This window comes from Acinetobacter sp. YH01009, from assembly GCF_013420765.1.
Lineage (GTDB): Bacteria > Pseudomonadota > Gammaproteobacteria > Pseudomonadales > Moraxellaceae > Acinetobacter > Acinetobacter amyesii.
The window spans coordinates 1-57,671 of sequence record NZ_VOYE01000011.1 but is presented as its reverse complement, the minus strand read 5'-3'; the positions used below and the strand labels follow the sequence as shown (position 1 = coordinate 57,671).

Sequence of the window (57,671 nt, the reverse complement as noted above, 5' to 3'; positions counted from 1 at the left end):
ATTGCCTATAACCAAAGCTATTTTAGTGTCGGCAATAGTATTTCATCAGCCATGCTGCTAAGTACATTGCAAGCCATGGCCGATTTTAGTGGTCATCAGTATTTAGAAAATACAATTCCCTACCTCGATGCACCGACACCCAATGTCAAAATTTCACCTTTATATAATCCAGGTTTAAATTATGAGTTCTATTTAGAGCCGTACATGATTCCTGCGATTCTGCATTTATTACTGTGTTGCTGTGTCGCATTTTCAGTCGGTCAAGAAATCAAATATGGCACTGTAAATCAATGGGTGAAACCGACTTCTGTCTTTCAAGCTTTAATCGCTAAAAATCTCAGTTATGTTTTCATTTTTACCGCTTGGACATGGGCGTGGATGTTCTGGCTAATCGTGTTTCGAGGGTGGTTTGTTCAGGGTTCATTACTGCTAATTTTGCTCGGGCAATTGTTTTTTTATACAGCCTATGCCTTTATCAGTTCTACTGTAGTTTTGGCGACACGTGATCTCACCAAATCTTTTGGTTTTATTGCGGTATATGGTGGCTCATCACTGAGTTTTGCAGGGGTAACATTGCCGCTGAATAACGCGCCGATGTTTACAAAATTCTGGGCTAATATTATTCCCTATACGCCTTATGCCAAATTACAAACAGAACAATGGGTCATTGGTAGCCCAATCTCAATTTCAATCACACCGCTTGTCACCCTGATCATTTACTGTCTGTTCTATTTGGTTCTCGCCAGCTTCTTTTTACGTAAAGTACTGAAGGAACAAAGCATATGAATAAAATCGCGTTATTTATAACAGCTTTGCTCAGACACTATATTCAAACATTTAAAGATATTGTGAAGCACAGTTCGATTTTTACCACCTTAGTGCTTTCTGTTTTTCTTTACAGTTTTTTTTATCCCATTGCCTATCAAGCGGAACACGCAGAATCGCTCCCTATCATTGTGGTGGATGAGGAACAAAGCATACTCACCAATACGATTATTGGTGCTGTAGCCAATAGTCCCAATGTAGAAATTCAAGCTGTGACTGGTAATTTTGCTGAGGCTGAAAATATGCTCAGAAGTCAGCAAGCTGACGGGATTTTACTGTTGCCGAGTAATCTTTCAAATAGCATTCGCCGTGGTGAAACCGGTGGAATTGGTTTATATCTCAGTGCTGCAAACTTTCTAAAGACTCAAAAAATTGGCTTAGGTTTAGCCAGTTCTATGGAAAATGCCCTCGTCGAATATGCAGAAAAATTCCAGAACATATCTGATTTTAGCCCCGCTTTGTCGATTCATAAGATTCCATTATTTAATCCACTTTCAGGCTATGGCAGCTATATTTTCCCAGCGGTTGCTCCCTTAATTATTCATCAGACGATTTTATTGGGTCTGTGCATGCTTATTGCGACCTATCGACAAAACACCACATGGCGTCCAAGCTATACACAATTAGCTGGCATTTTCTTGTGTATTTTGACCATTGGAACTTTGGGGTGCTTCTATTTATTTGGTTTTACCTTTTGGCTGAATGACTATCCACGGGGTGGAAATTTGTGGGGCATGTTCATTGCTGTACCCATCTTCCTCAGTTGTATTATTGCGATGACCCTCTATCTCGCAACTTTTCTTGACCTGCCAGAACGTGCAGGACATGTCATCGTTTTTAGTTCTATTCCGCTATTTCTACTTTCGGGAACGGCATGGCCACATGCAGCTATGCCTAAATGGATGCAAATACTCGCTCAAGCATTACCTTCGACCCAAGGCATTCAAATGTTCCTTCAACTCAATCAGATGGGTGTGCCTACAGTAATCGTCATCCCAAAACTGCTTTACCTCACAAGTATTGGACTGATTTTTTTATGTCTTGCTGTCTGGCGTTTAAAGTTTGCCAAAAGATAAAACTGTTTGTGCTGTAAGACATGTCTGGTCTCAAGCGAAATGCGTTCAAACCTATTCATCATAGACTCGAACGCTTTGTATATAATCATGTCTGAAATTTTAATGCTTTCTGCCACCTATTAACTGTATGCTGTTAGCGTCACAGTCGATGCTTCATCCACTTGAATATTAAAATCATCTGCATCTAAGGTGATCTCAGTAACCAAATCATCAGATTCTTTTTCTGCAGCGTTTTCAAGCCAGAATCCTTTCACTTTATCGTCCCCATCATGACCTGCAAAGACCACACTCATATACAGTTCTTTTTGCGGATAATCATATTTATACACAATTGTTGTGGTCTTACCTTCTCCCAGCCGAGTATTTGCCATTCGCTGAATCACTTCCGCTTCAGCGCTAGGTTGACCTACAGGAATCAACTTTTTCATACGTGAAAACAGCTCTGGATCTGCTAGCATCGCATCACGAACATTTTCTTCAACCAATGCCAAAAAGCTGTCTTGATGGGGTTGGTGTAGTGCTGCGAATAATTTTTCTGACTTGGTACGCTGGGAGCTTGTCTCACTTGGTAGGCTTGATTCGAATTTTGCAATCAAGAAATCGCCAATTTTTTCACAAGCCGTTATAGGTAAGATTAAAGCGATGATGACGACTAATTTTTTCAACACCGTACAAGCCCTCTGCTTATTATTAAAATATATAAAGTTAAAATTTATTTCGGATAATCTGTGTGATTTATAGAATTTTCACTGATTTATCTGCTTCACAAGTATAAAGCAAACTTCTATATAAAAATGAAAAATACAGGCTCACATTTAGTTTTTTCGATCTTTCTAGGTAAATCAGAGATTTTGTGAAGTGTTTATTAATAACTCAATTTTATTCGTTTTATAAATTAAACTTAATAATCAAATCGTTTATACAACTAAAAATGATAATTTATCGATCAAACAGTTTGGTTTTGATCAAAATCGTTGGCTGTATTCTCATATAAACTGCAAAATATTGTCGTATTTATCTCCCAAATTATTCAGAACTTTTTGTCATGGCGGACTCAGTCTGTCTGCAACTTTTGTTCGTGGATGACTGTGGGCTTTTTTCTCCCAAATCTGACATAAGAGCTGATGTATGAAAAAGATTAAGGTGAGCCTTGCCTGGCAAATCGTGATTGCTCTCATTCTAGGTATACTTGTTGGTGCTTTCCTACACTATTCTCCTGAATATCGTGATGCTTTAGTTAATAACTTTTTGACTCCTTTGGGTTCAATTTTTATTAACCTCATTAAGATGATCGTTATTCCGCTTGTTGTGTCGATGCTTATTTTAGGTATTGCCAATACAAGTCACGGTAGTAACTTAGGTAAACTAGGTTTCAAAACAATTATTTATTTTGAAATCATTACCACCGTTGCTATTTTAGTCGGTTTAGTTGCAGCCAACGTATTCCAACCTGGTGCCGGCATTGATATGTCTGCATTAACGCAAGTCGATATTTCAAAGTATCAAGAAACAACACATGAAGTCAGTGAACATTCTCATGGTTTGATTCAAACAATACTTTCACTTATTCCATCTAACTTTTTTGCAGCTTTGACTAGTGGTCAAATGCTCCCAATCATCTTTTTCTCTGTGATGTTTGGTGTAGGTTTAGGTGCGCTTGATCAGGAAGTAAAACAACCTTTAATTAAAGTGTTGACCGCTGTTTCTGAAACGATGTTTAAAGTTACGCACATGATCATGATGTTTGCACCTATTGGTGTATTCGGCTTGATTGCTGCAACTGTTGCGAATTTCGGCTTCAGCTCACTTGTGCCACTGCTTAAACTCGCAGTTTTAGTTTATGGTGCAATCTTCTTCTTTATTTTCATTGTATTAGGTGCAGTTGCTAAATTCTGTGGCTTCAGTGTTTGGGCCATTATCAAGATTCTAAAAGATGAATTGATTCTCGCCTATTCAACTGCAAGTTCTGAAACTGTCCTCCCCCGTATTATGGAAAAAATGGAAGCTTATGGTGCTCCGAAACCGATTACCAGTTTCGTAATTCCAATTGGCTATTCATTTAACCTCGATGGTTCGACCCTATATCAAAGTATTGCGGCTATCTTTATTGCTCAGCTTTACGGGATTGATCTGACAATCACCCAACAAGTGATTCTGGTACTGACCTTGATGATTACCTCTAAAGGGATTGCAGGTGTACCAGGCGTTTCTTTCGTGGTCTTGCTGGCGACTCTTGGCAGTGTCGGTATTCCACTTGAAGGTCTGGCATTCATTGCTGGTATTGACCGTATTTTAGATATGGCACGTACTGTACTGAATGTGATTGGTAACGCGCTTGCGGTACTGGTGATCAGTAAATGGGAAGGCCAATTTGATACTGAAAAACAAAAAAATTATGCTGCTAATCTAAAAGATGCCGCTTAATTTTATGTCATAAAAAAGGACGCTTCGGCGTCCTTTTTTACAGCTTTGTTTTATTTTTTACCAAACTTTATTTATTTTTTTCACCAAAAACTGAAATATTAAAATCTCGAATTTTGTTACTTCCTGCCGGCTTATCAAAACTTACATCATACTGTACAAGGTTTTTATTGGTATAACCGTACTCATAAGTGACCGTATATAAAGACGGTTTTTCAGTCGATTTTTCAATGTGCTTAGCCACTATATTTTTGCGTGAGTAATCTTGTTTCGGAATACCCCGTGCAAATTTACGCAGCTCTTTTTCATTCTGTTCAAACTTGGCTTTGAGTTCTGGTTCAAAGTAGGTGTACAGCTTTTCAAAATTGCCTTCACGTAATTGATCATAGGCAGCTTGGGCAACTTCAGTCTGTTCAGCACTTGGGTCTGGTATTGCATTTAAGGCTTTTTGACCTATTTGGTCACAGCCGCCCAGCCCAATAAGTGAAGCCATTGCAAAATATTTTAATTTCATATTGTACTCATCAATCTAAAATTATCTGTCTATAAAAAAGGACGCCGTAGCGCCCTCTTTTCTCAATCTTCAATTAGTCTTCTTCAGGCTCATTGAGACCTGATTCATTGTCATTTTGATCAATAATCGTTGAGTCATCGACAAGCTGCTCAGTTTCGATTGCTTCCACTTCTTCAAAAGTTTCGTCTTCTTCAACTGCTTCGATCGCCACAACACCGACTAAGATTTCGCTTTCACCTAAACGGATCAAACGAACACCTTGAGCATTACGACCTGTTTGTGCCACTTCAGATGCACGTGTACGAACCAGCGTACCACCATCTGAAATTAACATCAGCTCTTTAGACGCATCAATCGCTACCGCACCAACAAGTTCACCGTTACGTTCAGATGTTTTGATTGCAATAACACCTTTACCGCCACGTTTCTTGGTTGGGAAGTCATCTACGGGTGTACGCTTACCATAACCATTAGCTGAAGCACAAAGTACCTCACCAGTTTCAGGAACAACCACCAATGACACAATACGGCTAATGAGAGCTGAATCAGACGTATCTTCATCATCCGATTCTACATCCGCATCTTCAGCATCTTCAGCTTGAGCAGCCGCACCAATGGTCACGCGCATACCACGAACACCTTTTGCAGAACGCCCCATTGAACGCACGTCAGTTTCTGCAAAACGAATGGCTTTACCTTCGTTTGAGAACAACATGATTTGTTGTTCGCCATCAGTAATGGCAACACCAATTAAGGTGTCATCACCATTGAGTTCAATCGCACGTAGACCGTTTGAACGAACATTCGAGAATTGTTCTAACTCAACACGTTTAATCGTACCGTATTCTGTTGCCATAAATACGTAGAAGTTTTTACGAACAGCTTCCGCTTGCTGTGCAAAGTCATTGATGATTTCATCATCAAGATCAGTCGTAGACAACTCTAGACCCAATTGTTTCAACTGAATACGAAGTGCATCAGATAAATCATCTGCACCATCTTCAGTCTCAGCAAGTGCTGCTTCTAAGCCAGCAAAATGACTGTTAATCACTTCATTGGTTTGTAACTGCGCACAATTGGCTTTTACAAATGCTTTAAAGTCAGCCAAACGTTCTTTAAATTTCTTCGGCGCATCAACCACAGGTAAAATAGCGGTGATGGTTTCGTTTTCATCTAATGGCAATAAGTTCACCATTGGACGACCTTTCGCACCACGAGATGCTTGAGGTACTTCATAGACTTTCAGACGATAAACTTTACCTACATTGGTAAAGCAAAGCACTGTTGCGTGGTTTGAAGTCACGATCAAATGCTGGATGTAATCATCTTCTTTCATTGAAGTTGCAGACTTACCACGTCCACCACGACGCTGTGCAGCGTAGTCTGACAATGGTTGAGTTTTTGCATAGCCTGATTTAGAAACAGTTAGTACCATTTGCTCTCCAGGGATTAAATCTTCACGAGAGAAGTCGATACGTGATTCCACGATATCGGTACGACGTGCATCGCCATATTGTTGAAGGATTAAAGCCAATTCTTCTTTAATCACGTTCATCAATAAGTTGAAATCGTTCAAAATTGCCGTGTATTCAGCAATTTGACCAAGAATTTCTGTATATTCAGCTTGTAACTTGTCTTGTTCTAGACCGGTTAAGCGATGTAAACGAAGTTCTAAGATCGCACCTACTTGGGTTGGAGACAGACGATAAATATCACCTGTTAAACCAAATGGACGTGCTGGATCTTCGCCTTCAATTTCATCTGGACGGACAGATACCGCACCCGCTTTTTCAAGCAATGCAACAACACCACCGCCTGCCCACTCGCCCGCTTGTAAACGTTCGCGCGCTTCGCTTGGATTTGCAGATGTTTTGATGGTTTCAATGATCGCATCGATATTTGCGAGTGCAACCGTCAAACCTTCTAAGATATGTCCACGTTCACGTGCTTTACGCAGTTCGAACATGGTACGGCGTGTAACCACTTCCTGACGGTGACGGATAAACGCTGCAATAATATCTTTCAAGTTCATTAACTTAGGCTGACCATTATCGAGGCAGACCATGTTAATGCTGAATGAATTTTCTAATTGGGTATTTTGGAATAGGTTATTTACAATCACTTCGGCGTTTTCACCACGCTTCAAGTCAATTGCAATACGCATCCCTTCTTTATCTGATTCATCACGAAGTTCAGAAATACCTTCAAGTTTTTTCTCTTTAACCAACTCAGCAATACGTTCAATGGTTTTTGCTTTGTTAACTTGATAAGGAATTTCAGTGAAGACAATCGTGCTACGGCCCGATTTTTGGTCTTCTTCAATGTGATATTTACCACGGATATGCAAACGGCCTTTACCAGTACGGTACGCATCGACAATGCCAGATTTACCGTAAATGATACCGCCTGTAGGGAAGTCTGGACCAGAAATGTGTTCCATTAACCCTTCAATGCTGATGTGCGGATCGTTGGCATAAGCAAGACATGCATTAATGACTTCTGTCATATTATGCGGAGCCATGTTCGTTGCCATACCTACAGCAATACCAGCTACACCGTTAATCAACAAGTTAGGCACACGTGTTGGCATGACTTGTGGAATACGTTCAGAACCGTCGTAGTTGTCTTCCCACTCTACGGTATCTTTCTCAAGATCCGCTAAAAGTTCGTGGGTCAATTTACGCATACGAACTTCGGTATAACGCATTGCTGCTGCACTGTCACCATCGACAGAACCGAAGTTACCCTGACCATCAACCAATTGATAGCGTAAGCTGAAATCTTGAGCCATACGAACAATAGTTTCGTATACAGCTAAGTCACCATGTGGGTGATATTTACCGATGACGTCACCGACTACACGGGCAGACTTTTTGTAAGCTTTGTTGTAGTCATTGCCCAATTCGTGCATTGCAAAAAGCACACGACGGTGAACAGGTTTGAGACCATCTCGGACATCTGGCAACGCACGTGACACAATCACGCTCATTGCATAATCGAGATATGAGCTCTTCAGTTCATCCTCAATGGCAATCGGTCTAATTTCCGATACGCTCATGCATACTCCTTGTTATACAAGCAGAATTCTGCCCGCATTTATATATCGTAAATCTGTAAAAATTAGTTCAAAAAACACTGAACCAATATCAAAAATCAAGTCGGACAGTATAGCATAAAAACCCTGATTTTTGTGCCAATCATCTTGCACTAGAACCATGATTTTTTGTATTTATTTTAAGCATTTTGATTTTATTTGCTGTGAAAAAAACCTCTACGAATAGAGGTTGTTTAATGTTCAAAAAATTTCTTTTCGAAGCTTCAAATTTAGACGCATAAATCAGATAAAAATCACTCTTTATGATATTGCATAATCTCTAGTTCTTGAGGTACATGATCCTGCTGCATCCATGAGTATGCTGTTAAATACAAACCTAAAATAAGCGGAAATTCATAGACTTCTTCGATGAAATCTTTATAAGCCAAATCGTACAAAAATAAAAAACTAAGATTTCGACTATGCTCAACTGCATCAGAAATCAGTAAGCCCAATATCACCAAGCCCAATGGCCAAATTGGTAAAGCCAAGGTTTTTAGCTTACGTGCAATTTCTTGGCGTAAATACGGCGAAAACAGCATAAAGACGACAGGTGCAATCATGAATACCGAAATTAAACGAAAATACGGTTTAGGCACATCAGGAAAATAGTCACGCCCCCAACTAATACTACGACCAAATAGCAACCACCACCATGCAACAGCCCACAACCAAAATTGTTTCTTTCCATCTTGCATTTCAAGTGGTCAAATATAGAAAAAAGTAAAAATCGCAAAAAACAGCAATAACAATGCTTAGACCGATTCAACTGCTGTAACAGTCATTCCATCAAATAAAGGAAAAGAGATACTTTGTAAAACAGGAAAAAGTAAACAACAGATCATCAGCACCAATACACTGATTGGTAACTGAAAATCAAATTTCAAAGGGAGACTCCGCCTAAAGGCAAGTTCAATAAAAAAGCAATGTTAACACAAAATATACAATCCTTTAAGCTTGCTTTAAGTTTAAGATTCAAACTTGAAGGATAAATTTTTATTATTTTATTTTAAATCTTTGTATTTTTTATAATTTATTAATCTCCATCCTATTACCAAGCGATTGCGCCTGCTTACTTACCATTTAAGTTTCAACATACGTTTAGCTTATGCTACAGTCGTATCTAAGACTGATAATAAGAAAATACCTCGGATGAATTTTGAAGTACTAAATTAAGAATCCCTCATCCCATTAAGCATGATCAAGAATATCTACAACGGCATTCATTCCACACAAAAAAAACGCCCCTAAACCATAAGCTTAGGAGCGTTTTGAACTGCGTTCAGAAATTAGATTTTAGATACTAATTCTGGAACTACAGTGTTCAAGTCACCCACTAACCAGTAATCAGCTACTGAGTTAATTGGCGCTTCTTCATCTTTGTTGATCGCAACGATCACTTTAGATTCTTTCATACCTGCCAAGTGCTGAATCGCACCAGAGATACCTACAGCGATGTACAAGTCAGGAGCAACGATTTTACCTGTTTGACCCACTTGCATATCGTTTGGTACGAAACCAGCATCAACAGCAGCACGAGATGCGCCTTGCGCAGCACCAAGCTTGTCCGCTAATGGATCAAGTACAGTGTGATAGTTTTCACCTGAACCAACACCACGACCGCCTGAAACAACTATACGCGCAGCTGTTAATTCTGGACGTTCAGATTTCACGATTTCTTCAGAAACGAACTTAGAAATACCAGCATCACCAGTAGATGCAACAGCTTCAACTGCAGCAGAGCCGCCTTCGCTTGCAACAGCATCAAATGCAGTACCACGAACAGTCGCAACTACAACAGACTCGCCAGACTCTACAGTTGCAATCGCGTTGCCTGCATAGATTGGACGTTTGAAAGTTTTAGGACCTTCAACAGCAATGATGTCTGTGATCATGCTGACATCAAGAAGTGCAGCAGCGCGTGGCAGAATGTTTTTGCCCGTTGTAGTAGAAGCAGCAAGGATATGGCTATAGCCTTTACCTAATTCTGCAACCAGTTTTGCTACGTTTTCAGCCAGTTGGTTTGCATAAGCAGCGTCATCAGCAAGTAAAACTTTGCTTACGCCCGCAACTTTAGCTGCCTGATCAGCAACTGCTTGAGCGCCAGAACCAGCAACCAATACAGTGATATCACCACCGATTTTTTGCGCCGCAGCAACAACGTTTAAAGTAGCAGCGTTAAGTGCTTTGTTGTCGTGCTCAGCGATAACTAAAATACTCATGATTTTTATCCTTCTGTATTAGATCACTTTCGCTTCGTTTTTCAATTTATCTACAAGCTCGTCTACAGACTTCACTTGTACGCCCGCTTTACGTTCTGCAGGAGCTTCAACTTTAACAGTTTTAAGCTTAGTTGCAGGTGAAACGCCATAATCAGCAGGTGACTTAGTATCAAGCGGCTTTTTACGCGCTTTCATAATGTTTGGAAGAGCAGCATAACGTGGCTCATTCAAACGTAAGTCAGTTGTAATAATTGCTGGAAGTGCAAGTTCAACAGTTTGTAAACCACCATCGATTTCACGAGTCACTTGTACTTTATCGCCTTCAACTTTCACTTCAGAAGCGAAAGTACCTTGGCCAGCACCTAAAAGCGCGCCAAGCATCTGACCAACTTGGTTAGAGTCATCATCAATTGCTTGTTTACCAAGAAGGATCAATTGAGGTTGTTCAGCGTCTACAACACCTTTTAGGATTTTTGCAACTTCAAGTGCACCTAACTGGCTGTCGTCAGCTTCAACAAGGATACCGCGGTCTGCACCAAGCGCCATAGAAGAACGGATTTGTTCTTGAGCTTCTTTAGGACCAATAGAAACAACAACGATTTCTGAAACAGTTCCTTTTTCTTTTAAACGAACCGCTTCTTCCACTGCGATTTCACAGAACGGGTTAATTGACATTTTAACGTTCGTTAAGTCAACACCACTGTTGTCCGGCTTAACGCGAACTTTAACGTTGGCATCAACCACACGTTTTACAGCAACAAGAGCCTTCATGTAATCCTCGGCTGTTTTAGCAAATGTAAATGTTGAGAAAAGTTATATTAACTCTTCACTTTAAATTTTTTAGGTGCCCTATCTTGCAATGTGTACGGCATTTCGGTCAAGTCACAATTATCGAAAGACCTGTAAAAAAGCGTAATTTCCTTGAACTTATCGTTCACATTTTTTAAAGAATGGTTCAGTTATCCAAAAAAACGCATTATTCAGTTATTTTTTAAGCATTGATTTTTATTATTTTTTTACTTGATTTAGCTCATCAAAAGATCTGATTTAATATCAATTTTCGATCAATCTTTCTGAAATAGAGCTTTCCCTCTACACATTCGGCAACATATCTAAACTTGTCATTTAAGATAGAAGCATAATGAATTTAGTGCTGATTTCACTTTTCTGAAGCTAATTGGCGTGTTTTTCTCCATTTATCATTCTTAATATCTGTCAAAAGTCAGCACATATAAAAAACCTTCGCTTTCACGAAGGTTTTAGTTAAGGCATTTATTTCTATTTACATTTGCTGTTTTTAATTGGCAATTAACCACGTCGCAGCAAGAGCCAATAAACCGCCTGATGTACCATCGATCCACTTTTGTTTGCGTTCATCAATTTCAGTTTTTTGTGTAATACGTGCAAAGACCACACTCAAACTACAATACACTACAAAAATTAGCCCAATAAAAATGAAGGACAAAATCAAACCTTGACTCACGGTACTCGCTGATTTATCGATAAATTGCGGCAAAATTGCAAAATATATCAACATTCCTTTCGGGTTCAGTAAAGCCGTAAAAAAGCCTTTTTTAATCGGGTTGGACGCTGACTTTTTCTCAATACTTAATTTTTTACTGCTAAATACTGAACGTAGCAAATGCGTCGCCAAATATAAAATATAAGCAATCCCCAACCAGCGGATTGTTTCAAAGAGTAGTGGAAATGACACGATAATCGCAGCAATACCCAATGCCACCAAAATCGAGTGAACCAAGTAACCTGAACACACACCTACTGTTGCCATCATGCCTGCTTTTGCATCCTTACCCATCACTTGTGACAGGATAAAAAGCATATCGGGTCCTGGTGTGAAAATAAGGGGAATTACCGTTAAGGCAAACAAAGCAAATACAGACATTTCAATTTTCCCTTTCTATGTCCTGAAAGTGAAATTAGTATGTTTGAATCGCTTTAAAATAGGATATCAAATATTCTATAATAGATATTATTTTTAGAATTATATTCTATTTTATGAAGACATCTTCTAAGTCAATTCTAGTTAAACTAGATCGTATTGATAAAAATATCATTCGCGCACTTCAAAATAATGGCCGCATGCAAAATAATGACTTAGCCAAGGAAATTGGACTCTCGCCTTCTTCTTGTTTACGTCGGGTCAAATTACTCGAAGAAGCAGGTGTGATTCAGAATTACACCACCGTGGTCGATCCACAAAAGATTGGCTTTCAATTAATTTTGTTCTCTCGTATTTGGTTAACTGGGCAAGATGCTGAAACCATCGATACTTTTATCGAAGCCATGAAAGAACTTCCTCAAGTCATGGAGTGCTATATTATTTTGGGTGAGTGCGATGCAATGCTCAAAGTTGTGGTGCCTGACCTAGAAAGTTACCGTAAATTTCAGTCTACTCACTTAACCAAGAAAAATGGCATCACTAGTGTAAAGACTGATTTACCAAGCCAAATCATCAAACAAAGCTTCCAGTTACCGTTAGAAGATTTATAACCACACAATTGATCTGCCAAGAAACAACTCAAGCATTTAAAACAACAAGGCCGATACTACAAGCTTGGCAATGTAGTGACGGATTACCCTCACAGCCTCGAATGCAAATACCTAGTTTGCGGTATTTTCCTTTTATTTTAAGCAAAGAAAAATCATGATTTGCGGCAATTGAATGAGAACTATTAAGGAGGTCTTTAGGCTCAATTGCTCAAGTAGGAAAACCATTGATTTTTAGGCTCACACTATCAAGACTGAATGAATTAAATCACTGAGCAGCGAAAAGGGTTGGCATTTAGAGATTTTGTTTAGGCAGCTAAGCTATGCAAAGAAAGTCCATCGGCTCACCTCAAATGTACATTTGAAAGCTTAAAACCAAATGAGGTCAACACTCTAACGCTCTGCACAAGAGCAAATCAAGATGTCATGGTATAAGTGATATAAGGGCTAAACATCCAAATCCAATGAAGATAGCCCATGAGTTGTATATTTGCCGGATAGTTTAGGCTGGCTGATTTTCCAAAAAGTCACGATGGATGTGGCTTAGGTCAATAAGTTCATATTGTGCCAAATCAAAAATGCGCCAAATGGTGAGAGCATCTTCTTTGCTGTCAAATTTTACAGTTGCTTTATTGCTAAGCTGCCACTGTTTATCCGAAATCCAAATAAAGTATTGGCCCGTCGCCGCATTAAACGCCTGAACTTTACCATCGGCATTAATCCCTTGTAGCTGCGTACCTTCAGGTAATACAGCTTCTATTTCAGGCAAACCAATTTCAACAAAGTGTTTGATTTGGCGTAAGCCGTATCCTGCAAAAATTTCTTTTTGCTGACCATTTAACTGGTCATATTTTTCTTGAATATCTGAAATCATGGTATGGCCTATATATTTTTTTAACGGTACAGCAATTTAGTAAATAGCGAATTTCACTTCGGCACTTACGTCAATTCAATAATGGACAATTTTTATACCCGATAATTTGAATTTTTATAATGCGACAATAGTTCAAAATGTCGGTCAATTTTACCAATATTTTTTCACATCCTTATTTAACTTTCATGAAGCAGACCACTTTAGGATGCAAAATGTGAAATCTAGCCTATAAATTTAAGCAATATTTAGACCACCACGAGCCAAAGTCGTATTTGCAATTGTTACGAATCTTTATGCTGCGCCCGTGGATGGGCTTGATCATAAACTTGTGCCAATCGATCAAAATCCACATGGGTATAAATTTGCGTGGTGGTTAAATTACTATGCCCCAACATTTCTTGTACAGCACGCAAGTCACCACTATTGGACAACATATGACTGGCGAAGCAATGACGCAATAAGTGCGGATGTAAATCGACATTTACACCTGCACGTCGAGCTTGAAATTTAACCCGATTTTCAATTTGTCTTACCCCCAGTGGATTACCTTTTTGAGTGATAAAAACTTGGGCTTCTGGGACAAAATCACCATGCCATGCAGGATATAATTGCAACCAATGCATCACAGCCTCTTTGGCTTTAGAACCAAAAGGTACAATGCGGGTTTTATTCCCTTTACCCGTAATACGTAACAGTTGGCGATTAAAATCAATATCTCGAATGGTTAAGCCCTGCACTTCAGCCAAACGTAAACCACTTGAATATAGCAGCTCCAAAATCGCTTTATCACGTATCCAAAGCTGCCGTTGAATTTCACTTTCTGGCTCAGGCTGTTCCATGATTTGTTTAATGGTTTCAATATCGACCAATCCAGGTAAAGGACGTGATTGGCGTTTGAGCTGAAAATCATCTGCAGGATTAAAATTGAGATAATCTCCTTGTTCTGCCCATTTCATAAATTGGCGTATCGAAGATAACATGCGCTGCAAACTACTTGGACTGAGCTGAAACTGTTCCACTTTATAAGCGACAAATTCACGCAGATCTGACTTTTCGACATCATGCAGTGGCAAGTTGCGTATTGTACAAAATTGGAGAAAATCACTGACATCACGCTCATACGCTTGCAATGTATGTTTAGACTGATTTTGAATTTCACGTTCCTTCAACCACATAGTCAGTAGTTGACTCTGATCCATCGTCATCTGTCTTCTCCCATTTCAACATGTGCTTTAGCGTTGCAGTACGTTCACTAAAGCGATTTTACATATCTATTTTATGAAAAGAGTCTAGCAAAGAACCCCTTAGGCTTACCATCAACACGTTGGTAAAAAGCTTGCGTTTCATTAAGCAAATACCCTTCTACACCATCCACACTCTGCGGATTGACATGGATCAAATCCACTGGACATTGCTCTTTTAAACTGTCCTGTGTGATACGACCAATTTTACTGTGCAAATCTTGAATTTGTTGTTCAGATAATCCTGCTTCTAAATCTAGTCCGATCAGCAAAGTCGGTGAATCATCTCGAGCTTGATTCAGTATTTGCGCTAAATAGGCAGCTTTTACCACACGCTCTGTGCCGAAAAAAATGCTTAATTGATCAATCATAAACTGCGGATATTCCGCCGGCTGACCAATTAAAACTTCCGTATCTTCCGTAACTTCATAGTTTTCTGAGGGCTGAATATACTGCCCGTTCAGCAAATATTGAATTTCTTCTGGTACAAAGTCCTTCGTCGCATCAGGTGATTGTGGATTCAATACAAGCCTTGCTCCTAAAGTCATTTCAAATAATGCCTTGGTTGGTAGCCGGATATACGACTCCTCTTCAGATATTGCTAAACGCATTTTTTCCAAGGACGTAAAAAATGGAATGACGCAATCATATGTTTCATCTTCCCATGATTTCAATTGAATACGGTCGCCTTCATCCAAGATCAAATCTTCGGCAATACGTGAATCACGTCCCCCTGTTGTTCCCACACAATACACATTGGCTGCCAATAACTGAGCTAAAAATTCGGGTCGATACGCGGGTTCATGTAAGGCTTTATGAAAAAGTTGTTCTAAGATTTCTTCTTTTATTTCTTCGTTTATTTGTTCCATGTTGATTCCAATCCAATTGAATTATAATTTTTTATTCACTTTTTATTTTAAGAAAAAACCCTGAATGAATCAGGGCTTTGATTTTAACCTTGGAAGTAACTTAAATCTAAGCGTCCTTCGTAAACTGTTGCAGTTGGTCCAGTCATCCAAACCACACCACCTTCTTGCCACTCAATTTGCAGCTTACCACCTGCCAACTCTATTTCGACCGAATTGGCTAATAAACCACGACGCATACCTGATACTGCCGCTGCACAAGCACCTGTACCACAGGCCATAGTTTCACCGACACCACGTTCAAATACACGTAAGCGTGCATGTTTCTCGTCCACAATTTGCATAAAACCTGCATTTACACGCTGTGGAAAACGCTCATGCGATTCGACTTGTGGACCAATTTTAGCAACGTCTGCGGTAATAACATCAGGAACGATCGTCACTGCATGCGGATTACCCATACTCACCACATCAATGGTGAGTTGTTCATTATTCGCCAATGCAATGTCGTATAAGTTTTCAGGCTCTTCCGCAATAAATGGAATTTCATGCGGCAAAAAGCGTGGATAACCCATATTGACGCGCACCCAACCATTTGCACCTAATTCAGGCTCTACGATACCTGACTTGGTTTGTACTTTGATTTTGGTTTTGCTGGTCAACTTACGTTCATGCACAAAGCGCGCAAAACAACGTACGCCATTACCGCATTGTTCAACTTCCGAACCATCTGCATTAAAAATACGATATTTAAAATCGACATTAGGCAAATCAGGTGGCTCTACAATCAAAAGCTGATCAAAACCAATACCAAAATGACGGTCAGCCAAACGCTGAATCGTCACTGTATCTAAATAAGCCCGTTGGCTAATTAGATCGACCACCATAAAGTCATTGCCAAGGCCATGCATTTTGGTAAATTCTAATAACATCTCGAATTTCTCCTTAAGGCAATAAACGTTCACGTTCCCATAATGATTCGATGGTTTCACGCTCACGAATCAAATGAGACTGATCACCGTCAACCATCACTTCAGCAGCACGTCCGCGGCTGTTGTAGTTTGAACTCATGACAAAACCATAAGCACCCGCACCCAATACCGCAAGCACATCATTTTCTTGAATCGCCAACTGACGTTGCTTACCGAGGAAATCACCGGTTTCGCAAATCGCACCAACAACATCCCAGTCTTTCTTTTCTGTATCTGTACGAGGTGTTACTTCCTGAATGTCCATCCAAGCTTCATATAAAGCGGGACGGATTAAGTCGTTCATTGCGGCATCAATAATGGCAAAATTACGATGATTGGTCGGTTTGAGCAAATCAACTTTAGTTAACAACACACCTGCATTTGCAGAAATACTACGCCCCGGTTCCATATATACCTTAAGGCCTAATTTTTCTAAAGCCGGACGCATTGCCTGAGCATATTCTTCAACAGTTGGTGGAACTTCGTCTTTGTAAGTCACGCCTAAACCACCACCAATATCGATGTGTTTTAGCTGAATACCCATCTCTTTCAGTTGATTGATCATCACAATGACACGATCAAGTGCATCAACAAAAGGCTGAGTTTCAGTCAACTGTGAACCGATATGACAATCAATCCCGATAATCTCAAGATTTGGCAATGATGCCGCATAAGCATAAGTTTCAAAAACGCTGTCTGAAGGAATACCGAATTTATTTTCTTTTAAACCCGTAGAGATATAAGGATGGGTTTTGGCATCCACATCTGGATTTACACGCAATGAAATCGGTGCTTTCTTACCCATTGCAGCAGCAACTTTTTGGATTCGATCCAACTCTGCATGTGATTCAACGTTAAAACATGCAATACCCACGTCCAATGCTTTTTGGATATCGGCTTCAGTTTTACCCAAACCTGAGAATACAATTTTAGAAGCTTCACCACCGGCTTTTAACACACGTGCGAGTTCACCACCCGTCACGATATCAAAACCAGCGCCCTGCTTGGCAAGTACGTTTAACACCGCAAGATTAGAGTTTGACTTTACCGCAAAACAAATTTGATGGTCGATAAAGCTAAATGCACGATCCATATCTGAATAATGCTTTTCAAAAGTAGCTTTTGAATAAACATAAAGCGGTGTGCCATATTGCTGTGCAAGCTGTTGTAAAGAACATTGCTCTGCATGCAATACCCCATTCGTACGGGTGAAACTCATGAAAGTATCCTTTCTATAAAAGCATTAAGGTGTAGGGTTAGAATTTGAAGATTCCGATTCAGTTGCAACAGGAGCCGCTTGTTTTTCCTGCTTTTGCTGTGCAGGCGTATCTGGATAAATCAGATATTTTGCGCGCTTATCTGCATTTGCATCTGAAGGTAAATGCAATGCACCAGACTGACCACAAGCGGTCAGCAGCACAGCACTTGCTAATACAATAATTTTATAATTCATAAAACGATACATAAACGTACCTAATGAAAAGATTTTTCCGAGTATAACGTGATCAACCCGCGGATAAAAGAAAAGCCCTGTAATTCCAAGTGAGCTTTTTGCCATTCTGCACTAAATTTAAGCAAAATTTGATGGTGCTGTTTTCAATCCTTATTTGTCTTTATTTCTAGCTCGATCAGGCTATTGATTTCACTGAAATAGCATATCAATTTGAATGCTGTTTAATACAAATCGAAACGCTAATAAACAGTCTGTTTTAACTTAAAATAAGTCCATATCCAAATAAAAAAGCTGCCCCCTCAGGAGCAGCTTTTTATGTTTTTACATCAGATCAAAAATGTAAATTAATGGTGCTTTTTCTTATAAAAACCGAAATAGCCAATAATCAAAATGATGAACCAAATTGGGCTCACCATGAGCGCTTTCATGGTATCTGCTTCTAGCGACAAGACATAAATCATGCCGATGAAGAAGATAATCACAAGCCAGCAAGTATATAAGCCACCTGGTAATTTAAAGGTTGATTTCGCATGCAGCTCAGGACGAGTTTTATAGTAAACGATATAGCTCCAGATAATCATGAGCCATACGCAGATAAATAAAATCGTAGAAAGTGTAGTTGCTAAAGTGAAGGCTTCAACCGTGTTCGGTACGAAATACTGTAATGCCGCACCCAACAATAAACAAACTGCCGAGAAATACAACGCATTTGCCGGAACTGCACGTGAGTTTAGACGGCCAAACGCTTTTGGACCTTGCTCTTCACGAGATAAACCAAACAACATACGTGAAGTCGAGAACACACCACTATTCATCGATGACATAACTGATGACAACACAACCAAGTTCATAATAATCGCAGCAGCAGCAATACCGGCTTGTCTAAACAAGTTCACGAATGGTGAAATGCTTGGGTCAATGGCATTCCATGGCGTAACGGACATCACAATCACAAGTGCCAGCACATAGAAAATAATGATACGAATCGGAATCGAGTTCACAGCTTTAGGCAAGTTGTGTTCTGGATCTTTGGTTTCTGCTGCCGTAGTACCCACGAGTTCTACGCCGACAAAGGCAAAAATGGCGATTTGGAAACCTGCCAAGAAGCCAGTTACTCCTGTTGGGAATAGACCACCATGTGACCATAAATGTGTGAATGATGCGATTTCACCTGTCGATGAGGTAAAACCGGTAAAGATCATCCAAAGACCGACACCAATGAGCACCACGATTGCAATAATTTTAATCAGTGCAAACCAAAACTCTAATTCACCAAAAAGTTTAACCGTAACAAGGTTTAAACCCATGATAAAAACAATGGCGGCAACACTGATCATCACCCCTTCTTCGGGCGAGAACGGGTTACCTCCATTAAAGAATTGCAGGTAATAAATAATGGCCGATAAATCTGCAATCCCTATAGTGATCCAGCACAGCCAATAGGTCCAACCCACAAAATAACCTGCCCACGGGCCGATTAAGTCGGTTGCAAAATCGATAAAAGATTTATATTCAAGATTTGATAGTAATAACTCGCCTAATGCACGCATGACGAGGAAAACCATAAAACCAATAATCATATAGATAATAAGGATGGACGGACCAGCTAAACTGATGGTCTTTCCTGACCCCATAAATAAACCTGTACCAATCGCACCACCAATCGCAATCAATTGCAGGTGTCGGTTGGACAGGCTTCGTTTCAAATCGCCGCTATCGGCGTGCGATCCATGACTCTCATTTGACATTATTTAATTCAACTTCGCGTTCCAATTGCGACAAATTAACGTAAAAGTTTCAGAAAATACAAAATTATTTTTCATCATCTATATTTTCGGATTAAGTGACAAAGTTAATTTATTTTTCTTATATATAAAAATCTTAACCTCTATCCCAAATTCAAAGCGACAAACAAAACAACAATTTACTTGTAAAAACTTCAATTCTATGCAAAAAATATTTTCCCAACGATAAAAAATTTATGCCAAAAATCATGGAAGTTTCTAACAATGGCATATCAATTGCTACAGATATCAAAAATGTAGCATTCACTCAGGACCGATAAGAAGAAAGATACTATGCAAGATCTACACACACTCATGAATACACTCAGCGGTTGGGTCTGGGGCCCATACATGTTGGTCCTCATTGTCGGAACAGGTGTATTCCTCACCTTCCGTTTACTATTCTGGCAATTCCGCATGTTGCCTTTAGCATTTAAACAAGTGTTTGGAAGGCATGAACATGCCAAATCACATGAAGGCGATATTTCACATTTTGCCTCACTTATGACTGCTTTATCTGCAACCATCGGTACAGGTAATATCGCAGGCGTTGCAACAGCCTGCGTCCTTGGTGGCCCCGGTGCAGTATTTTGGATGTGGATGACAGCCCTCTTTGGTATGGCAACCAAATATGGTGAAGGCGTACTCGCTGTAAAGTTTCGTCATAAAAATGAAAATGGCGAAATGAGCGGCGGTCCAATGTACTACATTGAACGTGGACTGAAGTGGAAATGGCTCGCTGTCATTTTTGCCCTCTTTGGTACTTTAGCCTCTTTCGGCATTGGCAGTTCAGTACAGTCCAATACGGTTGCCCTCGCTGTTGAAAATAGTCTCGGACTTGAAACGTGGATTACAGGTATTGTTATTACTATTCTGTCTGCTTTAGTAATTCTCGGCGGAATTAAATCCATCTCTAAAGCATCCTCTTATATCGTACCTATTATGGCTGTCGGTTATGTATTGGGTGGACTAATCATCATTTTAAATAATCTTGAATTGGTGATCCCTGCACTAAAAATGATCTTTAGCTATGCATTTACTGGCGAAGCTGCGGCAGGTGGTGCGATTGGTGCGGCTATTCGTTATGGTGTTGCCCGTGGTGTTTTCTCTAACGAAGCAGGTATGGGTTCTGCACCTATTGCCGCGGCTGCTGCGAAAACGGATCACCCTGCACGTCAAGGTTTAGTTTCAATGACAGGTACATTTATCGATACGATTATCGTGTGTTCTATCACCGGGATTGTTTTGGTCATGGGCTTTATTATGGCAGGCAACAGTTTTGGCGACCAAACTGGTGCAGTTTTAACTATCAGCGTATTTGATAAATTATTACCGGGTTTTGGCGGCTTGATCGTCACCTTCGGGATTATTTTCTTTGCATACTCAACCATTTTAGGTTGGAGTTACTATGGTGAAAAATGCTGTACTTACTTACTTGGTGAAAAGTTTGTCTTGATTTACCGTTTGATTTACATCGCTTCAGTCTTTGTAGGCTGTGTGGCGACTCTTGATCTTGTGTGGTTATTTGCCGATACCTTTAACGGTTTGATGGCTGTACCAAACTTAATTGCGCTGTTGTTACTTTCTGGTGTTATTGCCAAAGAATCGAAGGACTTTATTGCACGTCGTAAATCAGGTGAACTGTACTAATCCTTTCACGCTACTAAACAAAAAGCCACGTGAATTCACGTGGCTTTTTTATTCGGACTGATAATCGATATTTACTTATTGAATCGTACCGATTTGACCATCATCAAATTTGTCGTTTTTCGTGTTGCTTTCATTGGATTCATCCTTTTGATCTGACTCAGCATCTTCAATAAAGCCTTCGCCAAATTGGTCACCAAACTCATTTTCAGCATATTCAGAATCTACAGCACTGGCTTCCATCAGATCCGCTTCGATTTCTAAGGCAATTTCCAAGGATAAAGAAAAGAACAATACCCCCTGAATTTTCATGTTCCCTTGTTCATCTTCAAGATATTCACTGAGAGTTTTATATGCAGGGCTGCTTTCATCAAAAGGTACGTCAAGGTATAAATCACCTGTATAGCTATCGATCAAAGACTCACCTTCTAGCCCCATACAAGGGAAATACTCGAGATTTTGCAGGTCAAACCAGTGCATAACGTCATTACGTACCGTATTTTTCTCAGGATGTTGATGATCATATTCTTCAAAATGCACAAATAACACATCACGATTTTTTTCACGTGCAATGGCATCGATATGTCGTAATAGTTCAGTCATGTGGTGACCCATTTCAAAAAATATAATGCGCTATTATAAAGTGCTTACCCTGTAAAAGTGCATCTGTTGAAAATAAAACGACATCAATTGACCTTCAACAGTCATTTCATGCGATAAAAACTTGGTTTTTCGATGTATTCACCGCTATGCTGTGACTCAATTTGAGTTTGTGCACAGTAAATATTATGGCGAAAGCAAAAAGTGTCTATCGATGTGAACAATGTGGTGCTGATCATCCCAAATGGGCCGGTCAATGTACCGAATGTGGTGAATGGAATTCATTAGTCGAAGTCAGCCTTGCACCCGCCGTTACACACCGTGCACAGCCTAAAATGGGCGGTGGCTATGCAGGTCAAGCCGCAGCAGTGACCACCTTAAATCAAGTTTCTGTTTCGCATGAAACCCGAATGGCAACAGGTATTGGTGAATTTGACCGTGTGCTTGGCGGTGGACTGGTCACAGGTTCAGTAGTGCTGATTGGTGGTGACCCCGGCATTGGTAAATCCACTATTTTGCTACAAACCGCAACCTATATGGCGGCGAGTAAAAGTTCTGCCTTATATGTCACAGGTGAGGAATCTTTGTCTCAGGTGGCGCTACGTGCCCAACGCCTAGATTTGCCGACCGATCAACTCAAAGTCATGGCAGAAACCTGTGTCGAGCGTATTTGCGAAGTATTGGCACATGAACGCCCTGCCGTGGCCATTTTAGATTCGATCCAAACCTTATACACCGAGACACTCCAGTCTGCGCCGGGCGGTGTTTCCCAAATTCGTGAATCGGCTGCACTCCTGACCCGCTTTGCCAAAAATAGTGGCACAGCATTGTTTATTGTCGGTCATGTAACAAAAGAAGGTTCTTTGGCTGGCCCTCGTGTGCTTGAGCACATGGTCGATTGTGTTTTGTATTTTGAAGGTCAGTCTGACTCGCGCTTCCGTATGATTCGTGCAGTGAAAAACCGTTTTGGTGCAGTCAACGAGCTTGGTGTATTTGGCATGACCGATAAAGGTCTGCGCGAGGTATCAAACCCCTCCGCTATTTTCCTGAGTCGTTATGATGAAGCCATTCCGGGCTCTATCGTCATGATTAGCCGTGAAGGTACACGCCCACTTTTGGTTGAAGTTCAGGCTTTGGTGGATGATGCGCACGGACAGCCTCGACGCGTGGCCTTAGGTTTAGAACAAAACCGTTTAAACATGCTTTTAGCGGTTATGCACCGTCATGGTGGCGTACAAACTGCAGGACAAGATGTCTATGTCAATGTCGTGGGTGGTTTAAAAATCACAGAAACCGGTTCTGACCTTGCGGTACTTTTAGCCTGCGCCTCTAGCTTAAGAGCTAAAGCCCTGCCACAGCATTTGGCGGTATTTGGCGAAGTTGGACTTTCAGGCGAAATCCGTCCTGTACCCAATGGACAGGAACGACTCAAAGAAGCCATTAAGCATGGCTTCAAAACCATTATTTTACCGCGTGGGAATGCACCGCAAAAACCAATTTCAGGTGTAGAGATTATTTCTGTCGCACGTTTACATGAGGCATTGAGTCAGGCAATTACGCTGACCGATGAGTCTTAGTCACGTTGAATCGTTTATTTTGAATGAATTTTCAATTTTTTACCGATGTTCTATTGAAATTCAGTACAAATGGCGGCATAACTAGATGGCTATTTTAACTTTATATAGATATAGGAAAATTTGATGGAAGTTCGACAGCGTGGTTTGATGACTGCTCTTTTAACAGCAGCCCTTTTGGTAGCGCCGATTGCAGAAGCGAAACGTGCCGGTGGTGGTAAAAGCCATGGTATGAGCCGTCAAGCTGCTCCAACTCAGTCTTATCAGCAACCTCGTCAATCTGCTCCTGTTCAACAGCCTGCAACTGCTGGCGCTCCAGCTAAATCTGGCTCGAATGTGGGCGGAATGGTTGCAGCTGGTGTGGCTGGTGCTGCAATTGGTGCAGTCGCTGCAAATGCGATGGCCGATGACAATAACGGTCAAGCAGCTTCTGAAGCGCAAGCTCAACAACAGGAAGAGAAAGGTGGTATTCCAGGCTGGATCTGGATTTTACTTGCCGCTGCTGTTGCCTTCTTCATTTTCCGTAAGATGGGCGCAAAAAAAAAACTAGCCACTAACAATCCGTATGCGCCAAACAGCGGTGCAAACAATGCACCGTTTGGCCAACAAAATGCTGCACCTCGTGCAGGCAATGACAATACGAATATTTTTGGTAATTCTGTAGGCGGTAATTCAGCAGCTTCAAATGCTCCATTTGGTGCAGCTGCTGCAACGAACGCGCCTTTTGGTGCTGCCTATACCAACAGCGGCAATCAATTGCCTGATGGTACAGAACCAGCAACATTTTTACGTGTTGCACGTCAGCGTTTTAACCACATTCAATCGATGAATACTGCAAGCAACATTTCTGAAATTCAGCGTTACTTAACGCCTGACCTTTACCAGTCTATGTATAACGACATTATGGCGAATAAAGATGAAGACGTTGCTGAGTTTTCTAACTTAAATGCTATGGTGGTCGATTCTGCTAACGAAAATGGTCAATACGTTGTAAGTGTGCGTTTTACAGGTACTGTAAGTGAAGACTTAAATAGCCTGCCACAGCCTTTTGCTGAAATATGGCATTTTGTTAAACCTGCGGGTTCTGATCAAGACTGGTTAGTTGCAGGCATTCAACAAGAGCAATAATGTAGACACATAAGCATTCTTGCATTCTAAAATAGCGACTTTGGTCGCTATTTTTTTGCCTTTAATTCCCCCTCTTTTTAAATTTATTTCTACTCAGCATGCTGAAAAATCAATAATTTTGTGAATACATTATTCTAATTATTAATAATAATTGTTATCATTTAGATTAACTTTAATACAATTTCCAAGCGCTTAAGTATTTTATGAATAACTCACCACCTGAGGCACTCGTGACACCCCTCACATCTGCGCTGCCTAAAACGCGTAAAGATACTCCTTCTCTATTGACCTATCGCTTGATGATTTTCTATCGCTTTGCCCTCGCTTTAGTGGGCGGATATGTTGTCGCGATGCTATCTGCCATCGTGATCGCAGATGTGTTTAGCGAAGACCGTGGGAGTGCAGCCATGAGTGCAACTTTAATTGCATTTATCCTGTGGAGCTGTGCATTTATTTGGGTCTTTATGGTGAATAAAACCCTCAAAGCAACTTTAGGCATTGTGATCCCTGCGGTGTGTTTGTATGCCATTTACATGATGATGGGAAGCTAAAATGCGTGTTGATGCAAAAGTAGAGGGACCGCGCCAGTCCATGTCTTGGCTGCATACATGGGCTAGCCTAATCTTAGGTTGGTTGCTGTATGCTATTTTCCTGACCGGAACCCTGAGCTTCTTTAAAAATGAAATCAATGTTTGGATGACACCTGAGCTGCATCAATCTGTTCCAGCCAGTTCACAAGTCCAACAAACTCAAGTCGCACTGAATTATTTACAGCAAAATCATCCGAATGCAGGTGCTTGGAATATTTTGCTGCCGAATACGCGTCAAAATGCCACCTTAATTACCGTTCGTGAACAAGGTGAAGACCCTCGCGCACGCCGTGGTGGTAAACAAATCTACATTGATAGTGCTACAGGTGAAGTGCTTGAGCCGCGCGATACGCGTGGTGGTAATTTTCTCTATCGTTTCCATTTCGAACTTTATGGTATGCCACGTATGTGGACGCGATGGTTTGTCGGGATAGCGACACTGTTGATGTTAGTTGCCATCATTAGTGGTGTGATTACTCATAAAAAAATCTTTAAAGATTTCTTTACGTTCCGTTCAGGCAAAGGACAACGTTCTTGGCTCGATGCACATAATGCAACCGCAGTATTTGCGCTTCCTTTCCACATCATGATCACCTTTAGTGGCCTGTTGCTGCTGTTATTTACGATCATGCCTTGGGGGATTGAACGTATTTATGAAAACCGGGGACAATTTTTACAAGAACAAAATCGTGCCCTAGTTCAAGAAAATAAACCTGAAGGACGTGAATCTGCTCAAGGACGCGAAGAACGTGGCGAACGCCCACAGCAAGCCCGTGCCAATTCTGCACAAAACCCAGGTGAAAATCGCGCTGAGGGCCGTGGTGAAGGTCGAGGAGATCATCGCTCTAAACGTGAAGAGCAACCTGTTGTTGCTGCGCCGCTGACCAACTTAGCACCAATCGTGACTGCGGTTCAGGCTGAATGGAAAACTAATCCTATTAGCACCGTTAGCATCATTGCACCGAATACAGACCAAGCTAAAATTGAGCTACGCGCCTTACATGGTGAAAGTGTTGCATATCGAAATGTCTATGCAAGCAAACAATTTGATGGCGTAACTGGCAAAGACTTAACTGACGAAAGTGCCAAGTTAAAGCACCCTTCTGTACCGATGGGTATTTACAATGTAGTGACCACGCTACATGAAGCACGCGGTGTAGACTTAGCTCTACGTTGGCTGCTGTTTATTTCAGGAATTGTAGGCACCCTGATGGTCGCTACAGGTCTCATTTTGTGGTGTGTAAAACGTGCGCCGCAACAGCAAAAACAAGGCTTTAAATCATTTGGCTACCGCACGGTTGAAGTGACCAATATTGCAGCGATTATTGGTTTACCCATTGCCTGTGCAGCATTTTTCTATGCCAACCGTTTTATTCCCTCACAGCTTGAAAACCGTTCGGAATTAGAAATTCGAAGTTTCTTTATTGTTTGGCTACTGACGCTTGTTTATGCGATGTTCCGTACACACCGTCAAGCGTGGCTAGAACTTTTAGCTTTTGCCACAGCAATTTTTGCCTTACTGCCGATTGTAAACTTCATGACTGGTGGTCAACCGCTTTGGAATACCATGGCAAATGGCCAATGGATGATTGCCTCCTTTGATCTTGCAATGTGGCTTTTGGCTATCTTGTTTGCCTATTCATTTTACAAAGTGAAAAAGCATAAAGGACTGCCTGTTAAAAAAGCACGTGGCACAAAGGAGGTTGAAGCATGATGTTCTTTCTCCTGATTTGGACACTGAGTAGCTTAGGTTTTTTTGCCTTGGCAAGCAGCATGTCAAAACATCAAAAGCAGTTCTACAGCAAAGAACTAAGTGTGGGCCAAACACGGTTAGCCACGCTAGTCGGCTGGGCGCTATTGATCATCGCCTTGATAATTTGCCTCTCTCTTGGCACGCCGAGCAATAACATCAGTTATTGGTTTGGCGCGCTGACTATTGCGGCTTTATTTGTCGGGCTATGTATTAGTTATATCGCTGAATATTTTTGGAAAATTATTGGTGCATTGGTTGTCGTATTTGTATTGTCAGCTGTGTTATTGAAATTTTAATTCATTAGACAAGCTTCTCTAAACATTGAAAGCCAATCTTCGGATTGGCTTTTTTCATGCCAACCGATTAGGCTATGCCTATTCTGCTCTTTTGGATTACACATGTCTGAACTTTCGATCTCTCCTGCTTTATATAACCGTGCCATGGCAGGCAATAAAGATGCTCAATTTGAACTGGCTGAAATTTATATGCAAAGTGAAAATGATGAGCATGTTGAACTTGCAGAAGAATGGGCACTCAAAGCAGCTCAGTTAGGTCATGTAGAAGCAATGTATTGGCTGGGTGAAGGCTATGCAGTCTATGCCAAAGATATGCTCGAAGAAGATCCGGAAGAATCTAAAACCTATTTTGAACATGCGCACCGCTGGTTAGAACAAGCGGCGAAGCATGACCATCCTGCTGCTATTTTAGAATTGGCCAATTTTTACCGTCGCGGCGATGTGGTGGAAAAAGATGTCGCTAAATCCATTGAACTGGTTGAACAATCTGCAAAATTAGGTGAAGTTCAGGCCATGCGTGATTTGGCTTTTATTTATGCCAATGGATTAGGCATCGACGCCGATGAAGAAAAAGCAGATTTTTGGAATGAAAAAGCCAATATGGCTGAGCAATAATCCAATTATTTTCTAAAAAATAAAGCCCATCTCATGATGGGCTTTTTTCATTCAACAATATGGCTCAGCTCGCCACATAATCATTTACATCCACAATAATGACTTGTCGGCAAATGCCTTCCGCACCACGCTGCTGTTCAAATACGTCTGCTGGCATGGCATCAAAGCTGTCAAAGAAACTGATCTCTGTCTCATCAATGTCATACACCAAGGAATGATTCCCCACGCCTTCTAGGGTGTCGTAATAGACAATCACAAACTGATTTTGTTCAAAAGCCTGCTGGATTTGTGCATAGCCAATTGCAGGTAATATAGGCAGTTCCAATTGATCCGCTTCTGCATAGCTGCGTTTTTCACTGTCTTGCAGCTCAGGATCATGCTCTGTGTAAAACTTTACTAGAAAGCCAAACTTTTTCAGTCCTACAGCCAAACCAATGGTTGTTGTGCCATGGCCAGCTTCATAAGCGCAAACTTCGATGAGCTGCTGAATGTCTGCATCTATACCTAAGTGCTGCAGCAACATCCACACTGCATAAATGCCGCCATTGGCTTCTAAATTTGCCAACTCATCAGGTATTTCCATCGACATATATCAAAACTCAAAATTGCTTATGGACGATGATAAACAAATCGCAGCAGTTTTGCCTGCAAGTTTTAATCCAGACCTGATTTCACATGCACAAAAATAATGTCCAAATCTTGTTTGGGCACAAAATTCTTTTCAACCATTTGAAACTGCGTAGCGCTGATTTTCTTCACTTTACCTGCCCAGCAAAATGAAACCAGTTCGTTAGCATCACGCTCGATAGTCAGTTTAAAATCTTGAATAGGCTTTGCCCAATTGGCGCCAGTTTTTAAGATATATCCCAGTGCTTGAAATGGTGCATGCTGTGATTTGGCCTTTCTGAGTCCTGCCTTAAACTTTTGATCCATACAATAACTTTGATTATATTCATCAGGATATAAAGCCACAGACCCGCCCACCAGCGGTGCATATTGATGCTGTACACGTGTGGGCGCATTGGCTTTAAACGTTTGCTTCCAGCTATAAATCACCTGAGATGACCATGAAATGACTTCACTCGGATCTTTGGGCAAAACTTTTTGCAAAGCTGCATTTTTACAGTTTCTGAGTTTTTCCTCGAAAGTTTCATATTCATCATCTTGCCTGCTCCACGGATTCAGCATGTCTTTTTCCGTAAACCCGCATTGCTTAAAACTCTCCGTCATATCAATCGGGGCTGTTTTTTCATCTTTTTGAATAAAAGTGCGCACATGCATTTCAGGCTGAATCATTTTTCCATTCACCTGAACTTTAAAACTTTTTAGCAATTTTTCAGTATTGGCAAAATCAGATTCAAAGAAGTTTTCAATTTTTGGCAGTGGAAAGAGTATGGTTTCAGTCACGTCTTTATTGCTCAGATTTTTAAACTGATAATCGACCTTGATCATTTTTTTACTGATAAACAGGTCTTCACTGAACATTTGAATGTCTTTATTTTTCAGGTACTGTACACCGCCTGTTGCCACGTAGCCTGTTGAATCGTTGGCATATGTTAGTGCTGAAAAACACAAGCATATGAATGCAGTTAATTTTTTCATTATTAGCTTCCAATTTTTTATATTTAAAATTGCACTAGAATATCATCGACCATTTTTCAGGAATATACTCAGAAATTAGCCCTATCCCGATAATTATAAGGGCAATGATGCCAATCAAAATAATAAAACTCACTGCTTTTATGACTACTCTAAGGGTTAAATTTAAGCCTTTCGTATAATTTTCAATAAAGCCTGAAAATTTAAATAAGGATAAAACCCCAATCAAAATTAAAGGCAGAAAAAAAATATTTTGTGGTGAAAAGTCGCCTCGCCTTGCTGAGACAGCTTGTGAAGATACGAGTAAAACTAGGAAAATATTAAATTTTAATATATTCATGATATGTACGTTATTATCTTTTTATTATCAGATTATTCATCTACATATTAACCAATTTTTGATTGGAACTCACTCTATTTCCAAGTACAATACTGCCCTAGCCGAGGGATGCTGCGACTTTCTTATAGGCACTAAATATAAGATCGCTAGGCTCGACGATTCGGTTGGACACTCGTTCCAATCAACAACGGCATCCGCGAACTGAATGATCAATTGTTTTTATTAAGGAGATCGTGATGAACGCGGTTAATGCTTCATTTACAGATTACAAAGTTGCCGATATTTCACTAGCTGACTACGGCCGTAAAGAAATCAAACTTGCTGAAGCAGAAATGCCTGCTCTTATCGGCTTACGTAAACGCTATGCTGCGGCTAAACCGCTTGCTGGCGCAAAAATTCTTGGTTGTATCCACATGACCATTCAAACTGCAGTTTTAATTGAAACTCTAGTTGAATTGGGCGCGGAAGTTCGTTGGACTTCATGCAACATCTTTTCTACTCAAGATCATGCTGCTGCTGCAATTGCTGCTGCGGGTATTCCTGTATTTGCTTGGAAAGGCGAAACAGAAGAAGAATACATGTGGTGTCTTGAACAACAAATCAATGTGAACGGTACACCTTGGGATGCCAACATGATTCTGGATGATGGCGGTGACTTAACTGCGCTTGTTCACGAAAAATATCCTGAAGTGATTGCTAAAATCCACGGTATTACAGAAGAAACCACTACAGGTGTTCAACGTCTTTACGAAATGCACCGCGACGGTACTTTAAAAGTTCCAGCGATTAACGTAAATGACTCTGTCACTAAGTCTAAAAACGACAACAAATACGGCTGCCGTCACTCACTTAACGATGCAATCAAACGTGGTACAGATATGCTTTTATCTGGTCGTCGTGCGCTTGTAATCGGTTATGGTGACGTAGGTAAAGGTTCTGCTCAATCACTTCGTCAAGAAGGCATGATTGTACGTGTCACTGAAGTTGACCCTATCTGTGCAATGCAAGCATGCATGGACGGTTTCGAAGTTGTTGCTCCGTATAAAAATGGCATTCAAACGGGTAAGAAAGAAGACATCAACCTTGATCTTCTTCAAAATACTGACTTGATCGTAACAACAACTGGTAACTACCACGTATGTGACGCTGCAATGCTTGATTCATTAAAAGCTGGCGCTGTAGTTTGTAACATCGGTCATTTCGATACTGAAATCGACACAAATTACTTACGTGGTTACAAGTGGGTTGAAGTGAAGCCACAAGTTCACCAAGTGTATCGTACAGAAAATGAAAACGATTACTTAATCCTTCTTTCTGAAGGCCGTTTGGTGAACCTTGGTAATGCAACCGGTCACCCTTCACGTATTATGGATGGTTCTTTTGCCAACCAAGTGTTGGGTCAAATGCACCTATTCGCTGAAAAATTTGCTGATCTTCCTGAAGATCAAAAACAAGCTGCAATCCGCGTAGAACTTATTCCTAAGAAATTAGACGAAGAAGTTGCTGCTGCAATGGTTGCTGGTTTCGGCGGCGTATTAACGACTTTGACTCAAGAACAAGCGGATTACCTCGGTGTTCAAGTTGAAGGCCCGTTCAAAGCTGAGGCTTATAAATACTAAGTTTTATAAATACCTCTCCCTAACCCTCTCCTGAGCGTGCTTCAAGCACTGCTTTGAAGCTCAGCGCAAGAGAGGGAACTCTTCATTGTGAAAGCAAATTTGATGTTAACTCCAAATCACTATTACTTTCATAATGGAAGTCCCTTCTCCCTCTGGGAGAAGGTTAGGATGAGGGGATTTTTTTAAATAAAAGTATTTATAAAAAAGGATTTGAACATGTCAAAACAGATTCCTATTTCCTTTGAGTTTTTCCCGACCAAAACTGATGCGGGCGCGGAAAAACTTAAAGTTGTACACCAAGAACTACAATTATTAAATCCTGAATTTTTCTCTGTAACATACGGTGCAGGCGGTTCTACCCGTGAACGTACTTTGTCTACATTGAACGACTTCAACGGTAAAGGCACACCGGTTGCCCCTCACCTGTCTTGTATTGGTGACAGCAAAGCACGTATTGCTGAATTGCTGGATTTATATAAATCACAAGGTATTGACCGTATTGTTGCGCTGCGCGGCGACTTGCCGTCTGGTCAAGTGGGCTTAGGCGAATTGCCTTATGCAACGGACTTGGTACGTTTCATTCGTGAGCACACTGGTGATCATTTCAAAATTGAAGTTGCAGCATACCCAGAAATGCACCCGCAAGCAGACAGCTTTGATCTCGACATCAAACGTTTCTGCGATAAAGCCAATGCAGGCGCTAATGCAGCACTCACACAATTCTTCTTTAATCCAGATGCCTATTTCTACTTTGTAGAGCGCATTCAAAAAGAAGGCGTGAACATTCCTGTCGCTCCAGGCATTATGCCGATTACCAATGCAAGCAATTTAATTCGTTTTGCTGATGGTACAGGTGCAGAAATTCCTCGCTGGATTCGCAAACAGCTTGCGACTTATGGCGACGACACAGCGTCAATCAAAGCCTTTGGTCATGAAGTGATTGTGAAACTTTGCGAACGCCTGATTGCTGGTGGTGCGCCAAGCCTGCACTTCTACACCATGAATACCACTGACCCTACACGTCAACTTGTGAAAGACCTCGGTCTTGCATAAGACATTTCGACCTTTTTGAGAGTAAAACTTTAATGCCACGTTTTTATATTGAAGCTGATTTAACTGTTGATACGACTGTTGAATTAACGGAAACAGTGTTTCATCACTGGGTAAAAGTTTTACGTGCTCAAGTAGGCGAAACAGCCACTTTGTTCAATGGGCAAGGTGGCGAATACCATGTTGAATTGGTTGAAGTCGCTAAAAAGTCAGCTGCCGTCCAAGTTTTGCAATTCAATCCAAGCAATCGCACACCACATTTTACAGCGCTCTTGGGTCAAGTGATGAGCAAAGGCGACCGCATGGATTATGCGATTCAAAAAGCGGTGGAACTCGGTGTTTCTGAAATTCAACTACTCACTTCAGAACGTTGTGAAATGCGTTTGAAGTACGATCGTGATCAAAAGAAACTCGACCATTGGCAAGGCATTGCTATTGCAGCTTGCGAACAGTGTGGTCTCAACATTGTCCCTAAAGTACTTGCGCCACTTTCCCTTGAAAAATGGTTGGAAAGTGATCTGCCGACAACCAAGTTGGTACTCGCACCCAATAAAGATGAAGTTGATGTATTAGCTGATGCTGACCCGTACTTTGCCTTACTGATTGGCCCTGAAGGTGGCTTGAGCGAAGCCGAGATCAGCGCCGCAAATGAGAAAGGTTTTGTGAACTGGTGTATCGGTGAACGTGTCCTTCGCACAGAAACTGCACCTGTAGTTGCACTTTCAATTTTAAATTATAAATTTATTTAATTTTTACTCGATAGTTCATCTGAAAGCATCAATGATGGCATCCTTGATATTGCTTTTTATTTGTAACGCAATTACCCTAGAGTCAATAAAAACAAATGATTTGTTACTAAGAATAAACAAATACTCTCAGGAACAATACAAATACAACGATCTAAATTTGGTTAAGGCAGGGTTTTTATATTCATGACGTATAAACAAGATGAATATATCAAGCAGTACAATCATACTGCTCAAATTGCGAACACGATTCGCCATAGCCGCTATTTTTTAGTCAGTATCCTGATTATTTGCTTATATATTTTTTCGATATATCAAATTTTTTATAAATCACCATCTTTGTATTTCAATATTTGGTTTATTTTTACCGAAGTTTTTGTCAGTTTATGCTGGCTGATCAGCACCGTTTATTTTAAACCTGAACAATATTCACTGATGATTGCGCATCGTTGGCTACAATTTCAGTGTTTTTCTGTCGGCACACTGATTGCGAGCGGTATTTTTTTAATTTTTTATTATTTACCTGCGACCAATCAAAGCTTTGAACCAATTCAAGCCCTGACACTCTCTGCCCTACTCTTGATCGTGACGCAAACCTTTGGTTTGACCTATTTGACGCAAAAACTTAATTATTTCTGTTTAGCCTTTATCCCGTCTATCGTGCCCTATCTGATTGCACAGTTCTTTTTCTTAGATGGTTCAAATCACTTATTTAGCCTGAGTATTAATTTTGGGCTCATTGTGATTCTAATGTGCGCCATGACGTCATATCGCATTCATCGTCGTGTATCGACTTTACATGCTAAAAATAACCTACTGGTCGATAGTGCCAAGCAACAAGTCAAATGGACTGATGAACTGTGTCAGCAGCTCCAAGATGAAGTCAACAAATCACGAGACATCGAATTACAGCTACAACTGGGTAACCAAATCCTTGAACAGAAAGTTAAAGAGCGGACCTTCGACATTGAGCAAATGAACAAGGATTTAGAAAACCAACAAGCCAATTTAGTCCTTGCGCATGAAATCGCCGGTTTACGTCCTTGGGATTGGAACATCAAAGACCGTAAAATCGTTGTCACCAACTATAAGCAAGAAAAAACCCTTAGACATTCGAAAGAGCATCAGCAACAGTTACAACATGTGATCCATCCTGATGATATCCCACATTTTAAATCAGCGATGATTCAACATCTTCGTGGATTTAAAGACCGTTATGAGGCCACCTATCGGATTCAAAACAGTCAAGGAAAATGGAGTTGGGTACATGATATTGGGCGAGTCATTCAACGCGATCCAGATAACCGCAAGCCCTTGCGCATGGTCGGTATTCGTCGTGATATCCATCAAGAACGGACGTCTCAAGAACGTTTAAAACTTGCAGCCAGCGTACTCGAACAAGCTGCTGAAGGGATTTTCATTTTAAATGAAGAGCTGTGCTATATCGAAGTCAATCCGTTTTACGAACAATTAACCGGCTTTAACTACGACCAAATTATTGGCAAACATCTATTTGATATCACAGCAAATTACAAATCAATTCAACGCAGTATGCACTACTCGATCATTAAACAAGTGCTGAAAATTGGTGAATATGATGGTGAGTTGCACGAAAAATTTCTTTCAGGTAAAGAACTGACGCTATGGATGCATATTAATGCGATTACTGATGATCAAAACCGCGTTACCCATTATATCGGGATCGTCTCAGACCTGACCGAACGTAAATTGCAAGAACAACGTTTATCTTATTTAGAAAATTATGACACCTTAACGGATTTGCCGAACCGTTTTTATTACAACTATCAACTGCATCAATATTTAGTTTCACAGCAAGATTCGATTAAACAGTTGGCCGTCATTCGTTTAAACATCGACCGTTTCCGTCCATTAAATGAATATCTCAGCAACAATGGTGGTGACGAACTGTTACGCCAAGTCGCACAGCGTTTACGTCTAACCAATGCCGAAGCATTATTTGTTGCGCATTTAAATGGCGATGATTTTGCGATTGTGTATGAAATTTCACATATCCGCCCTTCTGTGCAAGAGCATTGTGAACGCATCAATAAAGCCTTTAGCATTCCATTTAATATTTTTGGCCAAGAACATGTCATCACTTTATCGATGGGCGTCGCGTTCTATCCTGAGCATGGCCGTCAGCTAGATTATCTAAATAACTGTGCAGAACAAGCGCTGAGCGAAGCTAAAAATTTGGGAGGCAATACTACACGTTATTATTCCAATGAAAATACCGCATTATTAGAGCAAGGGATCTTCTTGGAACGCGACTTGCGTAAAGCCATTCAAAATAATGAGCTGGTGGTGTATTACCAACCGAAGATCAATTTCCGTGATAAAAATATTTACGGTTTTGAAGCCTTGGTGCGCTGGAATCATCCTGAAAAAGGCTTAATACCACCGGGCTTATTTATTCCTTTAGCAGAACAAACCAGTTTAATTTCCGATATCGGGCGTTTTGTCCTGCAAAAAACCGCGCAGCAAATTCGCTTTTGGAATAATTTGGGTTATCAAAATATTTGTGTATCCGTCAATATTGTTGCACAGCAACTGCGCCGTGGACAATTATTAAATGATTTAGATGAAGCGATAGATGCCAATCAAATTGATGGTGCCAGTCTGGAACTGGAAATTACAGAATCTTCTTTGGTCGAAAATCTAGATTCAGTACGTGAACTATTAAACGAAATAAAAAAACGTAAAATCAATATTTCACTTGATGATTTTGGCACTGGCTACTCATCTCTATCGTATCTGGCTGATTTTCCAATTGATATTTTAAAAATAGATCGCAGTTTTATCTCTAAAATTGGTGAAAATAAACAATTGGCCATCGTTAGTGCCATGATTGCCATGGGTAAAGCGATGGGCATGACGGTAGTCGCTGAAGGGATTGAAACTGAACAGCAGTTACAGTATCTACAAGACTTAGAATGTGACATTGCTCAAGGCTATTTTTTCTCTAAGCCACTGCCACAAGAAGAGGCAACCGTGTTCCTTGAAAATAATATCTCTTCGCCTGCTTATACTTACTTAATATAAGTCACTATGCCTGAGCTATAAGATTGTCTGAAAAAGACGCGACTTCGACTGTCCCAACTGTGCAACTAATGTTATATTCAAGCGGATAAAGCAAGCATTGCAGCTTTATATTGGATAAACAAAACACAATCGAGATACAGATGGACGATCAATCTTTAAAACAGCAGGCTTTGTATTATCACGAATTTCCAACTCCGGGGAAAATCAGCGTTACACCAAGCAAACAATTGGTCAACCAACACGATTTAGCCCTCGCATACTCGCCAGGTGTCGCTGCACCTTGTTTAGAAATTGAACGCGACCCATCTACTGCTGCACTTTACACAGCGCGCGGTAATCTTGTTGCTGTAGTCAGTAACGGTACAGCCGTACTGGGCTTAGGTAACATTGGTCCTTTAGCGTCAAAACCTGTTATGGAAGGTAAAGGCGTTCTATTCAAAAAATTCGCTGGTGTTGATGTTTTTGACATTGAAATTGCTGAAAACGATCCAGACAAAATCGTAGATATCGTTGCAGCATTAGAACCAACTTTCGGTGGTATCAACCTTGAAGACATCAAGGCCCCAGAGTGTTTCTACATCGAGCAAAAACTTCGTGAACGCATGAATATTCCTGTGTTCCATGATGACCAACACGGTACATCGATCATTGTGGGTTCTGCATTACTGAATGCACTTCAACTCAATGGCAAAAAAATTGAAGAAATCAAAATTGTCGCTTCTGGCGCAGGTGCTGCTGCCCTTTCATGTTTGAACTTACTTTGCGCACTTGGCGTAAAAAAAGAAAACATCGTTGTGGCAGATTCACGCGGTTTATTGACGAATAAACGTGAAGGCTTGGATGAGTCGAAAAAGGCATACGTTCAAGACATCGAAGGCTCTCAGCTTGCTGATGTAATGGAAGGTGCGGACATGTTCCTCGGTCTTTCTGCAGCAGGTATTTTGACCAAAGAAATGGTTAAAGTCATGGCGAAAGATCCGATTATCTTTGCCCTTGCTAACCCAGACCCTGAAATTCTTCCTGAACACGCACATGAAGCACGTCCAGACGTGATTATGGCAACTGGTCGTTCAGACTATCCAAACCAAGTGAACAATGCGCTTTGCTTCCCTTATATCTTCCGTGGTGCACTCGATGTTGGTGCTACAACAATTAATGAAGAGATGAAGATTGCTTGTGTACATGCGATTGCTCGCATGGCACATGTCGAAGCTGATGCTGCATCGTATGGTGAAAAATCTGCTTCATTTGGTCGTGATTACCTCATTCCCCGCCCATTAGATCAACGTTTGATTCTTGAGATTGCACCTGCAATTGCACAAGCAGCGATGGATTCAGGTGTTGCAACTCGTCCAATTCAAGACTTCTCTGCGTATCGTCAACGTTTGTCTGAGTTTGTTTATAACTCTGCATTCATGATGAAACCAATTTTTGCGCAAGCAAAAACTGATCCAAAACGCATTGCATATGCTGAAGGTGAAGATTTACGTGTACTTCGCGCGGTGCAAATTGCTGTTGATGAAGGTTTGGCAAAACCAATCCTTGTCGGTCGCCCTGCAGTCATTGAAGCAAACATCAAGAAATTAGGCCTACGTCTTGAAGACGGCGTGAACATCACTATCGTCGATCAAGAGAAAAACCCTGATTATGATAAGTTTGCTGACGATTATTACAGCATCATGCAGCGTAAAGGTGTAACGCCTGAATACGCTCAGCGTGAAGCACGCCGCCGTTCTACACTTATTGCGGCAATGTTGGTTCGTCATGGTGTCGCTGACGGTATGCTATGTGGTACTTATTCAAGCTATGACATTCACTTAGACTTCGTCAGCAATGTGATTGGGCTAAAAGAAGGCCGCAATAACTTCTTTACGCTGAATGCATTGATGCTTGAAGATCGTAACTTGTTTATTGCCGATACTTACATTAACCGTAACCCAACAGCTGAACAACTTGCTGAAATGACCATTTTAGCGGCTGAAGAAGTACGCCGTTTTGGTATTACGCCACGTGTAGCATTGCTTTCTCACTCAAGTTTCGGTTCTGACCAAAATGATCCTAGCGCACAAAAAATGCGTAAGGTTTATGATATTTTATCAGAAATTGCACCTGAACTTGAAGTTGAAGGTGAAATGCATGGTGATGCCGCACTGGATGAAAATATTCGTCATTTCGCATACCCGAACTCACGTTTTAAAGGTTCTGCGAACTTGCTGATTATGCCTAATCTGGATGCAGCGAACATTTCGTTCAACTTGTTGAAATCAACATCGGGCAGTAACGTGACGATTGGCCCAATTCTTTTGGGTGCTGCAAAACCTGTTCATATTTTAACGCCAACAGCGACAACTCGCCGTTTAGTGAATATGACTGCATTGACTGTTGCAGAGATTCAAGAAAACGAAAAATTAGCACTCTAATTTAGTTGACCTGAACACACTTTGTGACTTGAGAAAACCTCTGTTCTGTAGCATGATTGCTCTAAGAATAGAGGTTTTTTCATGCAAGTTTATTTAGTAGGCGGTGCAGTTCGAGATCACTTGCTCGGGCACCCCTATCACGAAAAAGATTATGTCGTTGTCGGTGCAACGCCGGAACAATTACTTGCTCAAGGTTATCAACCTGTGGGTAAAGATTTCCCTGTTTTTCTTCATCCAGAGACCAAAGACGAATATGCCTTAGCCCGTACAGAACGTAAGTCTGGACATGGGTATCATGGCTTTGAATTTTATACCGACGTCAATGTCACACTCGAACAAGATCTCATTCGACGTGACCTCACGATCAATGCGATTGCTATGGATGATGCAGGTCAGATTTATGATCCCTACCATGGTCAACAAGATTTAGAGCGACGCATCCTTCGCCATGTGTCTGATGCCTTCGTCGAAGATCCTTTGCGAGTTCTGCGGATTGCACGTTTTGCGGCACGTTATAAAGCTTTAGGTTTTAAAGTGGCTGAAGAAACACTTGCGCTGATGCAAGATCTCGCTCAATCTGGCGAACTTGAAGCCCTTACACCTGAACGTGTATGGAAGGAAACGTCTCGTGCGTTAATGGAAGACCATGCAGATGAATATTTTGGAGTCTTAAGAGCCTGTGGTGCTTTAAAAGTCTTGTTCCCAGAAATTGATGCGTTATACGGTATTCCACAGCGTCCTGAATATCACCCTGAAATAGACTGCGGCATTCACACCATGATGTCGCTACAGCAAGCCTGTCGTGCCAATTATTCTCTGGATGTTCGTTTTGCCGTACTGGTACACGACTTAGGCAAAGCACTTACTCCAGTAGATGAGTTACCGCGCCATATCATGCATGAAGAACGTGGTGTAAAACCCGTTACCGAAGTCTGTGACCGTATGCGTGTTCCCACCAATACCAAGCAATTGGCCATCTCAGTATGTAAAGAGCATTTAAAATGCCATCAAGCCTTGAGTTTAAAACCGGGTACATTATGGCGTCTGTTACAACGCATGGATGTACTACGCCGTCCTGAACGCGTAGAGGCCTTTGTACAAGCCTGTGAATGTGATTCACGTGGTCGCTTAGGTTTAGAGGATCGTGCCTATCCGCAAGCTCAATACATTTTAGATGCCATGCAGGTGGTTCGCAATATTAAAGCTGCCGATCTTCCACCTGATGTATCAGGGCCGGATATTGGTGAAATGCTGATTGAACGACGTATCCAAGCCATTGCAGAACTAAAAACCAGTCAATATGCAGTTGAAGCATAATTAGAGCACCTTCGGGTGCTTTTTTAATTTACCTTTTCTATATTTTCCTTTTCTATATTTTTAAAACTTTAACTTTTGCAATATTTCACCTTGCCCTTTCAGATATAGATAAGCTTTGAAAAATATCTGCATTCACATCAAGGCTCATTCATCTATGCTCTAAGGAAAACAAACCATCGAGCTGACAATATGCATCCCCAAATTCGTCCACTACACCTCCCAAAAGATCTCCTCGACATTCATCAACTCACACTCCAATTGGGTTATGAAATACCACCAGAGCGACTCCAACAGCATTGGCAGTTGATTCATTTGGATAAGCATTATCAAACCTTGGTGATGACGGCTGATGACCGCGTCATTGGTTATGCAGGTTTTATCCAACAATACAGTTGGGAGTTTGAGGAAGGATTTATTCGGATTCAGGCTTTTGTCATTGATGCCAGTTATCGCGGTCAAGGTTTAGGGCGACGCTTCATGCAAGCCATTGAGCAAAGCGCTCGGCGACAAGGTCTAAAACGTATTTTACTCAACAGTGGTAATCGTCCTGAACGCTATGCCGCACATGCTTTTTATCAAAATTTAGGGTTTGAAGCCTATAGTTTGGGTTTTACTAAATATTTAAATTGATCGGCCAATTTTACCATCAGCCGATCAAGACATTTTTTAAGAAATATCAGCTGGGAAACTAATGACTTTTTCAAGTTTTAACTGATTCGTTGCCACCATTAGCAATCGATCAATGCCTAAGGCTATACCTGCACACTCACTCATATACGGTAATGCAGCAAGCAAATATTCATCAATCGGCATCACATGCAAGCCAAGTTTAGCGCGCTCTGCATTATCCGCCTCAAAACGACGGCGTAAAACGTCTGCATCAATCAGTTCATCATAAGCATTTGCTAACTCTAAACCTTCGATATATAGCTCAAATCGTGCTGCAACCAATTCACCATCTTCGTCCACACGGGTTTTCGCCAAAGAAGCCATTTCCGGTGGAAAATCTGTAAGGAACACTGGCGTATCAAAACCGAGGCTCGGCTCAACATAATGCGAGAACAATAAATCGATATAGCCTAAACGGTCTTCACCCAGATCTAAGCTTAGTCCCACACGACGACAGCAATCTTTCAGATCTTGTAAAGAAGCTTGTAACGGGTTCAAATCCAAACGATCCATAAAGGCATGCTTATAGCTCAAAATAGTTGGACGAACTTCACCAAAGCGCTGTTTCAAAGTTTCATTCAATAAGTCCGTCACTTCAAACATCAAGTCTTTTAAGCTAAAACCCGGACGGTACCATTCCAACATGGTGAATTCACTGTTGTGTTTACGTCCATGTTCATCATCACGGAAAACTTTACAGATTTGGTAAATAGATCCACTGCCACTTGCCAACAGACGTTTCATGGCAAATTCAGGTGAAGTTTGCAAATAATGCGTTTGCTTTTGACCATTCACATGGCGCTGAGCCTGTACCGATGCTAAATGCACATCGGTGACACCCGCTTGAGAAAGCACAGGTGTTTCCACTTCTAGTACATCACGTGCCGCAAAAAACTGGCGAATTTGAGCATACATCGTGGCACGTGCACGAAGTGCAGTGAGTTCACAACTCGGTTGAAAGTTCATTTGACTCATGCTGCTGGGCCTCCATGTGCAGCCCATTCACGGCGTAAAGGATAGGTTTTACGTAAATAATCAAAGGCTTTTTGATCCACCTTGCCGTCTTTTAGGCAAGCACGTAAGTTGGCATCATCACGAGCGATGTCATAAATATCTTTTAAATAACGCTGTAATACCGTCTTAAAGTCAGCACCCGTAAAATACTGCTCACAGACGGGCAACTGACTTTCAAAAGCTTTATTTATCGGTTGCTTGAAAGTTTGACAAAATGCTTCATAGATCATCTGTGTGCCACGTGCTTTACCTTCCAAGCTATAGCCCGCAATATGTGGTGTCACCACGTAAATTAAATCTAACAACGCTGCTGAAATCTCTGGCTCATGCTCAAAAACGTCTAAGACCACTTTACGCTGTGTCTGTTGAATATCGGCAATTAAGGCAACTTCTTCGACCACTGGCCCACGCGCGGAATTAATCAAGATCGCAGTTGGCTTCATAGCAGCAAGCGCAGCAGCATTGATTAAATGATAGGTTGGATGTTCACCCTCTTTGGTCAGTGGCACATGAGTACTAATCGCATCTGCACTTTTTAACAGTTCTGCAAATTCAACTTGTTTCACCTGATCAGATTGCACAAATGGATCATAGCCAATGACATTCCAACCGAATAATTCTGCCATGACGGCTAAACGTGAACCAACATTACCTAAACCAACAATGCCCAAGGTAAATTTTTCATTTGCATTCAACAATTCAGGTTTAACATAAAGCAATGCCGTAATCACATATTCAGCAACCGCTTGTGCATTACAACCTGCGGCATTTGACCAAGCAATCCCCTGCTTTTCTAAAGCAGTAATATCTAAATGATCTGTTCCAATCGTAGCACTACCGACAAATTTGAGTGCGGTCTGTTGAATTAAGTCTGCATTTACCTGAGTCACCGATCGTACCAACAATGCATCGGCTTCTTTGACATCTGCATGGGTCAATGTTCGACCTGCCGCTTGCTTTATTTCACCAAATTCGGCAAAAAAATACTCAGTAAATGCCAGATTTTCATCTGCAACGATTTTCATAGTTCATCTCATAGTTCCACTATGAACATGATAACGCGTTGCTCAAGCCATGACTATTCTTCTGCACATAAGGCATAGCGCCTATACTCTATGAGCTAGATGATTGAAAATTATATTATCTGCAATAATCTGACTGCTGATCGTCAATTAAGGACAAGGCCGCCTGCCAAGCCGCTTGAATAATGGGCTCGGCCATCGGATTTTCAAACTGCTGCAACGTATGTTCACAAACCTTCGGACTTGGATAATGCAATGTAGCACTCGACAATGCTTTTACTTGAATTTGACAAGCTCGTTCTAAAAAGTAAATTTCATGAAATGCCCGTGCCACACTATCACCAGTCGCAAGCAAACCGTGATTACGTAAAATCATACAGCGATAATGCCTCATATCCTGTACCAATCTTTCACGCTCTTCAGTTGAAAAGGCTATGCCCTCATATTCATGATAAGCAATGTTCTGATAGAACTTTAACGCATGTTGTGAGATTGGCAATAATCCATGTTCCTGTGCAGAAACTGCCACGCCATCCGCAGTATGCGTATGAATCACGCAATTAATATTTGCACGCGCATGATGTAAGGCAGAATGAATCACAAAGCCTGCTACATTCACCATCTTCCCTGCATCATAGGTTTCAACAATTTTACCTTCATGATCAATTTTGACCAAATCCGAAGCCGTCATTTTGTCAAAGGTCACACCATAACGATTAATCAGAAAATGCTCCGGTTCATGACTTAAACGTAAGCTGATATGGGTATCAATTAAGTCGGTCATTTTATAATAAGCCACCAAGCGATACAGAGCCGCCAATTGACAACGCGCTTGCCATTCCAGTTCATGAATAAGCTCTGGTTTTTGCATGGGTGAATTCCTTTTCTAAATCGATTGATCTTGTTTTCTGTTTATTGTGAATAATTAATAGCATGTCATATCCATGCTGTATATCAGCTTCGCCTGTAGAAAAAAACTATTCAAAAAATTTAGGCAATAAAAAACCCCAATGTTTTACATTGGGGTTTTTTGAATATGGCGGAAGCGGTGAGATTCGAACTCACGGAGGACTCGCGCCCTCGTCGGTTTTCAAGACCGGTGCATTAAACCGCTCTGCCACGCTTCCATGGCCGCTATCATATAAATAAAAATTCAGCTTGGCAAATTATTTTGCTTTATTTTGAACACTTGGCGAATCGTTCATACAAAATTTAGGCGATTCGAAAATTTTGGATTAGGTCAGAAAAATTGAAGGTGAATAAATATGTATTAAATTGAGATCATAGCTAATTGCATTGCCTAAATTTACACATATAAAAAAACCCTGATGTTAAAAACATCAGGGTTTTTGAATTTGGCGGAAGCGGTGAGATTCGAACTCACGGAGGACTCGCGCCCTCGTCGGTTTTCAAGACCGGTGCATTAAACCGCTCTGCCACGCTTCCATGGCCGCCATCATATAAACAAAATTCAGCAATGGCAAATTATTTTGTAAAAAATACGTCTAATTGAACAAAATAAAAGCAGTTTGTTATTTTTCAGTACTTTCGCCCATTTCATAACGAATTGAATTGATATACCAACATTTTTTTCCCAATGGAGTTAGGACTTCGACCTCATCATCCACTTGCTTCGACAGGAGTGCTCGAGCCATAGGTGAATCAATTGAGATATGCTGCGGATGATGATCATAAATTTCATCTACCCCCACGATTCTTAGTGTTTTTTGTTCGCCGTCTTCATTTTCAATTTCGACCCACGCCCCAAAATAGACTTTCCCTTTTTGTTCGGGTGAATAATCGATAATACGAAGCTCTTCCAAACGTTTTCCCAAATAGCGTACACGTCGGTCAATTTTGCGTAACAATTGCTTATTATATTGATAATCCGCGTTTTCCGAACGGTCGCCAAGACTGGCCGCCCAGTTCACTTTTTTGGTAATTTCAGGTCGTTCTTCATGCCATAAATGTTGAAGTTCAGCGACCAATAAATCGTGTCCACCACGGGTAATTAAGTTAGATTTCATGATGATTTTTCGGCCTTGAGCAAGCGCTGATTTTTACAAAACATGCCTATTTTATCCTCCATTTCTACACAGGCAAAGTATATAAAATTTATTCGCAAACAAAATCAATTATTTATGTTACATATTTTAATATTTTTTCGTACAAAATTTGACAAGTATTTTTTTGCTTATTATTATGCGCACATCTTTCAGGCTTGTTTAATTTTTATCCAGTGTAGATTTTCTACATATTTCCCGAAAACCCCTAGTCATTTTTGAATGACGTCATGACTGCCCAACCCTTATTGAATTTATCAAACTTGAAAAAGTCTGAGGCGTGTTTGCCTTTGCTTTTTAGGGCATAAATTACTTGTAGCGGAGACAACATGCACAGTAGTTCAACTTCTGGGTCGAGGCTTTGCCTTAACTCTTTTAACTCTCTCCCATTTAAAGCGCTTGCACTTAGTACTGTCTTAATTCCTTTTCACAGTATTAATGCCAGCAAAACAGCTCATCAATATGATGCTGTCGTCAACAGTAATAAACTCACTGTTGTTGCCGTTGCCAATCCTGACATTGTTTTTCAGGATGGTAAACATCGACATGGTTTTGGTTACGACCTTGCACGTAACTATGCAGAAAGTTTAAATGTCCAATTAGATTTTAAAACAGTGAATGACAATGCCACTGCTTTAAAAATGGTTGCCAAAGGTCAAGCCAATTTTGCTATGACCACTGCCGAAATGAGTACCATTGAAGCCAAGCATTTGACGTCATTTTCAGCCAGTTGTGGTGATACCGTTTCTTTGAAAAAGAATGGTTTAAACAGCAACTTAAACTGGGTATTTAAAAATGCAGACGATCCACTCAGCCAAACCGCGAGTGGCTTTATTTGCCGTGCCAAACAAAATGGCGCAATTGGACAGTTGGCATCATTCTACAACCGTAATGTGGTCAAACAAGATTCTTGGAATGTGATTCAACGTGATTTAAGTAAACGTATGCCGATCTATAAGGCAAGTTTTAAAAACACGGCCAAGCAATACGACCTAGACTGGCATTTATTGGCAGCAATTGGTTATCAAGAGTCTTACCTCAAACCTGACTCGGTATCCCCAACGGGTGTTCGTGGCATTATGATGCTGACCAACAGTACAGCAAAAGCCATGGGTGTGAGCAACCGTACAGATGCGACTCAAAGCATTCAAGGTGGTGCAAAGTACTATGACCAAATGTTAAACCGTTATAGTAACATTCCGTACCCTGATCGTAATTGGTATGCCTTAGTGGCTTATAACATGGGTCCTGGTGCTGTAAGTCAGATTCAAAAGCGCATCCAGTCTCAGGGTAAAAACCCGAATAAGTGGGTGAATTTATATGCTTATCTAGACCGTAACAAGGCCAGCAATGGTCGTTATCGTCAAGCTGTGCAATATGTCACGCGTATTCGTGCGTATTTGGAACATATTAAAACCACACCTCAACTTGTGAATATCTAATATGCGTCCACCTAACATTTACATGTGAGCGCACAAAAAAAAGCTTACCTTTAGGTAAGCTTTTTTCGTTTTAAACTTAAGCAGTTTGCTCAAGTACTTTTTTGAACAAATCTTTTTGCTCAGCACTTGGTTTTGCTGTTTGTAATGCCATCAATTGTGACATATCACCTTGTACTTTTATTTTGCCCGTCATAAACGCTTGCATCGCTGCAGCCATATCAAACTCAAGGAATACTTTACGTAAAGTTTCAGCATCCATGTTCAACGTTGTTTTCGCGTTTGAAGATAAACCTTTTTTAATTGCACCACCATCTAATGACAATTCAGTATTGCCTGCAGCGTCAGCAACCACAAGGTTAATTGCAAGATTAGCCAATGCAGGTGGTAAGTTTAAATCACCAGCTTGAGCTGTCAGAGTTTCTACAGTTGAAAACCAATCATCAGTTAAAAAAGCAGGCATGATCTTTCCTCAATTTATTTTGTTCGTGTGTGTTGCCGTTCCGGACAACATCAGTGCAAGCATATTTTGCTTGAGGCTTGTTATAGCATGATCATTTGCGAAAAGGCTAAAGTTTTTTGTACGCACCGTTCAATATTTAACTGTTTAACAACAAAATGAGAAAAATCATAAGCATAAAAAAGGCATTCCGTAGAATGCCTTTTGCGTGATGAAGTTTTCGGCTTAATCTGCCATAAAACCTAAGTTCACCATATTAATGCGTTTGCTTTCAGGCTCACCTTCTTCAGTTGAACAACTTTCGCTATTTTTGAAGTCAAATTCGCGTTGTTCATCCAAGGCTTCAAAGTGGAATAACTCACGGTCTGCCAGTTGTGAAGGCGATACATTTTGCAATGCGCCAAAAATACTGTGTAAACGTTTTGGAAATTCTTTATCCCAAGTACGCAGCATGTCATTTAGCATCGCACGTTGTAAGTTTTCCTGTGAACCACACAAGTTACATGGGATAATTGGGAACTTACGCATTTCTGCATACTTGATAATGTCTTTTTCTTCCACATAAGCCAGTGGACGAATCAAAATGTTCTTTTTATCAGAAGACAATAATTTCGGTGGCATGGCTTTTAAGCTACCGCCATGGAACAAGTTCAAGAAGAACGTCGCCAAAATATCATCACGATGATGACCTAAAGCCACTTTCGTCGCCCCAATTTCTTGAGCAAAGCCGTATAACGAACCACGACGTAAACGTGAGCATACTGCACAATACGTTTTACCTTCTGGGGTTAAACGTTTAGTAATGCTGTAGGTATCTTTTTCTAAGATGTAATACGGAATTTTGTTTTCTTCTAAATAACGTGGCAATACTTCTTCAGGGAAACCCGGTTGTTTTTGGTCAAGGTTGACCGCAACCACATCAAAATTAATCGGTGCAATACGCTTAAACTGCAACAAAATGTCGAGCAAGGTATAACTGTCTTTACCGCCTGAAATACAGACCATCACCTTGTCGCCCTCTTCGATCATTTTAAAATCACGAATGGCATGACCGACCTGACGGCGTAGCTTTTTCAATAAACGATAATACGCAGAGCTAGTTGGTAGTTCTGGTTTGAAATTAAATCCTTGTTCGGACTCAACTGGCGAGAACATAGACGAGTTAAACCTAAAAAAAAATACCGCGCAATTTTATCCGATTCGCAGACTTCTCGCATCAAAAGAATGTAATTTCCGAAAAAAGTAAAAATACTGTCATGATCACGTCATCCTCAGCGCATTATTTTATACGGTCGAGTTCATTTTTTAGGCGAAACGCTTATCTTTTGGACTTTTCCACAGTTGTCCACAAAAGCTGTGGATAACTTTGTGGATTTTAAATGACTTGACAAGGTGAGCTGCCCTTATTTTAAGGCTTCTATTTAAATTGATCATTTTTTGATCAATTTATTATCCCTTACTTATCAATGCTTTAGATGTGTCAAGTTATGCTCATTAAAAAAAAATAAATATTTTTTTTGATTATTGAATCATCAAAATGACTTGATTTTTACAAAGTAAAGAAGAAATCAGCCCTCGAAGCCTTTTCATCTGATTTTTTTTTGATAAACTCTATTTTAACTGTTTGGGGACAGAATTTTTTTCTTCACAATAAAATGAAAAACAATACTTGGACTTTGGGGCTGTTATTAAGTGGAAGTGTGGCTATCAGTTTAGCTGCACCGAGCATTTTTGCCGGCCAAACGATCTATCAATTACGTGAAAGTAACGGCACAACGCTACTAACCAATAAACAAGGCCGCTATAGCAATCTGAAAGTCGAGAAAAAAACCTACTATCCGGACAGTAATATCCATAGTTATAGTAACTGGGGCTCAAATGAAGCGTCTGTGTTACCAAGTTATAGCCGTAATAAAAATGCCTTTGACAATATTATTAAACAAGCCGCGGCCCAGCATGGTGTATCCGAAGGTCTAATCAAAGCGGTGATGCATACCGAATCAGGTTTTAACACCAATGCACGCTCGCCTGTCGGTGCGCAAGGTTTAATGCAACTCATGCCTGCTACTGCACGTCGCTTCAATGTATCAAATGCCTATGATCCACATCAGAACATTATGGCTGGTGCGCGCTATTTATCTTGGCTGCTGAAACGTTTTAATGGTAACACCTCACTTGCCTTAGCAGGTTATAACGCAGGTGAAGGCAATGTCGCAAAATATGGTGGCATCCCTCCTTTTCGTGAAACTCAAGACTATGTCCGCCGTGTCACTAGCCGCTACAGCAACCTATATGCTGGTAGTTTAAGTGTCTCGGGTTCGAGTAGTTCAAATAGCACTTCAAATAGTGGTCGGATTATTGCCAGTTCGGACAATTATCATGCCGCTGCCCCTACTGTAGCCAAGTCTCCAGCACGTCAAATTATTCAAACGGACAATGGTAGTTTTACCGATGCACCTTCAGGTTCATTTGCGACAGCAAATGCTTCTGCCTCAGCGCGCATTTATTTCAATGAATAAAATCACTGATTTTGTAAAATTGCATCTGTTTTACTAATTTTTCCTTGAAATTTTAAGACTTTCACCTCATATTGAGTTTAATGATTTTTATTTGTAAATCAGATCATTTTTCTATAATAAGAGGATTTACCCAATGATGCGGATTGGTTTGTTCTTGCTGACCAACCTCGCGGTACTGGTTGTAGCTGGCATAATCTTGTCACTCTTCGGTGTCGGTAGTTACCACGGTGCAGGCGGCTTAAACTTAGGCAACTTGCTCGTTATCTGTTTTGTGTTCGGTATGGTGGGTTCGATGATCTCACTATTCATGTCAAAATGGATGGCGAAAAAAACCACGGGTACAGAGCTGATTGACCCTAATGCACCACGTAGCCAAGCTGAAGCATGGTTACTCAACGAAGTTGCGCAACTGGCACAACGTTCTGGTATCAAAATGCCAGAAGTGGGTATTTTCCCATCGTACCAGTCTAATGCCTTTGCAACAGGCTGGAACAAAAATGATGCTTTAGTGGCGGTTTCTACCGGTCTATTGGAGCGTATGAACAAAGATGAACTGCGTGCCGTACTCGCTCACGAAATTGGTCACGTAGCCAATGGTGACATGGTGACCCTTGCTTTGGTGCAAGGTGTAGTCAACGCCTTTGTCATGTTCTTTGCACGTGTAGCAGGTGACTTTATCGACCGTAATGTCTTCGGTCGTGAAGATGGTGAAGCACCGGGTATCGCATATTTCGTCATTACGATTGTATTAGATATTGTCTTTGGTATCGCAGCGTCTGCCATTGTGATGTGGTTCTCTCGCTACCGTGAATACCGTGCCGATGAAGCTGGTGCGCGTCTAGCAGGTAAACAAGCGATGATTTCTGCCCTATTACGTTTACAAGCAGAATCTGAAATGCCAGATCAAATGCCAAAAGAAATGAAAGCCTTTGCTATTTCTGCGGGTCAAGAACAAGGTTTCAGCTTAGCTGCATTGTTCCAAACACACCCAACGATTGAACAACGTGTTGCGGCTTTACAACAATTAGATTGCCCATAATTCAGCATCTGATGTAAGTCGTAAAAAAGCCTCCCTATGGAGGCTTTTTTATTGAGTCTAATTTTTCTCAGAGCGTTTACCGTTTTATCAATCACTTTTCAGTTGAATAGCCTTTCATTGATCGCGCTCAAGCAACAGTGCATTTCTCTCTACAATACCCCATTGGCCTTTAACCATTGCCAAAGCAATGAACCACCCATATAAATTGCAAAGATAAAGACTAATAAGAAAATCATCCCGAGTATATCTGGGATATGGATCCATATCCATGCAACCACAGGGTTGCGCCAAAAAGCAGATTGCTGTTGTTTCTGTTCTAATTTTTCATGTAAAAACGGATGTACCACATGTTGATCTGTACTGATTTGATATTCTTCACGAATGTGCGTATGTACAACATCTAAAGCTTTACGGCTCGGTCGAATAAACACATCAAAGATCGTCCCTGCAACAGGAATAAACCCCACGACAGCATCTATAACTGCGAGTTTCATCACACCATTTAATTTGGCTTGTGGTACGCCAATCTGTTTGGCTTTATAGACGGCATAACAGGTCAAGACAAATCCTGCGATATCACCAGCTACGGGAATGGTACTCAACGCTGCGTCCGCACCTACCCCTTGTCGAGTAAATGGAATCCGAACCACGGAGTCCATCATATTGGCAAACTTTGCGAGATCGCGTTCAAGACGAATGACTTCTTGCTTTGACATTTTTTGTTTTAATGGTTCAGTCATGTTTTATCCAATAAAAACCGTGTAAATCACTGAGATTAAAACATATTAGAAGTCTTCAATCTGTAGCAAAATGCTAATCTCTATAAATTGAGCAATTGTGAAGCAATCATCAAATACACCACCACGCCTGTCGCATCACAAATCGAGGTCACCAAGGGTGCAGATGCACTTGCAGGATCGAGCTTCAACTTATTGAGTACAAAGGGCAAACTCATGCCAATTAAACAACCGAGCAATACGATACCCATCATACTTAAAGCCAAGACCAAAGCGACGGTTGCATCACCACGGTAGTAGCCTAAAATCGATACAGCAATGGCCATGGTTCCACCGAGGCAAAGCGCGACGAGCGTCTCCCGACCCAATAAATAAAACCAATCACGAATTTTTACATCCCCAGTGGCAAGCGCTCGCACCATTAAGGTTGCAGACTGTGAACCTGCATTGCCTCCACTTCCGACCAATAAGGGTAAGAAAAAAACCAAGACGATATGTGCGGCAATGATGTCTTCATAATATGAAATGCCTAATCCGGACAATAAGCTGCCAAAGACCAATATCACCAACCAGAACACCCGCTTTTGATACAACTTTAAAATCGGTGCTTTATTAATGCTCATACCTGGTTCGGTACTCACCGCACTGGCTTTTAAAAAGTCTTCAGTGGTTTCAGCCTGTACCACATCCATCGCATCATCATAGGTGACAATCCCCATCAAACGCTGGGCATGATCCACAATCGGCAAGGCCATAAAATCATATTCTGCCAATTTTCGCGCAATGCTTTCTTGATCTTCATCTATCCAGCCGGTCACCACATCTTTGGTCATCACCTGTTGAATCCGTGCATCACGATCGGCCTGCAAAATTTGCCGCAGTGAAATCACCCCTTCTAATTGAGACTGATCATTGGTGACATAAATTAAATACAGGGTTTCACGGTCATGCGGTTCATGGCGTAAGGCCTCTATAGCTTGTTGCATGGTAAAGTCAGCAGGCATACTGACATAGTCTGAACTCATGATTGCACCTGCAGACTCTTCTGCATATGCAGATAACGCCTTTAGATGCTCTTGGGTATCTTGATCAAGTTGTTGATAAATCCGATCTTGTTCTGCATCAGTTAAACTTTTATATAAGTCCGTTGCATCATCAGAATGCATATCATCAAATAGTTCAATTTGTAGACGCAGTGGATAACGTGAAATCAGCTGTCGCTGTGACTCAAAAGGGAAAAACTCAAATACCAAGCCTTGATGGTCTAAACCTGAAAGTAACTCGATTTGATCTTCGATTGGAAATTGCTGAATTAAACGAGCCTGATCAGCGTAGTTCAGAGGCTGTAAAGCGAAAACTGCTGCTGCATAATTTTGTTGTTGCAGCAAAGCGGAAATTTCACGCTGTCTTTGTATTAAATCCGCCATTCAACTCACTCTTATTTTAATCTTTCTATGTAGAGCACATTTTGAAGGATAAACTAAAGAGTTTCAAATCTCTTCAATATGTTCTCGGTGAACGTTCTTTGCGAAAATTCTCTGTGAACATTCCCTGTCGAAAGTTTGGTGACATAAATTTGGCGACATAAAAAGCCACCGCGATGTACTCAAGCTTTCACGGTGGCTTTTACTAGAGCTATACACTGTGCGTGAATTATTTCTAAGTTTCAGACACCGGTTTGATTTTAAAAATAGAGCGGACCATCACATACATAAACGGAATAAAAATCAGCACCAAGACCGTACCGAATATTACCCCACCGAGTACGCTTACCCCAATCTCTTGACGACTGGCTGCACCTGCGCCAAAAGCAAGAACTAAAGGAACCACCCCTGCACCAAAAGCCAAAGAGGTCATCAAAATAGGACGTAAACGTAGTGCTGCGCCTTCCATTGCAGCCTCGATTACATGTTTGCCTTTTTCTTGTGCCATCGCTGCAAACTCTACAAGCAAGATCGCATTTTTACAGGACAGACCGATGGTCGTCAGCAAGGCAATTTGGAAATAGATGTCATTTGGAAAACCGGTCATGTAGCTAAACAAAATATTACCGCCTATCCCGAGTGGAATCGCACTCATGACTGCGGTCGGAATGCTCCAACTTTCATATAGGGCGGCAAGACAGAGGAAAATAAATCCAATCGAGACCAAATATAGCCAAATCGCTTGATGACTTGATTTTTGCTCTTCAAAAGATAAACCACTCCATGCCACATCCACGCCAGGCACCTGATCGACTAAGGCTTTCACATCCTGCATGGCTTGTCCACTTGAGACATTTTTGGCTGTATCCGCTTCCATTTGTAATGCGGTGTATCCCATAAAGCGATTGACGACTTCAGGGCCGCCACTCCAGCCAATGGTTGAAAAATTACTAAATGGAATCATTTCATTTTGGTCATTACGTACATGCCAATAGGCTAAATCTTCTGGTTTAGAACGGAATTCGGCATCTGCCTGCATCATGACGCGTTTAATGCGCCCACGGTCGATAAAATCGTTGATATAGCTACCGCCCCATGCGCTACTCATGGTGCTATTAATCGCATTTTGAGTTAACCCCAAGGCCATTGCTTGTTTTTGATCAATATCTACTTTTAGTTCAGCTTTATCGGGGTTTGAGCGTTTGTCTAAATTTTCGAAACTGCTGAATTGTGAAGATTTTTCTTGTAAGCTTTTAAATTGCGCATCGAGATAAGCACGGCCTTCACCATTCATATCTCGCAGCCAAAATTCCAGACCATCGGTTTGCCCAAGGCCACTGACAGAGGACGGCATGCTGACATTGATTTGTGCATTGTTAAATTTTTTAAAATGTTTCATAGCACGTTCACGAATCGCTTGCGCTGAATTGTGTTGTCCTGAACGTTCATCCCAATGCTTCAGTGCAATAAATCCTTGCCCTAAGTTTTGACCCGTACCAGAAAAATTTCGTCCATAACGAATCATCACCAAATCAACATTTTGCTTTTCTTCAGTTAAAAAGTACTGCCGAATTTGTTCACCGACCTCACGACTTTTCGACATCGGTGCACCTTCTTGTAATTTAAGTTGCACACTCAAAATACCTTGGTCTTCACTAGGAATAAAACTGGTCGGCAAAGCACGATAAAACAAAGCAAATACCGTAATGAGCCCCGCAAACAAAACCACCGTCCATAAGCGATAACGAACCGTGGCTTGTGCAAGTGCTAGATATTTGGTTTTTAAAATCTCTAATTTGGCGTTAAACCAAATCGCCCAGCGCTGTGGTTTCGGATTGGGTTTTAAAATTAAGGCACATAATGCAGGAGTTAAAATCAGCGCAACCATCAGTGACAAGCCCATGGCAGCCACAAGTGTGATGGAAAATTGTCTATAGATCACGCCCGTTGAGCCACCAAAGAACGCCATGGGAATAAATACAGCGGTTAATACCAAAGTAATCCCGATTAATGCCCCACTAATTTCATGCATCGACTCTATAGCCGCTTGTTTTGCTGTTAACTGTTGTTCATGCATTAAACGTTCGACATTTTCCACCACAACAATCGCATCATCGACCAACAGACCGATGGCCAATACCAATGCAAACAAGGTGAGCGTGTTAATGGTCATGCCCAAAGCATATAAAATCGCTAAAGTCCCTAGAATCACCACAGGCACGGTAATCGCAGGTATCAGCGTTGCTCGCCAATTTTGTAAGAAGATAAACATCACCAAAACCACTAATAAAACGGCTTCGAATAATGTTTTCACCACTTCTTTAATCGATTCTTGTACAAATGGCGTGTTATCCCGAGGATAAACAATTTTATAACCGGCAGGTAATTGCTTCGCTAATTGTTCAATTTCTTGCTTAATTAAGGCTGAGGTTTCAAGTGCATTCGCCCCAGATGCCAATGAGATCCCCATCCCTGAAGATGGATATCCGTTAATGGTATTGACCCCTGAATAATTTTCCGCACCCAATTCAACACGTGCAACGTCTTTTAAATAGACAAAACTGCCGTCTCGTGCAGATTTGACAATAATATTTTCAAATTCTTCAACTGACTTTAAACGTGAACCTGAAGTGACTTTTGCATTGAGATATTGATCCGATACACTCGGCAATTCACCTACGGCTCCGGCTGCAACCTGCGTATTTTGTGATTCAACAGCCGCACGGATATCACTGGGCATAAGGCTATATTGCTTTAACTTCAGTGGGTTGAGCCAAATGCGCATGGCAAATTGCGAACCAAAAACATCGACTTCACCGATACCCTCAATTCGAGCAATGTCCTGCTCTAGATGAGTCATCATATAGTCACCAAGTTCGATATTCGAACTCTTGCCAGTCTCATCATAGAGGCCGATAACCATATGGGTATCACCCAAAGATTTATAGACATTTACCCCTTGGCGCTGCACATCTTCAGGCAGCCGATTGATTACTCCATTTATGGCATTTTGTACTTGCACTTGAGCGGTATCTGGGTCAGTGCCATTTTCAAAACTGATGCTGATCCGGCTTCGACCTGAAGAGTCGCTGCTTGAACTAAAATATAAAAGATGATCAATTCCTTTAATTTGTTGCTCAAGAACTTGTGTGACACTTTCCTCGACTGTTTCTGCTGACGCACCGCTATAACTTGCACTGACCGTAATTCGTGGTGGTGCAATATCTGGATAGCGCTCTACCGGTAAATTGAGCACAGCAAATAGCCCGAGCGCCATGACGATGATCGCCAAGACACCTGCAAAAATCGGTCGATAAATAAAAAACTTAGACAGCATCAGTCCATGTCACTTTTCAATTAATGAAATAAAATGTGTTGATTGATTTTTTCAAAAAATCTTATTGATAATCAATCACAATGTGCTTGATTACAAGCCTAGACTACATAAAAACCTTGCTTGAAGCGAAATATGTAGAAAATATGGAGAGCCTCCACTTCAGCTATTTTAGTAAATTTATGTGACAAAACCGCCTCTGTCATGAAGCCTTAGCCACTGCCCTGCAATGTATGCCTGCAACATCATTCATTTATATAAAAAGATGCAGAGGCAGCCATGCAAAAACAATTAACAAAGCAGTTAAATCTAGCCATAACAAGCAAAGTGAAATCCTCATGGGGCGTGTCTTCACTGCTCCTTTTTAGCGTTTTTGGTTTATCTGCATGTAATTCGGATGACGATAAAACCCATGTCACAAAGCCCCCTATTTTGCCTGATACAGGTTTTGTCATTGTTGGGCATCGTGGTGCCAGTGCTTTGCGACCCGAGCATACCCTTGCCGCATATCAAAAAGCGATTGACGATGGTGCGGATTTTATCGAACCCGATTTAGTGCCAACCAAGGATGGCTATCTGGTTGCGCGCCATGAAAGTGAAATTTCAGGGACAACCAATATTAGTACGCTGTCACAATTTGAGGATCGAAAAACCACCAAAAAAATCGATGGTATCGACTATACAGGATGGTTTACGGAAGACTTTAATTTGAATGAACTGACTCAAAATGTAAAAGCACGTGAGCGTATTGCTCAATATCGCCCTAATAACACTCAATATAATGATCAATACAGCATCCCAACGCTCGAACAAATCATTGAACTTGCCGAAGCTCATTATAAAAAAACTGGAAAAATTGTTGGTTTATATATTGAAACCAAGCATCCAACATTTTTCCAACAGCAAAATCTAGCCATGGAAGATCGCTTACTCACAACGCTTGCCAAATACAGTTATACACGTGATATCGCGCCTGTATATTTACAGTCCTTTGAAACCACCAATCTGAAGTACTTACGTGATCAACTCACGCAAAAGAAAACCCTCAAACATGGCAAAATTATTCAATTATTAGATAGCCCAACTGCCATACCGGGTGACTTACAGCAACAAAGCTCACCTCAAAATTATGCAAGTTTAGCCACTGCAGAAGGCCTAAAATCAGTGGCAAAATATGCAGATGGTGTAGGTCCAAGTAAAACCTATATTTTTTCAAACACTGAATTTAAACAAACCACTTTTGTCAAAGATGCCCATGCTGCTGGTTTGAAAGTCCATCCTTATACGCTCAGACCTGAAAATGGTTTTTTACCTGACTATTTAAAATGTAGCTCTGTGGCGACAGAACGCTGTGATACGGGGGCGGCCAAAGAATTTGAAAACTTCTATAAAGCTGGTGTAGATGGTGTATTTGCAGATGATCCGGGACTGGCGCGTAAAACCTTAACACAACTGCAAAAGCCCTAATTTTCCTAAAATGAAAAAAGACGCCAAGGCGTCTTTTTTATTGTTAAACGGAAATCTTAAAGTGGGTTTGCCAAATATTCTGCGGCTGACTGCGTTGCCACTGGCTGAGGTGCTGGAGCTGTCGGAGCTGTCGGAGCTGTCGGAGCTGTCGGAGCTGTCGGAGCTGTCGGAGCTGTCGGAGCTGTCGGAGCTGTCGGAGCTGTCGGAGCTGTCGGAGCTGTCGGAGCTGTCGGAGCTGTCGGAGCTGTCGGAGCTGTCGGAGCTGTCGGAGCTGTCTC

The 57,671-nt window shown here is 41.0% G+C and carries 49 protein-coding genes, 2 tRNA genes and 1 pseudogene (1 of these 52 running past the window's edge); 22 read left to right on the top strand and 30 right to left on the bottom strand.

The annotated features are described in order from the left end of the window. Together FTT76_RS11485 and FTT76_RS11480 are read left to right on the top strand one after the other, a co-directional pair. Positions 1–786: the 3' portion of an ABC transporter permease gene (locus tag FTT76_RS11485; protein ID WP_180003320.1), read on the top strand. The gene continues 345 nt to the left of window position 1, outside the view; 786 of the gene's 1,131 nt are visible here — the last part of the coding sequence; its start codon lies off the left edge, out of view; it ends in the stop codon at positions 784–786. A gap of 17 nt (positions 787–803) precedes the next feature. Further along, positions 804–1,901, top strand: coding sequence for an ABC transporter permease (locus FTT76_RS11480; protein ID WP_373686545.1), 1,098 nt, complete (start codon positions 804–806; stop codon positions 1,899–1,901). A gap of 119 nt (positions 1,902–2,020) precedes the next feature. Here FTT76_RS11480 and FTT76_RS11475 read toward each other — a convergent pair whose 3' ends face one another. Beyond that, positions 2,021–2,569, bottom strand: a complete 549-nt coding sequence (locus FTT76_RS11475; protein WP_180008322.1) for a hypothetical protein — start codon at positions 2,567–2,569, stop codon at positions 2,021–2,023. A gap of 460 nt (positions 2,570–3,029) precedes the next feature. Between FTT76_RS11475 and gltP the strand changes: the two genes are divergently transcribed. Further along, entirely contained in the window at positions 3,030–4,325 is a 1,296-nt protein-coding gene (gene gltP, locus FTT76_RS11470; RefSeq protein WP_078190399.1) for a glutamate/aspartate:proton symporter GltP, read from the top strand. A 67-nt stretch (positions 4,326–4,392) separates the two neighbouring features. Here the strand turns inward: gltP and FTT76_RS11465 are convergent, their stop codons facing one another. The 6 genes from FTT76_RS11465 to FTT76_RS11440 form a co-directional block, all read right to left on the bottom strand. After that, positions 4,393–4,836 carry a DUF3887 domain-containing protein gene (locus FTT76_RS11465; RefSeq protein WP_078192064.1) on the bottom strand — a complete coding sequence of 148 codons (444 nt, stop codon included), beginning with the start codon at positions 4,834–4,836 and terminating at the stop codon, positions 4,393–4,395. A 73-nt stretch (positions 4,837–4,909) separates the two neighbouring features. Further along, the gene (gene gyrA, locus FTT76_RS11460) at positions 4,910–7,894 is read right to left on the bottom strand and encodes a DNA gyrase subunit A (protein WP_180190533.1); all 2,985 of its coding nucleotides are present in this window, start codon (positions 7,892–7,894) and stop codon (positions 4,910–4,912) included. Between the two features lie 290 nt (positions 7,895–8,184). Beyond that, the gene (locus tag FTT76_RS11455; RefSeq protein ID WP_257235095.1) at positions 8,185–8,628 is read right to left on the bottom strand and encodes a hypothetical protein; all 444 of its coding nucleotides are present in this window, start codon (positions 8,626–8,628) and stop codon (positions 8,185–8,187) included. Positions 8,629–9,219: 591 nt separating this feature from the next. After that, positions 9,220–10,152, bottom strand: a complete 933-nt coding sequence (locus tag FTT76_RS11450; RefSeq protein ID WP_180190532.1) for an FAD-binding protein — start codon at positions 10,150–10,152, stop codon at positions 9,220–9,222. A gap of 18 nt (positions 10,153–10,170) precedes the next feature. Continuing rightward, entirely contained in the window at positions 10,171–10,923 is a 753-nt protein-coding gene (locus tag FTT76_RS11445) for an electron transfer flavoprotein subunit beta/FixA family protein (RefSeq protein ID WP_078192067.1), read from the bottom strand. Positions 10,924–11,449: 526 nt separating this feature from the next. Beyond that, on the bottom strand, positions 11,450–12,055 hold the full coding sequence (locus FTT76_RS11440) for a LysE family translocator (protein ID WP_180190531.1): 606 nt from the start codon (positions 12,053–12,055) through the stop codon (positions 11,450–11,452). Between the two features lie 113 nt (positions 12,056–12,168). Between FTT76_RS11440 and FTT76_RS11435 the strand changes: the two genes are divergently transcribed. Further along, entirely contained in the window at positions 12,169–12,663 is a 495-nt protein-coding gene (locus FTT76_RS11435) for an Lrp/AsnC family transcriptional regulator (protein WP_078190405.1), read from the top strand. 499 nt (positions 12,664–13,162) lie between these two features. Here FTT76_RS11435 and FTT76_RS11430 read toward each other — a convergent pair whose 3' ends face one another. The 7 genes from FTT76_RS11430 to FTT76_RS11400 form a co-directional block, all read right to left on the bottom strand. Next, positions 13,163–13,534, bottom strand: coding sequence for a hypothetical protein (locus FTT76_RS11430; RefSeq protein ID WP_218955903.1), 372 nt, complete (start codon positions 13,532–13,534; stop codon positions 13,163–13,165). Positions 13,535–13,815: 281 nt separating this feature from the next. Continuing rightward, entirely contained in the window at positions 13,816–14,739 is a 924-nt protein-coding gene (locus tag FTT76_RS11425) for a tyrosine recombinase XerC (protein WP_180190530.1), read from the bottom strand. A 71-nt stretch (positions 14,740–14,810) separates the two neighbouring features. After that, entirely contained in the window at positions 14,811–15,644 is an 834-nt protein-coding gene (locus tag FTT76_RS11420; RefSeq protein ID WP_180190529.1) for an enhanced serine sensitivity protein SseB C-terminal domain-containing protein, read from the bottom strand. Between the two features lie 83 nt (positions 15,645–15,727). Continuing rightward, on the bottom strand, positions 15,728–16,573 hold the full coding sequence (gene dapF, locus FTT76_RS11415) for a diaminopimelate epimerase (protein WP_111883917.1): 846 nt from the start codon (positions 16,571–16,573) through the stop codon (positions 15,728–15,730). Between the two features lie 13 nt (positions 16,574–16,586). Further along, complete coding sequence (lysA, locus tag FTT76_RS11410; protein WP_180008336.1) at positions 16,587–17,831, bottom strand: diaminopimelate decarboxylase; 1,245 nt, start codon at positions 17,829–17,831, stop codon at positions 16,587–16,589. Positions 17,832–17,855: 24 nt separating this feature from the next. Continuing rightward, positions 17,856–18,065 (bottom strand): lipoprotein, encoded by a 210-nt coding sequence (locus tag FTT76_RS11405; protein WP_372491094.1) that lies wholly within the window; start codon positions 18,063–18,065, stop codon positions 17,856–17,858. A 344-nt stretch (positions 18,066–18,409) separates the two neighbouring features. Then, complete coding sequence (locus FTT76_RS11400) at positions 18,410–19,813, bottom strand: amino acid permease (protein ID WP_180190528.1); 1,404 nt, start codon at positions 19,811–19,813, stop codon at positions 18,410–18,412. 330 nt (positions 19,814–20,143) lie between these two features. On the opposite strand from FTT76_RS11400, the gene FTT76_RS11395 reads away from it, so the two are divergent. Then, positions 20,144–21,499: a sodium:alanine symporter family protein gene (locus FTT76_RS11395; protein WP_180008342.1), complete on the top strand. Its 1,356-nt coding sequence runs from the start codon at positions 20,144–20,146 to the stop codon at positions 21,497–21,499. A 243-nt stretch (positions 21,500–21,742) separates the two neighbouring features. Here the strand turns inward: FTT76_RS11395 and FTT76_RS11390 are convergent. Continuing rightward, a pseudogene (locus FTT76_RS11390) lies at positions 21,743–22,099 on the bottom strand (hypothetical protein); the annotation flags it as partial. 185 nt (positions 22,100–22,284) lie between these two features. Here FTT76_RS11390 and radA point away from each other — a divergent pair. From radA to FTT76_RS11360, 6 genes are all read left to right on the top strand, one after another. After that, positions 22,285–23,673 carry a DNA repair protein RadA gene (gene radA, locus FTT76_RS11385; RefSeq protein WP_168378273.1) on the top strand — a complete coding sequence of 463 codons (1,389 nt, stop codon included), beginning with the start codon at positions 22,285–22,287 and terminating at the stop codon, positions 23,671–23,673. A gap of 123 nt (positions 23,674–23,796) precedes the next feature. Beyond that, complete coding sequence (locus FTT76_RS11380) at positions 23,797–24,798, top strand: Tim44 domain-containing protein (RefSeq protein WP_180008344.1); 1,002 nt, start codon at positions 23,797–23,799, stop codon at positions 24,796–24,798. A 203-nt stretch (positions 24,799–25,001) separates the two neighbouring features. Beyond that, entirely contained in the window at positions 25,002–25,349 is a 348-nt protein-coding gene (locus FTT76_RS11375; protein ID WP_180008346.1) for a hypothetical protein, read from the top strand. A 1-nt stretch (position 25,350) separates the two neighbouring features. After that, positions 25,351–27,102: a PepSY domain-containing protein gene (locus FTT76_RS11370; protein ID WP_180008348.1), complete on the top strand. Its 1,752-nt coding sequence runs from the start codon at positions 25,351–25,353 to the stop codon at positions 27,100–27,102. Then, a complete protein-coding gene (locus FTT76_RS11365; protein ID WP_180008350.1) occupies positions 27,099–27,437 on the top strand; it encodes a DUF3325 domain-containing protein in 339 nt (112 codons plus the stop codon). Before FTT76_RS11370 ends, FTT76_RS11365 begins: the two co-directional genes overlap by 4 nt. Positions 27,438–27,539: 102 nt before the next feature. Further along, complete coding sequence (locus FTT76_RS11360; RefSeq protein ID WP_180008352.1) at positions 27,540–28,052, top strand: tetratricopeptide repeat protein; 513 nt, start codon at positions 27,540–27,542, stop codon at positions 28,050–28,052. 64 nt (positions 28,053–28,116) lie between these two features. Here the strand turns inward: FTT76_RS11360 and FTT76_RS11355 are convergent, their stop codons facing one another. The 3 genes from FTT76_RS11355 to FTT76_RS11345 form a co-directional block, all read right to left on the bottom strand. Next, complete coding sequence (locus FTT76_RS11355; protein WP_180008354.1) at positions 28,117–28,641, bottom strand: peptidase C39; 525 nt, start codon at positions 28,639–28,641, stop codon at positions 28,117–28,119. 65 nt (positions 28,642–28,706) lie between these two features. Further along, complete coding sequence (locus FTT76_RS11350) at positions 28,707–29,654, bottom strand: DUF4424 family protein (protein ID WP_180008356.1); 948 nt, start codon at positions 29,652–29,654, stop codon at positions 28,707–28,709. A 34-nt stretch (positions 29,655–29,688) separates the two neighbouring features. Next, positions 29,689–29,991, bottom strand: a complete 303-nt coding sequence (locus tag FTT76_RS11345; RefSeq protein WP_180008358.1) for a hypothetical protein — start codon at positions 29,989–29,991, stop codon at positions 29,689–29,691. Positions 29,992–30,227: 236 nt separating this feature from the next. Here FTT76_RS11345 and ahcY point away from each other — a divergent pair, with 236 nt between their 5' ends. From ahcY to FTT76_RS11310, 7 genes are all read left to right on the top strand, one after another. Continuing rightward, positions 30,228–31,610, top strand: coding sequence for an adenosylhomocysteinase (ahcY, locus tag FTT76_RS11340; RefSeq protein WP_180008360.1), 1,383 nt, complete (start codon positions 30,228–30,230; stop codon positions 31,608–31,610). Between the two features lie 216 nt (positions 31,611–31,826). Continuing rightward, complete coding sequence (gene metF / locus FTT76_RS11335) at positions 31,827–32,663, top strand: methylenetetrahydrofolate reductase [NAD(P)H] (protein ID WP_180008362.1); 837 nt, start codon at positions 31,827–31,829, stop codon at positions 32,661–32,663. A 32-nt stretch (positions 32,664–32,695) separates the two neighbouring features. After that, positions 32,696–33,409 carry a 16S rRNA (uracil(1498)-N(3))-methyltransferase gene (locus FTT76_RS11330; protein ID WP_180008364.1) on the top strand — a complete coding sequence of 238 codons (714 nt, stop codon included), beginning with the start codon at positions 32,696–32,698 and terminating at the stop codon, positions 33,407–33,409. A 183-nt stretch (positions 33,410–33,592) separates the two neighbouring features. Continuing rightward, positions 33,593–36,469 (top strand): EAL domain-containing protein, encoded by a 2,877-nt coding sequence (locus tag FTT76_RS11325; protein WP_180008366.1) that lies wholly within the window; start codon positions 33,593–33,595, stop codon positions 36,467–36,469. 140 nt (positions 36,470–36,609) lie between these two features. After that, the gene (locus FTT76_RS11320) at positions 36,610–38,889 is read left to right on the top strand and encodes an NADP-dependent malic enzyme (protein WP_180008368.1); all 2,280 of its coding nucleotides are present in this window, start codon (positions 36,610–36,612) and stop codon (positions 38,887–38,889) included. A gap of 81 nt (positions 38,890–38,970) precedes the next feature. Further along, positions 38,971–40,206, top strand: a complete 1,236-nt coding sequence (locus FTT76_RS11315) for a multifunctional CCA addition/repair protein (RefSeq protein ID WP_180008370.1) — start codon at positions 38,971–38,973, stop codon at positions 40,204–40,206. A 189-nt stretch (positions 40,207–40,395) separates the two neighbouring features. Then, positions 40,396–40,836, top strand: a complete 441-nt coding sequence (locus tag FTT76_RS11310; RefSeq protein WP_180008372.1) for a GNAT family N-acetyltransferase — start codon at positions 40,396–40,398, stop codon at positions 40,834–40,836. Between the two features lie 36 nt (positions 40,837–40,872). Here the strand turns inward: FTT76_RS11310 and epmA are convergent, their stop codons facing one another. The 6 genes from epmA to greB form a co-directional block, all read right to left on the bottom strand. Then, entirely contained in the window at positions 40,873–41,841 is a 969-nt protein-coding gene (gene epmA / locus FTT76_RS11305) for an EF-P lysine aminoacylase EpmA (RefSeq protein ID WP_373683566.1), read from the bottom strand. A 5-nt stretch (positions 41,842–41,846) separates the two neighbouring features. Then, the gene (locus tag FTT76_RS11300) at positions 41,847–42,914 is read right to left on the bottom strand and encodes a 4-phosphoerythronate dehydrogenase (RefSeq protein ID WP_180008376.1); all 1,068 of its coding nucleotides are present in this window, start codon (positions 42,912–42,914) and stop codon (positions 41,847–41,849) included. A 115-nt stretch (positions 42,915–43,029) separates the two neighbouring features. Continuing rightward, entirely contained in the window at positions 43,030–43,782 is a 753-nt protein-coding gene (locus FTT76_RS11295; RefSeq protein WP_180008378.1) for a class II aldolase/adducin family protein, read from the bottom strand. A gap of 166 nt (positions 43,783–43,948) precedes the next feature. Continuing rightward, a tRNA-Ser gene (locus FTT76_RS11290) sits at positions 43,949–44,038 on the bottom strand. A 229-nt stretch (positions 44,039–44,267) separates the two neighbouring features. Then, positions 44,268–44,357, bottom strand: a tRNA-Ser gene (locus FTT76_RS11285). An 86-nt stretch (positions 44,358–44,443) separates the two neighbouring features. Next, complete coding sequence (gene greB / locus FTT76_RS11280; protein ID WP_180008380.1) at positions 44,444–44,938, bottom strand: transcription elongation factor GreB; 495 nt, start codon at positions 44,936–44,938, stop codon at positions 44,444–44,446. 365 nt (positions 44,939–45,303) lie between these two features. On the opposite strand from greB, the gene FTT76_RS11275 reads away from it, so the two are divergent. Continuing rightward, positions 45,304–46,416 (top strand): transglycosylase SLT domain-containing protein, encoded by a 1,113-nt coding sequence (locus FTT76_RS11275; protein WP_180008382.1) that lies wholly within the window; start codon positions 45,304–45,306, stop codon positions 46,414–46,416. A 76-nt stretch (positions 46,417–46,492) separates the two neighbouring features. On the opposite strand, the gene FTT76_RS11270 is transcribed toward FTT76_RS11275, so the two are convergent. Beyond that, positions 46,493–46,876 carry an SCP2 sterol-binding domain-containing protein gene (locus tag FTT76_RS11270; RefSeq protein WP_180008384.1) on the bottom strand — a complete coding sequence of 128 codons (384 nt, stop codon included), beginning with the start codon at positions 46,874–46,876 and terminating at the stop codon, positions 46,493–46,495. A gap of 222 nt (positions 46,877–47,098) precedes the next feature. After that, the gene (gene ttcA, locus FTT76_RS11265; protein ID WP_180190527.1) at positions 47,099–48,028 is read right to left on the bottom strand and encodes a tRNA 2-thiocytidine(32) synthetase TtcA; all 930 of its coding nucleotides are present in this window, start codon (positions 48,026–48,028) and stop codon (positions 47,099–47,101) included. Positions 48,029–48,528: 500 nt separating this feature from the next. Here ttcA and FTT76_RS11260 point away from each other — a divergent pair, with 500 nt between their 5' ends. Continuing rightward, positions 48,529–49,392, top strand: coding sequence for a lytic transglycosylase domain-containing protein (locus FTT76_RS11260; protein ID WP_180007505.1), 864 nt, complete (start codon positions 48,529–48,531; stop codon positions 49,390–49,392). A gap of 133 nt (positions 49,393–49,525) precedes the next feature. Next, positions 49,526–50,431 (top strand): protease HtpX, encoded by a 906-nt coding sequence (gene htpX / locus FTT76_RS11255; RefSeq protein WP_078190437.1) that lies wholly within the window; start codon positions 49,526–49,528, stop codon positions 50,429–50,431. A gap of 149 nt (positions 50,432–50,580) precedes the next feature. On the opposite strand, the gene FTT76_RS11250 is transcribed toward htpX, so the two are convergent. The 3 genes from FTT76_RS11250 to FTT76_RS11240 form a co-directional block, all read right to left on the bottom strand. Continuing rightward, positions 50,581–51,171, bottom strand: coding sequence for a DUF4112 domain-containing protein (locus tag FTT76_RS11250; protein WP_111883898.1), 591 nt, complete (start codon positions 51,169–51,171; stop codon positions 50,581–50,583). Positions 51,172–51,251: 80 nt separating this feature from the next. Continuing rightward, complete coding sequence (gene mgtE / locus FTT76_RS11245) at positions 51,252–52,595, bottom strand: magnesium transporter (protein WP_180007504.1); 1,344 nt, start codon at positions 52,593–52,595, stop codon at positions 51,252–51,254. A gap of 232 nt (positions 52,596–52,827) precedes the next feature. Next, on the bottom strand, positions 52,828–55,929 hold the full coding sequence (locus FTT76_RS11240) for a multidrug efflux RND transporter permease subunit (RefSeq protein ID WP_180007503.1): 3,102 nt from the start codon (positions 55,927–55,929) through the stop codon (positions 52,828–52,830). A gap of 276 nt (positions 55,930–56,205) precedes the next feature. On the opposite strand from FTT76_RS11240, the gene FTT76_RS11235 reads away from it, so the two are divergent. Beyond that, entirely contained in the window at positions 56,206–57,393 is a 1,188-nt protein-coding gene (locus tag FTT76_RS11235) for a glycerophosphodiester phosphodiesterase family protein (RefSeq protein ID WP_180007502.1), read from the top strand. A 56-nt stretch (positions 57,394–57,449) separates the two neighbouring features. Here the strand turns inward: FTT76_RS11235 and FTT76_RS17680 are convergent. After that, on the bottom strand, positions 57,450–57,671 hold a 222-nt coding region (locus tag FTT76_RS17680; protein ID WP_257235093.1), incomplete at its 5' end, for a hypothetical protein.

Excerpts from the sequence above, each read along its gene's own strand:
- FTT76_RS11360 (WP_180008352.1), top strand. The coding sequence starts at position 27,540 with ATGTCTGAACTTTCGATCTCTCCTGCTTTATATAACCGTGCCATGGCA.
- FTT76_RS11405 (WP_372491094.1), bottom strand. The coding sequence starts at position 18,065 with ATGAATTATAAAATTATTGTATTAGCAAGTGCTGTGCTGCTGACCGCT.
- FTT76_RS11275 (WP_180008382.1), top strand. The coding sequence starts at position 45,304 with ATGCACAGTAGTTCAACTTCTGGGTCGAGGCTTTGCCTTAACTCTTTT.
- FTT76_RS11270 (WP_180008384.1), bottom strand. The coding sequence starts at position 46,876 with ATGCCTGCTTTTTTAACTGATGATTGGTTTTCAACTGTAGAAACTCTG.
- FTT76_RS11440 (WP_180190531.1), bottom strand. The coding sequence starts at position 12,055 with ATGTCTGTATTTGCTTTGTTTGCCTTAACGGTAATTCCCCTTATTTTC.
- FTT76_RS11260 (WP_180007505.1), top strand. The coding sequence starts at position 48,529 with ATGAAAAACAATACTTGGACTTTGGGGCTGTTATTAAGTGGAAGTGTG.
- FTT76_RS11380 (WP_180008344.1), top strand. The coding sequence starts at position 23,797 with ATGGAAGTTCGACAGCGTGGTTTGATGACTGCTCTTTTAACAGCAGCC.
- ttcA (WP_180190527.1), bottom strand. The coding sequence starts at position 48,028 with ATGTTCTCGCCAGTTGAGTCCGAACAAGGATTTAATTTCAAACCAGAA.
- FTT76_RS11450 (WP_180190532.1), bottom strand. The coding sequence starts at position 10,152 with ATGAGTATTTTAGTTATCGCTGAGCACGACAACAAAGCACTTAACGCT.
- FTT76_RS11315 (WP_180008370.1), top strand. The coding sequence starts at position 38,971 with ATGCAAGTTTATTTAGTAGGCGGTGCAGTTCGAGATCACTTGCTCGGG.
- FTT76_RS11250 (WP_111883898.1), bottom strand. The coding sequence starts at position 51,171 with ATGACTGAACCATTAAAACAAAAAATGTCAAAGCAAGAAGTCATTCGT.
- FTT76_RS11240 (WP_180007503.1), bottom strand. The coding sequence starts at position 55,929 with ATGCTGTCTAAGTTTTTTATTTATCGACCGATTTTTGCAGGTGTCTTG.
- FTT76_RS11310 (WP_180008372.1), top strand. The coding sequence starts at position 40,396 with ATGCATCCCCAAATTCGTCCACTACACCTCCCAAAAGATCTCCTCGAC.
- FTT76_RS11325 (WP_180008366.1), top strand. The coding sequence starts at position 33,593 with ATGACGTATAAACAAGATGAATATATCAAGCAGTACAATCATACTGCT.
- epmA (WP_373683566.1), bottom strand. The coding sequence starts at position 41,841 with ATGAACTTTCAACCGAGTTGTGAACTCACTGCACTTCGTGCACGTGCC.
- FTT76_RS11320 (WP_180008368.1), top strand. The coding sequence starts at position 36,610 with ATGGACGATCAATCTTTAAAACAGCAGGCTTTGTATTATCACGAATTT.
- FTT76_RS11445 (WP_078192067.1), bottom strand. The coding sequence starts at position 10,923 with ATGAAGGCTCTTGTTGCTGTAAAACGTGTGGTTGATGCCAACGTTAAA.
- FTT76_RS11465 (WP_078192064.1), bottom strand. The coding sequence starts at position 4,836 with ATGAAATTAAAATATTTTGCAATGGCTTCACTTATTGGGCTGGGCGGC.
- FTT76_RS11455 (WP_257235095.1), bottom strand. The coding sequence starts at position 8,628 with ATGCAAGATGGAAAGAAACAATTTTGGTTGTGGGCTGTTGCATGGTGG.
- mgtE (WP_180007504.1), bottom strand. The coding sequence starts at position 52,595 with ATGGCGGATTTAATACAAAGACAGCGTGAAATTTCCGCTTTGCTGCAA.
- FTT76_RS11420 (WP_180190529.1), bottom strand. The coding sequence starts at position 15,644 with ATGGAACAAATAAACGAAGAAATAAAAGAAGAAATCTTAGAACAACTT.
- ahcY (WP_180008360.1), top strand. The coding sequence starts at position 30,228 with ATGAACGCGGTTAATGCTTCATTTACAGATTACAAAGTTGCCGATATT.
- dapF (WP_111883917.1), bottom strand. The coding sequence starts at position 16,573 with ATGTTATTAGAATTTACCAAAATGCATGGCCTTGGCAATGACTTTATG.
- FTT76_RS11365 (WP_180008350.1), top strand. The coding sequence starts at position 27,099 with ATGATGTTCTTTCTCCTGATTTGGACACTGAGTAGCTTAGGTTTTTTT.
- FTT76_RS11330 (WP_180008364.1), top strand. The coding sequence starts at position 32,696 with ATGCCACGTTTTTATATTGAAGCTGATTTAACTGTTGATACGACTGTT.
- greB (WP_180008380.1), bottom strand. The coding sequence starts at position 44,938 with ATGAAATCTAACTTAATTACCCGTGGTGGACACGATTTATTGGTCGCT.
- FTT76_RS11395 (WP_180008342.1), top strand. The coding sequence starts at position 20,144 with ATGCAAGATCTACACACACTCATGAATACACTCAGCGGTTGGGTCTGG.
- gyrA (WP_180190533.1), bottom strand. The coding sequence starts at position 7,894 with ATGAGCGTATCGGAAATTAGACCGATTGCCATTGAGGATGAACTGAAG.
- lysA (WP_180008336.1), bottom strand. The coding sequence starts at position 17,831 with ATGAGTTTCACCCGTACGAATGGGGTATTGCATGCAGAGCAATGTTCT.
- radA (WP_168378273.1), top strand. The coding sequence starts at position 22,285 with ATGGCGAAAGCAAAAAGTGTCTATCGATGTGAACAATGTGGTGCTGAT.
- FTT76_RS11370 (WP_180008348.1), top strand. The coding sequence starts at position 25,351 with ATGCGTGTTGATGCAAAAGTAGAGGGACCGCGCCAGTCCATGTCTTGG.
- htpX (WP_078190437.1), top strand. The coding sequence starts at position 49,526 with ATGATGCGGATTGGTTTGTTCTTGCTGACCAACCTCGCGGTACTGGTT.
- FTT76_RS11345 (WP_180008358.1), bottom strand. The coding sequence starts at position 29,991 with ATGAATATATTAAAATTTAATATTTTCCTAGTTTTACTCGTATCTTCA.
- FTT76_RS11430 (WP_218955903.1), bottom strand. The coding sequence starts at position 13,534 with ATGATTTCAGATATTCAAGAAAAATATGACCAGTTAAATGGTCAGCAA.
- FTT76_RS11400 (WP_180190528.1), bottom strand. The coding sequence starts at position 19,813 with ATGTCAAATGAGAGTCATGGATCGCACGCCGATAGCGGCGATTTGAAA.
- FTT76_RS11425 (WP_180190530.1), bottom strand. The coding sequence starts at position 14,739 with ATGACGATGGATCAGAGTCAACTACTGACTATGTGGTTGAAGGAACGT.
- gltP (WP_078190399.1), top strand. The coding sequence starts at position 3,030 with ATGAAAAAGATTAAGGTGAGCCTTGCCTGGCAAATCGTGATTGCTCTC.
- FTT76_RS11300 (WP_180008376.1), bottom strand. The coding sequence starts at position 42,914 with ATGAAAATCGTTGCAGATGAAAATCTGGCATTTACTGAGTATTTTTTT.
- FTT76_RS11295 (WP_180008378.1), bottom strand. The coding sequence starts at position 43,782 with ATGCAAAAACCAGAGCTTATTCATGAACTGGAATGGCAAGCGCGTTGT.
- FTT76_RS11235 (WP_180007502.1), top strand. The coding sequence starts at position 56,206 with ATGCAAAAACAATTAACAAAGCAGTTAAATCTAGCCATAACAAGCAAA.
- FTT76_RS11435 (WP_078190405.1), top strand. The coding sequence starts at position 12,169 with ATGAAGACATCTTCTAAGTCAATTCTAGTTAAACTAGATCGTATTGAT.
- FTT76_RS11350 (WP_180008356.1), bottom strand. The coding sequence starts at position 29,654 with ATGAAAAAATTAACTGCATTCATATGCTTGTGTTTTTCAGCACTAACA.
- FTT76_RS11355 (WP_180008354.1), bottom strand. The coding sequence starts at position 28,641 with ATGTCGATGGAAATACCTGATGAGTTGGCAAATTTAGAAGCCAATGGC.
- FTT76_RS11375 (WP_180008346.1), top strand. The coding sequence starts at position 25,002 with ATGAATAACTCACCACCTGAGGCACTCGTGACACCCCTCACATCTGCG.
- metF (WP_180008362.1), top strand. The coding sequence starts at position 31,827 with ATGTCAAAACAGATTCCTATTTCCTTTGAGTTTTTCCCGACCAAAACT.